General features: G+C 65.6%; 42 protein-coding genes and 1 tRNA gene (2 of these 43 cut by a window edge). 29 read left to right on the top strand and 14 right to left on the bottom strand.

Going from position 1 to position 57,671, the window contains the following annotated elements; genetic code table 11:
• From AC13EK_RS08640 to AC13EK_RS08600, 9 genes are all read right to left on the bottom strand, one after another.
• Nucleotides 1-1,264, bottom strand: the 5' portion of a protein-coding gene (locus AC13EK_RS08640; RefSeq protein WP_010335921.1) for a TldD/PmbA family protein. 71 nt of this gene lie to the left of the window's left edge; only the first 1,264 of its 1,335 coding nucleotides appear in the window; its start codon is at nt 1,262-1,264; its stop codon lies off the left edge, out of view.
• 20 nt (nt 1,265-1,284) lie between these two features.
• Nucleotides 1,285-2,919, bottom strand: coding sequence for a TldD/PmbA family protein (locus AC13EK_RS08635; protein WP_069337819.1), 1,635 nt, complete (start codon nt 2,917-2,919; stop codon nt 1,285-1,287).
• Between the two features lie 283 nt (nt 2,920-3,202).
• Entirely contained in the window at nt 3,203-3,886 is a 684-nt protein-coding gene (locus tag AC13EK_RS08630; RefSeq protein WP_037509245.1) for a Fe2+-dependent dioxygenase, read from the bottom strand.
• A gap of 83 nt (nt 3,887-3,969) precedes the next feature.
• Complete coding sequence (locus AC13EK_RS08625; protein ID WP_004208454.1) at nt 3,970-4,737, bottom strand: energy transducer TonB; 768 nt, start codon at nt 4,735-4,737, stop codon at nt 3,970-3,972.
• A gap of 147 nt (nt 4,738-4,884) precedes the next feature.
• Nucleotides 4,885-5,175: a ribbon-helix-helix domain-containing protein gene (locus AC13EK_RS08620; protein WP_069336329.1), complete on the bottom strand. Its 291-nt coding sequence runs from the start codon at nt 5,173-5,175 to the stop codon at nt 4,885-4,887.
• Nucleotides 5,175-5,897, bottom strand: a complete 723-nt coding sequence (gene phbB / locus AC13EK_RS08615; protein WP_004208456.1) for an acetoacetyl-CoA reductase — start codon at nt 5,895-5,897, stop codon at nt 5,175-5,177. The genes AC13EK_RS08620 and phbB overlap by 1 nt, the downstream gene beginning before the upstream one ends.
• Nucleotides 5,898-5,916: 19 nt before the next feature.
• The gene (hemH, locus tag AC13EK_RS08610) at nt 5,917-6,924 is read right to left on the bottom strand and encodes a ferrochelatase (protein WP_069336328.1); all 1,008 of its coding nucleotides are present in this window, start codon (nt 6,922-6,924) and stop codon (nt 5,917-5,919) included.
• The gene (locus tag AC13EK_RS08605; RefSeq protein WP_069336327.1) at nt 6,924-9,203 is read right to left on the bottom strand and encodes a molybdopterin cofactor-binding domain-containing protein; all 2,280 of its coding nucleotides are present in this window, start codon (nt 9,201-9,203) and stop codon (nt 6,924-6,926) included. Before AC13EK_RS08605 ends, hemH begins: the two co-directional genes overlap by 1 nt.
• A gap of 39 nt (nt 9,204-9,242) precedes the next feature.
• Nucleotides 9,243-9,677 (bottom strand): CoA-binding protein, encoded by a 435-nt coding sequence (locus AC13EK_RS08600; RefSeq protein ID WP_017500408.1) that lies wholly within the window; start codon nt 9,675-9,677, stop codon nt 9,243-9,245.
• A gap of 162 nt (nt 9,678-9,839) precedes the next feature.
• On the opposite strand from AC13EK_RS08600, the gene AC13EK_RS08595 reads away from it, so the two are divergent.
• Nucleotides 9,840-10,517 carry a hypothetical protein gene (locus tag AC13EK_RS08595; protein WP_069336326.1) on the top strand — a complete coding sequence of 226 codons (678 nt, stop codon included), beginning with the start codon at nt 9,840-9,842 and terminating at the stop codon, nt 10,515-10,517.
• A gap of 49 nt (nt 10,518-10,566) precedes the next feature.
• The gene (locus AC13EK_RS08590) at nt 10,567-11,025 is read left to right on the top strand and encodes a GNAT family N-acetyltransferase (RefSeq protein ID WP_069336325.1); all 459 of its coding nucleotides are present in this window, start codon (nt 10,567-10,569) and stop codon (nt 11,023-11,025) included.
• Here AC13EK_RS08590 and AC13EK_RS08585 read toward each other — a convergent pair whose 3' ends face one another.
• Nucleotides 11,026-11,991, bottom strand: coding sequence for an Mrp/NBP35 family ATP-binding protein (locus AC13EK_RS08585; RefSeq protein WP_048939294.1), 966 nt, complete (start codon nt 11,989-11,991; stop codon nt 11,026-11,028). It abuts the gene before it with no gap.
• A 94-nt stretch (nt 11,992-12,085) separates the two neighbouring features.
• Here AC13EK_RS08585 and hflK point away from each other — a divergent pair, with 94 nt between their 5' ends.
• The 16 genes from hflK (at nt 12,086) to AC13EK_RS08505 (ending at nt 39,221) form a co-directional block, all read left to right on the top strand.
• Nucleotides 12,086-13,195, top strand: coding sequence for an FtsH protease activity modulator HflK (gene hflK, locus AC13EK_RS08580; RefSeq protein WP_037490517.1), 1,110 nt, complete (start codon nt 12,086-12,088; stop codon nt 13,193-13,195).
• Nucleotides 13,192-14,031 carry a protease modulator HflC gene (gene hflC / locus AC13EK_RS08575; protein WP_004208464.1) on the top strand — a complete coding sequence of 280 codons (840 nt, stop codon included), beginning with the start codon at nt 13,192-13,194 and terminating at the stop codon, nt 14,029-14,031. Before hflK ends, hflC begins: the two co-directional genes overlap by 4 nt.
• Before the next feature lie 128 nt (nt 14,032-14,159).
• Nucleotides 14,160-15,668, top strand: a complete 1,509-nt coding sequence (locus AC13EK_RS08570; protein ID WP_017500403.1) for a Do family serine endopeptidase — start codon at nt 14,160-14,162, stop codon at nt 15,666-15,668.
• Nucleotides 15,669-15,785: 117 nt separating this feature from the next.
• On the top strand, nt 15,786-17,417 hold the full coding sequence (locus AC13EK_RS08565; protein ID WP_069336324.1) for a helicase HerA-like domain-containing protein: 1,632 nt from the start codon (nt 15,786-15,788) through the stop codon (nt 17,415-17,417).
• Between the two features lie 71 nt (nt 17,418-17,488).
• Nucleotides 17,489-18,793 carry an MFS transporter gene (locus tag AC13EK_RS08560; RefSeq protein WP_004208467.1) on the top strand — a complete coding sequence of 435 codons (1,305 nt, stop codon included), beginning with the start codon at nt 17,489-17,491 and terminating at the stop codon, nt 18,791-18,793.
• Complete coding sequence (gene cysK, locus AC13EK_RS08555) at nt 18,790-19,707, top strand: cysteine synthase A (protein WP_010338110.1); 918 nt, start codon at nt 18,790-18,792, stop codon at nt 19,705-19,707. Before AC13EK_RS08560 ends, cysK begins: the two co-directional genes overlap by 4 nt.
• A gap of 19 nt (nt 19,708-19,726) precedes the next feature.
• Complete coding sequence (locus AC13EK_RS08550) at nt 19,727-21,112, top strand: cell wall hydrolase (protein ID WP_483022160.1); 1,386 nt, start codon at nt 19,727-19,729, stop codon at nt 21,110-21,112.
• 72 nt (nt 21,113-21,184) lie between these two features.
• Nucleotides 21,185-22,528: an aminotransferase class V-fold PLP-dependent enzyme gene (locus AC13EK_RS08545; RefSeq protein ID WP_069336322.1), complete on the top strand. Its 1,344-nt coding sequence runs from the start codon at nt 21,185-21,187 to the stop codon at nt 22,526-22,528.
• Nucleotides 22,529-22,834: 306 nt separating this feature from the next.
• The gene (gene rpoB, locus AC13EK_RS08540) at nt 22,835-26,992 is read left to right on the top strand and encodes a DNA-directed RNA polymerase subunit beta (RefSeq protein WP_037508426.1); all 4,158 of its coding nucleotides are present in this window, start codon (nt 22,835-22,837) and stop codon (nt 26,990-26,992) included.
• Nucleotides 26,993-27,071: 79 nt separating this feature from the next.
• A complete protein-coding gene (gene rpoC / locus AC13EK_RS08535) occupies nt 27,072-31,328 on the top strand; it encodes a DNA-directed RNA polymerase subunit beta' (RefSeq protein WP_004208472.1) in 4,257 nt (1,418 codons plus the stop codon).
• A gap of 243 nt (nt 31,329-31,571) precedes the next feature.
• A tRNA-Gln gene (locus AC13EK_RS08530) sits at nt 31,572-31,645 on the top strand.
• An 89-nt stretch (nt 31,646-31,734) separates the two neighbouring features.
• Nucleotides 31,735-32,346 (top strand): TetR/AcrR family transcriptional regulator, encoded by a 612-nt coding sequence (locus tag AC13EK_RS08525; protein WP_026109006.1) that lies wholly within the window; start codon nt 31,735-31,737, stop codon nt 32,344-32,346.
• Nucleotides 32,347-32,734: 388 nt separating this feature from the next.
• Entirely contained in the window at nt 32,735-33,148 is a 414-nt protein-coding gene (locus AC13EK_RS08520; RefSeq protein WP_026109005.1) for a hypothetical protein, read from the top strand.
• Nucleotides 33,149-33,151: 3 nt separating this feature from the next.
• Nucleotides 33,152-34,414 (top strand): efflux RND transporter periplasmic adaptor subunit, encoded by a 1,263-nt coding sequence (locus tag AC13EK_RS08515; protein ID WP_069337943.1) that lies wholly within the window; start codon nt 33,152-33,154, stop codon nt 34,412-34,414.
• 200 nt (nt 34,415-34,614) lie between these two features.
• Nucleotides 34,615-37,803 carry an efflux RND transporter permease subunit gene (locus AC13EK_RS08510; protein WP_069337965.1) on the top strand — a complete coding sequence of 1,063 codons (3,189 nt, stop codon included), beginning with the start codon at nt 34,615-34,617 and terminating at the stop codon, nt 37,801-37,803.
• An 11-nt stretch (nt 37,804-37,814) separates the two neighbouring features.
• A complete protein-coding gene (locus AC13EK_RS08505; protein WP_069337944.1) occupies nt 37,815-39,221 on the top strand; it encodes an efflux transporter outer membrane subunit in 1,407 nt (468 codons plus the stop codon).
• Between the two features lie 40 nt (nt 39,222-39,261).
• Here AC13EK_RS08505 and AC13EK_RS08500 read toward each other — a convergent pair whose 3' ends face one another.
• Complete coding sequence (locus AC13EK_RS08500; protein WP_069337966.1) at nt 39,262-39,855, bottom strand: nitroreductase family protein; 594 nt, start codon at nt 39,853-39,855, stop codon at nt 39,262-39,264.
• A gap of 123 nt (nt 39,856-39,978) precedes the next feature.
• On the bottom strand, nt 39,979-40,146 hold the full coding sequence (locus tag AC13EK_RS08495) for a hypothetical protein (RefSeq protein ID WP_170828730.1): 168 nt from the start codon (nt 40,144-40,146) through the stop codon (nt 39,979-39,981).
• 340 nt (nt 40,147-40,486) lie between these two features.
• Here AC13EK_RS08495 and kdpF point away from each other — a divergent pair, with 340 nt between their 5' ends.
• From kdpF to AC13EK_RS08465, 6 genes are read left to right on the top strand one after another with little or no spacing between them, the layout of a single operon-like run.
• On the top strand, nt 40,487-40,576 hold the full coding sequence (gene kdpF / locus AC13EK_RS08490; RefSeq protein WP_004208480.1) for a K(+)-transporting ATPase subunit F: 90 nt from the start codon (nt 40,487-40,489) through the stop codon (nt 40,574-40,576).
• A 12-nt stretch (nt 40,577-40,588) separates the two neighbouring features.
• Nucleotides 40,589-42,292, top strand: coding sequence for a potassium-transporting ATPase subunit KdpA (gene kdpA, locus AC13EK_RS08485; RefSeq protein ID WP_069337945.1), 1,704 nt, complete (start codon nt 40,589-40,591; stop codon nt 42,290-42,292).
• Nucleotides 42,293-42,304: 12 nt separating this feature from the next.
• Nucleotides 42,305-44,341, top strand: a complete 2,037-nt coding sequence (gene kdpB, locus AC13EK_RS08480; RefSeq protein WP_069337946.1) for a potassium-transporting ATPase subunit KdpB — start codon at nt 42,305-42,307, stop codon at nt 44,339-44,341.
• Between the two features lie 14 nt (nt 44,342-44,355).
• On the top strand, nt 44,356-44,946 hold the full coding sequence (gene kdpC / locus AC13EK_RS08475; RefSeq protein ID WP_069337947.1) for a potassium-transporting ATPase subunit KdpC: 591 nt from the start codon (nt 44,356-44,358) through the stop codon (nt 44,944-44,946).
• Nucleotides 44,943-47,603 (top strand): sensor histidine kinase, encoded by a 2,661-nt coding sequence (locus tag AC13EK_RS08470; RefSeq protein WP_069337948.1) that lies wholly within the window; start codon nt 44,943-44,945, stop codon nt 47,601-47,603. The genes kdpC and AC13EK_RS08470 overlap by 4 nt, the downstream gene beginning before the upstream one ends.
• The gene (locus AC13EK_RS08465; RefSeq protein ID WP_069337949.1) at nt 47,600-48,295 is read left to right on the top strand and encodes a response regulator; all 696 of its coding nucleotides are present in this window, start codon (nt 47,600-47,602) and stop codon (nt 48,293-48,295) included. Before AC13EK_RS08470 ends, AC13EK_RS08465 begins: the two co-directional genes overlap by 4 nt.
• A 69-nt stretch (nt 48,296-48,364) precedes the next feature.
• On the opposite strand, the gene AC13EK_RS08460 is transcribed toward AC13EK_RS08465, so the two are convergent.
• Complete coding sequence (locus tag AC13EK_RS08460; RefSeq protein WP_069337950.1) at nt 48,365-50,263, bottom strand: potassium transporter Kup; 1,899 nt, start codon at nt 50,261-50,263, stop codon at nt 48,365-48,367.
• Between the two features lie 227 nt (nt 50,264-50,490).
• On the opposite strand from AC13EK_RS08460, the gene AC13EK_RS08455 reads away from it, so the two are divergent.
• The 5 genes from AC13EK_RS08455 to AC13EK_RS08435 all read left to right on the top strand — a co-directional run bounded on the left by AC13EK_RS08455 (nt 50,491) and on the right by AC13EK_RS08435 (nt 56,737).
• Nucleotides 50,491-50,742: a hypothetical protein gene (locus AC13EK_RS08455; protein WP_048937399.1), complete on the top strand. Its 252-nt coding sequence runs from the start codon at nt 50,491-50,493 to the stop codon at nt 50,740-50,742.
• A 104-nt stretch (nt 50,743-50,846) separates the two neighbouring features.
• Nucleotides 50,847-54,176 (top strand): trifunctional glycoside hydrolase family 18/polysaccharide deacetylase/glycosyltransferase family 2 protein, encoded by a 3,330-nt coding sequence (locus tag AC13EK_RS08450; RefSeq protein WP_483022159.1) that lies wholly within the window; start codon nt 50,847-50,849, stop codon nt 54,174-54,176.
• A 64-nt stretch (nt 54,177-54,240) separates the two neighbouring features.
• Nucleotides 54,241-54,645: a PDZ domain-containing protein gene (locus AC13EK_RS08445; RefSeq protein ID WP_010338093.1), complete on the top strand. Its 405-nt coding sequence runs from the start codon at nt 54,241-54,243 to the stop codon at nt 54,643-54,645.
• Between the two features lie 12 nt (nt 54,646-54,657).
• Nucleotides 54,658-55,344: a winged helix-turn-helix domain-containing protein gene (locus AC13EK_RS08440; protein ID WP_069337952.1), complete on the top strand. Its 687-nt coding sequence runs from the start codon at nt 54,658-54,660 to the stop codon at nt 55,342-55,344.
• Complete coding sequence (locus AC13EK_RS08435) at nt 55,337-56,737, top strand: sensor histidine kinase (protein ID WP_069337953.1); 1,401 nt, start codon at nt 55,337-55,339, stop codon at nt 56,735-56,737. The genes AC13EK_RS08440 and AC13EK_RS08435 overlap by 8 nt, the downstream gene beginning before the upstream one ends.
• 254 nt (nt 56,738-56,991) lie before the next feature.
• On the opposite strand, the gene AC13EK_RS08430 is transcribed toward AC13EK_RS08435, so the two are convergent.
• On the bottom strand, nt 56,992-57,671 hold the 3' portion of the coding sequence (locus tag AC13EK_RS08430) for an SMP-30/gluconolactonase/LRE family protein (RefSeq protein WP_069337954.1). The gene runs 181 nt beyond the window's last position; the window shows 680 of its 861 coding nt (coding positions 182-861); its start codon lies beyond the right edge, outside the window; the stop codon is at nt 56,992-56,994.

Raw genomic sequence — 57,671 nt, 5'->3', positions numbered from 1 at the left:
ACACTTCGTCCGGCGGCACGCGGACCGGGCGACCCAGCTCTTCGACATTGTTGAGCATGATCACCGGGCTCTCGTTGAACCGGAAATTCTTGATCGGATATTTGATCTGGCCGTTCTCGACATAGAAGGTGCCGTCGCGGGTCAGGCCGGTCAGCAGCACGGTCTGCGGATCGACCATGCGGATATACCAGGTGCGGGTGACGAGCACGCCGCGCTCGGTCGAGCGGACCAGGTCGGCGGTCGTCTTCGTGCCGCCGGTCATCAGGATATTACCCATCTGGCCGATCGCAGGCTTGCCCTGCTTGCTCGCCCAGTAGCGGCTGTAATTGAGGTTGGTGACCTTGCCGTCCTTGACCATGTCGACACGCTGGCGGGCGAGGCCATCATCGTCCCAGGGCAGGCAGGGCGCGACCGGATCCCACGGGTCGGTGTAGAAATTGACCTGCGGCCCGAACACCTGTTCGCCGAGCTTGTTGCCGCCGCCCTTCTTCGACAGGAAGCTGCGGCCCTCGTCCGCCTCGCGCGCGCCGAAGAAGTAGAACATGAAGCCGATCAGGCCCGCGGCCGCCATTGGTTCCAGGATCACGGTATATTTGCCCGGCTCCAGCGCCTTCGCCTCGGACGAGGCCGATGCCTTGCGCATCGCGATCTGGATATCGCTGTCCGCTTTGAAGCGGGTGGCGTCCTGCGTGTCGGTGCCGACCCAGCCGGAGCCCCGGCCATCCTCGGTGCGGACGGTGCAGGTATAATCCAGCATGGTCGAACGCTGATAGCCGAAATTGCCCTTGCTGTTGGCGATCGCAACGAAGCTCTGATTATCCTCCAGATAGCCGGCCGCGATCAGCTTCTGCGACTTGCAGGCGGTGATCGAGGTCGACGCCACCTGGGCGCGATATTCCGGCGTGATGTCGGCGGTCGACTGGGCGAAGGTCGGGCTGGCCTTATAGGCCTGTCTGTCCACCGCCGGCATGAATTCCGGATTGTCCGGGGCGAGATTGGCCAGCGTCTCGGCACGGCGCACCACCCGTTCCAGCGAGGCGTCGTCAAACTGGTTGATGGTGGCGGTGCCGACCTTCTTGCCATAGGCGACCTGGACCGCCAGCTCGATATCGTCGGTCAGGCCCGCGGTCGACACGTCGTTGCGGGCGAAACGGATATTGCCCTGGATCTTGCCGGTCAATTGCGCGGTGCACTCGTCGGCCTTCGACAGGGCGACGACCTTGGTCAGGATGGCCTTGGCCTGCGCTTCGGTAAGGATGCTCATTTTCTTGTCTCCCTAAGCAATCAGCCGAGCGAACGCGCGGTGTTGATGACGTTGATACCGTTGAAGCGCGCGGTCGAAGACCCGTGCGACACGGCGGAGACCTGGGCCGGCTGGCCCTTGCCGTCGAAGAAGGAGCCACCCAGGCGATAATCGCTCTGGTCGCAGACGCCGACGCAGGCATTCCAGAATTCCGGGGTGCGGATCTGGTAGGCGACATCCTCGATCTGCTGGGTAATCTTGCCGTTCTTGATCTCGTAGAAGAGCTGGCCGCCAAACTGGGCGTTGTAGCGCTGCTGGTCGATCGAGAAGCTGCCGTCGCCGATGATGTAGATGCCATCCTCGACACCTGCGATCATGTCGGCAACGCTCTGCTTGGTCTTGCCCGGTTCCAGGCTGACATTGGCCATGCGCTGGAACTGCACATTGGACCAGCTATCGGCATAGGCGCAGCCGTCCGATTCCTTCTTGCCCTCGATATGGACCTGGTCACGGATCGCCTGATAGCCGACCAGCTTGCCGTCGCGGATCAGATCCCACTTCTTGGTCTTCACGCCTTCGTCATCATAGGCGACGGCGCCCAGGCTGCCGGGCTGCACCTTGTCGGCGACGATGTTCACCTTGTCGCTGCCATATTGGAAATGGGCCTGCAGCTTGTCCATCGTGGCGAAGCTGGTGCCGGCATAGTTCGCCTCATAGCCCAGCACGCGGTCCAGTTCGAGCGGATGGCCGACGGATTCGTGGATGGTCAGCCAGGTGTGCGACGGGTCGAGCACCAGATCATATTTGCCGGGCTTGACCGACGGCGCCTTGAGCTTCGCGCGCGCCTGCTTGGCGGCGGCCACGGCGTCTTCCTTCATGTCATAGCTGTTGCCATAGACGGTGACGCCGTTGGGCAGCACGGTCTTGCCGCTGGCCGCGCCATCGAGATATTCGAAGCCCAGGCCCATCGGCGAGGACAGCCCCTCGCGCGTCCGGAACTTGCCGCTGGTCTTGTCGACCGCAGTGACCGTCATCGGCGCCCAGATGCGGTGGACATCCTGATCGATATAGCTGCCATCGGTGCTGGCGAAATATTTCTGCTCATTGACCAGGAACAGGATCGAATTGACGAAGTCGGCGCCCGCTTCCATCGCGGCGGCGTTCACGCCCATCAGCAGCTCGACCTTGTCCTTGATCGGCACGGCCATGCTGTTCTTGACGATCGGCGTCTTCCAGCTGACCTCGCCCGCGCCCTTGACCGGGGCGAGCTGGACCGGGGCGCTCTGCTGCGGCGCATTGGCCTTGGCGATGGCGACCGCCTGCTGCGCAGCCTTGGCGACCGCTTCCTTGCTCAGCTCATTGGTGGCGGCAAAGCCCCAGGCGCCATTGGCCAGAACGCGGATGCCGACACCGGTGGATTCGGTGTTGACGATATTCTCGACATTCTTTTCGCGGGTGATGACGAACTGGCGCAGGTAACGGCCGACGCGCACGTCGCAATAGCTGGCGCCGGCGCTCTTGGCCGCGTTCATCGCGGCGTCGGCCAGCCCCTTCTTGAAGCCGACGTCGAGCGCGCTGTTCAGATCCTCTGCTGCAATGACCTTGCCGAAAAAGGACGGCAGGACGAGCCCGCCGACACCCATGGTGCCAAAGGCCAGGAAGTCGCGTCTATGCAAGATAGCCTCCACTGGAATGCCCGCAGATCGCGGGTCTGTCTTGTCGCGAAGGCCACCCCCTTGGCACCCCCCGCGTGGATGGCGCGGATCATTGCGAGCCGGACAGGTGAGGTCAAACGGCTTTTCCGAGCGACAAGGCGTGGCATGCGGGCTTTCGACCAAAGGCCAACCAGCGCCGACGAACGACATGTGCGGCGGGCCAGCGTGCGTACGCGCGGCGCGACGGCTATAGATTCGCTATAATTGCCAGTTAGTTAGCCATAGTCACAAGCTGACAGCAGGCTCAGGCGTCGGCCCAGCGGCGCAGCAGATTATGATAGACGCCGGTCAGGCGGATCACCTGGGCATCATCATGGCCGCGATCGAGCGCCAGTTGCTGGATCGAACTGTCGAGATCGAACAGCATCTGCCGCGCGGCGTCGTCGCGGATCATCGACTGCATCCAGAAGAAGCTGGCGACGCGGCGCCCCTGCGTCACCGGTTCGACCCGATGCAGCGAGGAGGAGGGATAGAGCACCGCCTGCCCCGCCGGCAGCTTCACCTGCTGCACACCGAAATGGGTCTCGATCGTCAGTTCGCCGCCCTCATAGCTTTCCGGTTCCTCCAGGAAGACGGTGATCGACAGGTCGGACCGGACACGAAAGCCGGTGCCGGCCTGGATGCGTACGGCATTGTCGACATGGGTGCCGAACGCCTGCCCGCCGGCATAGCTGTTGAACAAGGGCGGAAAGATCTTAAGCGGCAGCGCGGCGGCGATGAACAGGGGCGATCGCCCAAGCGCATCGAGGATCATCTGCCCCGCCTGGCGCGCTTCCGGCGCGCTTTCGGGCAGTTGCAGGTTGCGCTTGGCCAGCGCCGACTGATGACCGGAGGTGACATTGCCATCGACCCATTGCGCCGCATCAATGAGCGCGCGGATGTGGGCGACGCCGGCGGCGTCGATCAGGTCGGGAATGACGATCAGCATGAAGGATACTCCGGGGCGGGATGGCCTGGGCCTGCGGTCGGGCGAGGCGCGCCGGTGAGGCGCTGTCTGTCAGGCCCTGTCTGTCAGGCCTTGTCGGTGCGGATGACGAAGGGGATTTCGACCACGCCCTTCACCCGCACGGCCTGACCGTCACGGATGATCGGGCGCCAGCGCCAATGTTTCACCGCATCGCGCGCGGCATCATCCAGTCGTGCAAAACCGCTGCTGCGGGCGATGCCGATGCTCTCGACACCGCCGTCGGTGCCGACCACCAGCGCCAGGACGACCGTGCCCTGCTCGCGCTTACGCCGGCTGTCGATCGGATAGCGGGGCGGCTTGCCCGACACCATCTGCGCGCCGATATCGCCCGCCTGGACGACCGAAGGGGCCGCGGCAGCCATGACCGGCGCGGCCGGTGCCGGCGGCGATGGCGGGGCCGACACCGCGACCGGCGAGGGCGCGGGGACCGGATCGGGCGTGGTGGCGATCTGCACCGGCGGCACCGGTGTCTGGACGATCGGTGGCGGCGCCACGACCTGCGGCTGGGATGGCGGCGGCGGGGGCGCTTCGGCGGCGGGCGGCGGCGGGGGTGGCGACAGGTTCACCACCGTCAGCTTCGCCTCTTCGGCCCGGACGACATGATTGCGCACCTGGATCAGCGCGCCGATCAGCAGCGCATGCACGACCAGGATGGCGGCAATGGCGGGCAGGTTCGGGCCGCGCCGAGCGCCATAGCGTTCGGCCGGAACAGCGATGGCATGGCCGCTGGCAACGGGCATCGGACGATCGTCACCGACATCGGCGAAATCGGTCGCATAGACCTCCGCCCTGCCCTGTGCCGCCTGCAGCATTGCCCGTCCTCCGTCCGTCAGCCCCGGTCCGCGATACAGCGGACCATAATGCGAATCAATTTCATTCGCAGCGCCCTAGCCTATTTCGCCCCGGCGCAGAAGTGCGGAAGAAACGCTATAGCAATAAGGGAAAGGGGCGGGAGACGCTCAGCCCTGCGGAAAATCCTGTGTCCGGACGCGGGCGAAGAGCCAGCAGCGGATCGCGCTGGCCAGATTGGGGGGATCCTCGGCCGCCATCCGCGTCACGTCGATCCGGGCGATCAGCGCATTGATCGGCAATTCGGCCTCGGCAGCCGCTTCACGCAGCGCCTGCCAGAAGATCGGCTCCAGACTGATCGCGGTCTGGTGCCCGGCAATGGTCACGCTGCGCTTGAGCGGAGGGGCGAAGGGCGACGCCCCGGACGCTGCTGCGCCATCGGAAGCGTCGCCCTTGGCCATCAATACATGTGCTGGCCGCCGTTGATCGACAGCGTGCTGCCGGTCACGAAGCCGCCTTCGTCGCTGCAGAAGAAGGCGACGCCACGGGCGATCTCATGCGCCTGGCCCAGACGGCCGACCGGGATCTTGGCGACGATCTTTTCCAGCACCGGCGCCGGCACGGCCGCGACCATGTCGGTGTCGATATAGCCGGGCGCGATCGCATTGACGGTGACGCCATATTTGGCGCCTTCCTGCGCCAGCGCCTTGGTGAAGCCGTGAATGCCCGACTTGGCGGCGGCATAGTTGACCTGGCCATATTGGCCGGCCTGGCCATTGATCGAACCGATATTGACGATCCGGCCCCAGCCGCGCTCGCGCATGCCGCCAAAGGTCGCCTTGGCCATGTTGAAGCAACCGCCAAGGTTGATGCGCATGACTTCGTTCCAGTCGTCGAAGCTCATCTTGGCGAGCACGCCGTCACGGGTGATGCCCGCATTGTTGACGACGATGTCGACCGGACCGAGCGCTTCCGCCACCGCAGCGCAACCGTCCAGGCAGGCCTGATGATCGCCGACATCCCATTTGAAGCTGGCAATGCCGGTGGCGTCGGTGAAGGCCTTGGCCTTTTCCTCGTTGCCGGCATAGTTGGCGGCAACCGTATATCCCATTTCCTTGAGTGCCAGGCTGATGGCTTCCCCGATACCGCGGGTTCCGCCGGTCACGATCGCTACTCTCGACATGCGCCTGTCCTCTCCTGTGCTAGACCCTCTGGTCCACCCATCCTGAAAGCTCGCGGCCGACCAGCCGCTGGTAGAGGGTGATAGCTTCGGGGGATGCGTTTAGACAGGGCAAAAAGGCAAATTTTTCGCCACCTTCCGCTAAAAAAACTTCTTTCGCGCGAAGCCCGATTTCCTCTAGGGTTTCCAGACAATCTGCCGAAAATCCGGGTGTCACGACAGCAATGTTCCGGACACCTTCCTTCACCAATCTGGTGAGCGTCGCTTCGGTCTCCGGTTCCAGCCATTTGGCCCGGCCGAAACGCGACTGGAAGCTCATATGGACGGGCAGGTCCATCGCCGCATCGAGCAGCCGGACCGTCTCCACCGACTGGTGATAATAGGGATCGCCCAGTTTCAGCGTCCGTTCCGGCATGCCATGGAAACTGGCGAGCAGCGCATCGGGCCTGAAGTCGAGCTGCGCCAGATGGCCGTCGATCGACGCCTTCAACGCGGCGATATAGTCGGGATCGGCATAATAAGGCGGCAGGGTGCGGATCGCCGGTTGCAGCCGCATGTCGGCCAGCGCGGCAAAGGCCTTGTCCAGCGCGGTCGCGGTGGTCGCTCCGGAATATTGCGGGTAGAGCGGTGCCAGAAGGATGCGGTCGCACCCCTGCGCCATCATCGCCTGGAGCCGGCTGGCGATCGACGGATTGCCATAGCGCATCGCCCAATCGACGATCAGGTCCGGCCCCATCGCCTGCTGCAACGCCTCCGCCGTCTCGCGGGTGTAGACCGCCAGCGGCGATCCGCCAGGCATCCACACCTGCTGATAGGCATGGGCCGACTTTTTCGGCCGCGTCGTCAGCACCGCGCCGCGCAGGATCGGCTGCCAGATGATCTGCGGAATTTCCACCACGCGCGGGTCGGACAGGAATTCCGCCAGATAACGGCGCACCGATGTGGCATCGGGCGCGTCGGGTGTGCCGAGATTGATCAGCAGCACGCCGACGCGCGATGGCGTGCGAGTGTCAATTTCGCTGTCAGGCATCAGCCATTTCCCATGATCGGCAGGCTGCGGAATCGCTGCCCGGTGACGGTGAAGAGCGCATTGGCGATCGCCGGCGCGGCGAGCGGCGCGCCAAGATCGGTGACGCCGGCCGGGTCGGCCGTGCTGCGGATCAGTTCCACGCTGATCTCTCCGATGTCGCCCAGCCGCGGCAGGTTCATCCGCCCCAGCATCGCGCGCGTCGGCATGCCGCCGGCATAGGGCACCGACGCCCCCGTCGCGAGCGCGAGGCCATGGATCAGCCCGCTTTCTATCTGCTGCCGCGCGATATCGGGATTGACCTGATCGCCGCAATCCACCGCCGCAACCATCCGCCGGACGCTGAGCTTGCTGCCCTCGATCCCCGCCTCGACCATCACGGCGGCATAGGCGCCGTTCATCATATGCGCGGCGATCCCCTGCCCGCTGCCGGCAATGCCCCCCTGCCAGCCGCCCATCGCGGCCGCCGTGGAGAGGCAATGGGCGAGGCGCGGGTTGCTGCCCAGCATCTGGATGCGGAAGGACATCGCCTCGATCCCCGCCAGATGGGCGAGTTCGTCCAGGAAGCATTCGGTGAAGAAGGCGCCATGGAGATGCGCATTGCCGCGCATGAAGCCGAGCGGCAGGCCAACGTCAGCGGGATAATGATCCACCGCCCAGTTCGGAATGGCATAGGGCGGCACCATGCCGGCCACCGCCAGCCGGGTCGCCTTGTCGCCCGCTTCGGCGGCAGCCTCATGCGGCAGCTTGCCATGGGCGATGCGCGACCAGGTCTGGGTCATGGCACAGGGAGCCGCCACCTTGGCCAGCCACCCCTCGACCATCCCACCACGGCCCAGCTTGGCCGCCATGCGGGCATGGGCCGGCGCGCCGGGCCGATCCTGAATCACATCCTCCAGCCGCGACCAGAGCAGTTGCACCGGACGACCGACATCGCGCGCGATCAGCGCGGCCTGCACGCCCGCCTCCCAATCCATATGCCGTCCGGTCGCGCCGCCGGCATGGAGCGGGTAGAGCGTCACCGCACTGTCCGACAGGCCGAGCGCATCGGCGATCGCGGCGCGGGCCAGCGCGGGCGCCTGCGTCGCCATCCAGACTTCGGCGCCCTCCTCCGTCACCCGTGCCGTCGCGCACATCGGCTCCAGCGCCAGATGCAGGCCGGGATCGACCTGATATTCGCTGGCCAGGATCGTCGCCTTCTCGAACACCGGCAGCAGGTCGCCCTGCACATAGAGACGCCGGCCGGCATCCCCGGAAAAGGCTTCCTCCAGCGCAGCATCGATGCGGCCGCTGTCGACCGGCGTGCCGCGCAGGGTGAAGCTGGGATCGATCAGGTCGAGCGCCCGGTTCGCCGCCCACCAGTTGGTGCCGACTGCCGCGATCCAGCGCTCGGTGCGCACCAGTTTCAGGAAGCCGGTGACCTTCTGCGCCTCGGCATCGCGCGCATCCTTCAGCACGGCGTCGCCGATCGGCCCCTGCCGGATCGAGGCGAAGACCATGTCGGGCAGACGGATGTCGGCGGCGAAATTATGGCTGCCGTCGATCTTGGACGGGGTGTCGAGCCGCGGCAGATCCTGCCCGGTCAGCCGGCCGTCATTGCCCTGACGATAGGGCAGGATGTCGGGCAGGGTGAAACCGGCGGCATCCTCCACCACGTCGCCCAGCCGCAGCTTGCGCTCGGCCCCGTCGGTGATGATGCCATTCTGGATGTCACAGCTTTCCCAGGGCACGCCCCAGCGCGCCGCCGCCGCCTTGCACAGCAGCACGCGCGCCGCCGCACCCGCCCTACGATAGGCGTCATGGAACATCGGCACCGACGTGCCCGCCCCGGTCAGCATCAGCGCGCTGCGCGTCGCATATTGGTCGACTGCCCAGGTGCCGGCATCGCCCGCCACGCGGGTCCAGTCGCTCGCCAGCCAGTCACGCGCCAGCAGACCGTTGGCATAGAGCGGGCTGATCGGCGCGCTCTGCACCGCGACGGTGCGCCAGTCGGCGCCCAGTTCGTCCGCCAATATCTGCGGCAGGATGGTGGACACCCCCTGCCCCATTTCGGTCTGCGGCACGATGGCGATCACCTGCCCCGCCCGGTCGATCTTGAGGAAGGCGTCGAAAACCTGTTCGCCCGGCCCGACATTGAGATTGGGCCGATAGCTGCGCGGCCAGGCCGCCCAGGCCAGAACCAGTCCCGCTGCTGCGCCGCCACCGACCAGCAGCGTGCGACGGCTCACACCTCTGTCGCTCAAACCTCTGTCTTTGCGTCGTTTCAACGGTGCCCGCGCCATGGCCTTGCTGATAGAGGCGCGGGGCCGTGCTGCCTAGGGCTAATCCGCCGCGATCGGCGCAAGGCCAAGCCGCCGGATTTCGATCGCCGGGCAATAGTCCATCACGACCTTGAGGCCCGCCGCTTCGGCCCGCGCCGCGGCATCGGCATCGATCACCCCCAACTGCATCCAGACCGACTTGGCGCCGGCGGCGATCGCCTGGTCCACCACCTCGCCCGCGGCCTCGCTGCGCCGGAAGATATCGACCATGTCGATCCGCACGCCGATGTCCGACAGCCGATCCCAGACGAATTCGCCATGGACATGTTCGCCGGCGATCTGTGGATTGACCGGCAGCACCCGATAGCCATGATCCTGCAGCGTCTTCATCACGCTGTAGCTCGGCCGGTCGGGGCGATCGGAAATGCCGACCAGCGCGATGGTCCGGGTTTCGTTGAGCAGATCGGCAATATCCTGCGCGGCGGTGAGCGGCATGGCGGTCCTCCTGTTCTGATCCCCGATATGGGCAGGGCGAAGGCGCGAACAAGGGTCTGGCGCGCGCCGGCCCTAACCAATTCCTAAGCAGCATCCGGCTAGGTCCGGCAATGCGCGATTCGCGCCGGCCGGTGGGGACGGGCCGTATTCAGGGGGTCTGAGATGAAGTCTGTCGTCATTGCCGCGCTTGCCATCATGTCCGCGACTGCCCAGCCATTGCTGGCACAGGCCGATGCGCCGCTGCCCGTCATGCAGCCGCCCGAGGCCAGTCCGGCCATGGTCCTGCCCGCCAACACCGCCGTCATGCTGCGCATGAACAGCGAATTGTCCAGCAAGACCGCCAAGGAAGGGGCGATGTTCGACCTGTCGGTCGCCGATCCGGTGATGGTCGATGGCTATGTCGTCATCCCGATGAACGCCCGCGCCGTGGGCGAAGTGACCTGGCTGACCGGCAAGGGCGCGTTCGGCAAGTCGGGCAAGATGAATATCGAGCTGCGTTATATCGAAGTCGCCGGGCGCCGCATCCCGATCAAGGGCAGCTTCCGCCAGGAGGGCGAGGGCAATACCGCCGCGACCATCGGTGGCGTGATCGCGGCCGGCGTGTTCGCGGGCTTCATCACCGGCAAGACGGCTATCATCCCGGCGGGCCGGGAACTGCAGGCCTTCACCCAGAATGAGATCGCGCTGGCGCCGCCGCGCCGCCCCGCGCCCATGCTGGGCCAGCCGGCACCGATCCCCGCCAGCTATACGCCCGCACCCCGCGCTGCGCCGCTGCCGGCCGCCCGGCCAGCACCGCGTCGGTCGATGGTCGACCCGTCGCTGGAGATCAACGTCAAATAAGCCGGACTTGGTCGTGGCGCACCGCACGCGCCACGGCTAGACCCTGCCCATGTTCGACATTCGCCAAGACGATCTGAGCGGCGCACCGACCCGCGCGCTATTGGCCATCCATCTGGCTGGCATGCAGGCGGAATCGCCGCCAGAAAGCGTCTTCGCGCTCGACCTGTCAGGATTGCAGCAGCCCGACATTTGCGTCTGGAGCGCCTGGGATGGCGACAGCATCGCCGGCGTCGCCGCGCTGCGCGACCTGGGCGGAGGCCAGGGCGAACTCAAATCGATGCGCACCCATCCCGATCATCTGCGCCGGGGCGTGGCCGCAGCGCTGCTGCGCCATATCATCGGGCAGGCACGGCAGCGCGGCATGACCCGGCTCAGCCTGGAAACCGGCAGCGGCCCCGCCTTCGATCCGGCGCTGACGCTCTATCGCCGGCATGGCTTCGGCAATGGCGAGGCGTTCGGCGATTATCGCGCGAGCGCCTTCAACCAGTTCCTGCACCTTGGCCTCTGATCAGGCGGCCTTCGCCAGCCAGGCCGCGACCTTTTCGGCGACGGCGCGGAAGGCATCGGCATGCGGCCCTTCACCGGCCGCCGGCGGATCACCCGCGTCGGAGCGCTTGCGAATGTCGATCGCCAGCGGAATGCGGCCGATGAAGGACAGGCCAAGCTCGCCCGCCGCCGCTTCCGCGCCACCACAGCCGAACGGATCGGACACTTCGCCACAATGCGGGCAGGCATAGCCGGCCATATTCTCGACCAGTCCGATCATCGGCACCTGCGCCTGTTCGAACAGGCTGATGGCGCGGGTCGCGTCCATCAGTGCCAGATCCTGCGGCGTCGAGACGATGACGGCGCCGACCGGCTTGTGCTTCTGGAGCATGGTCAACTGAATGTCGCCGGTGCCCGGCGGCAAGTCGATCACCAGCAGGTCGGTGTCGCCCCAGTCGGCATCGATCAACTGCCCCAGCGCATTGCCGACCATCGGCCCGCGCCAGGCCAGCGCCTTGCCCGGATCGACCAGATGGGCCATCGACAGCATCGGAATGCCGAGCGGGCTTTCGACCGGGAACAGGCGCTTTTCGCGCGCCTGCGGCTTCTGGTCCTCGCTGGCGAGCAGGCGCGCCTGCGACGGGCCATAGATGTCGGCATCGACCAGACCGACCTTGTGCCCCAGCCGCGACAAAGCGATGGCGAGATTGGCCGACAGGGTCGACTTGCCCACCCCGCCCTTGCCCGACGCCACGGCGATGATGCGCGGCGCGCGGCGCTCGGCGGTCATGGCAATGCGCACGTCGGTGACGCCCGGCAGCATCAGGCCGCCCTCGCGGATGGCGGCGGCCACGGCATCGCGCCGTTCGGGCGCCAGACCGCCCACGTCGAGCGCCAGGGTCATGACGCCATCCTTCACCCGCGGCGCGCTGGCACGGCCATCGGTCAGCGTCTTCAGGCGGGCGGCAAAATCATCGATATCGGTCATGACTGGGGCCTCTAGGCAATAATCGTCGTTAAGGGCACTGTTTTTCGCGTGCAGCCATTCCTATAGAGATGACATGAGAAGATTATTCGGGTGGATGCCCGGCATCGCGAGCGCCATGGCCCAGGGTCCCTGGGGCGGCAAGGGTGACGGGCCTGAGGGCAATGACGGACCGGGCAAGAACGGGTCCGGCGGGGGCAGTGATGGCCCGCGCAATCCCTGGACCCAGCCCGGCAAGCCGGCCGGCGGCAAATCCCCTTCCGCGATCGAGGAATTGCTGCGCAAGAGCCGCGAGAGCTTTGGCCAGGGCGGCGGCTTCGGTGGCCTGCCGCCGCGCGCGAACGGCCGGGCGCTGTGGCCGATCGCCGTCGGCATTGTCGTCGTCCTGTGGCTGGTGCTGACCAGTTTCCACCGGGTCGGCCCGCAGGAACGCGGCGTCGTCACCCTGCTCGGCAAATATAGCCGTACCCTCTCGCCCGGCATCAGCCTGACCCTGCCCGCCCCGTTCGAGGCGGTGCGCACGGTCGATGTCGAGGAAATCCGCACGATCGATATCGGATCGGCCAGCGCGGAGAGCGAAAATCTGGTGCTGACCGGCGACCAGAATATCGTCGACCTGGCCTATTCGGTGCGCTGGAACATCCGCAATCCAGAACTCTATCTGTTCCAGCTGGCCGACCCGGACGCATCGATCCGCGAAGTGGCGGAAAGCGCGATGCGCTCGGTGGTCGCCAGCGTCAGCCTGGACGATGCGCTGGGTGCGGGCCGCACCGAGATCGAGCAGCAGGTCGAACAGCGGATGCAGGAGATTCTCGACGGCTACAAGTCGGGCATCCGCGTCCAGGGCGTGGCGATCAAGCAGGCCGACCCGCCGGCTGCCGTCAACGATGCCTTCAAGGAAGTGTCGGCCGCGCAGCAGACCGCCCAGACCTATCTGAACGAGGCCCGTGCCGCCGCACAGCAGGTCACAGCCAAGGCGCAGGGCGAAGCCGCAGCCTTCGACAAGGTCTATGAACAATATCGGCTGGCACCCGACGTGACCCGCCGGCGCATGTATTACGAAACCATGGAGGGTGTCCTGTCCACCGTCGACAAGACGATCGTCGAAAGCGGCAACGTCACCCCCTTCCTGCCCCTTCCCGAACTCAAGCGCCGCGCCCAGGGGACACCCCAGTCGGCTGCCAATGCGACGGAGGAAGGCCAGTGAGCTTGCGCAATCCCATCGCCCTCGCCATCGGCGCGATCATCCTGCTGATCCTGGTCGGCAGCACCGTCACCATCGTGCCGGAAACCCGGCAGGGCGTGATCGTCCGCTTCGGCGAGCCCAAGCAGATCATCAACCGCTATCGTCCGAACGAGGATTTCGGCAAGACCGGCGCCGGCGTCATCCTGCGCGTGCCCTTCTTCGACCAGATCGTCTGGATCGACAAGCGCGTGCTCTCGGTCGAGATGGAGCGCCAGCAGGTGCTTTCGACCGACCAGTTGCGCCTGCAGGTCGATGCCTTTGCCCGCTATCGCATCGTCGATCCGCTGCGCATGTATATTTCGGCCGGCAGCGAGGAGAAGGTGTCGGACGCGCTGCGCCCGATCCTGGGCTCGGCGCTGCGCAACGAACTGGGCAAGCGGCCTTTCGCCGCGCTGCTCAGCCCCGAACGCGGCCAGGTGATGCAGAATATCGAGGCCGGGCTTGACCGGGTCGCGCGCCAATATGGCGCCGAGATCGTCGACGTGCGGATCAAGCGCGCCGACCTGCCCGATGGCACGCCGCTGGAAAGCGCCTTCACCCGCATGCGCACCGCGCGCCAGCAGGAAGCGCTGACGATCCGCGCCCAGGGCCTGAAGCAGGCACAGATCATTCGCGCCGAGGCCGACGCCAATGCCGCCCGCATCTATGCGGAAAGCTTTGGCAAGGACGCGAATTTCTATGACTTCTATCGCGCCATGCAGGCCTATCGTTATACCTTCGCCCCGGATCGGGCGGGCGGCACGACGATGGTATTGTCGAAGGACAATGAGTTCCTGAAGCAGTTCCAGGGCCGCTAACAGCAGGTTTCAGGATCATTACGGAACCAGTGTCATTCAATATCGGTTAAGGCAGGGCGGCGCATCGATAAGGCTCCCCTAGAGTCCCGCCCTTCCCGCTCCCGAATTTCTGAAGAGGACCGTCACGAGTGCGTTACGCTTATGCCATCACCGGCGCCCTGCTGCTCGGCGGCACCGCCATCGCCGTCACGACCAGTTCCAATGTCGGCGCGCAGACCGCCCAAAATGAAGGCCTGCAGGCCGCTGCCCCCGCCGGCGCGCCCGCCAGCCTGGCCGACATGGTCGAAAAGCTGCAGCCGGCCGTGGTCAACATCTCGACCAAGCAGCGCGTCACCGTGCAGAATCCCTTCGCCGGCACGCCCTTTGGCGACCTGTTCGGCCAGGGCGGCGGCGGCAAGCCGCAGACCCGTCAGGCCCAGTCGCTTGGCTCGGGCTTCCTGATCTCGGCCGATGGCTATATCGTGACCAATAATCACGTCGTGTCGGCCGGCGCGGAAGGCGCCAGCGTCGACAGCATCACGGTCACCATGACCAACAAGGAAGAATATCCCGCCAAGCTGGTCGGCCGCGATCCCGCAACCGACCTTGCGGTGCTAAAGATCGACGCGAAGAAGCCCCTGCCCTTCGTCAAGTTCGGCGACAGCACCAAGGCGCGCGTGGGTGACTGGGTCGTCGCGATCGGCAACCCCTTCGCCCTGTCGGGCACCGTGACCGCTGGCATCATCTCCGCCGTGCATCGCGGCACCGGCGGCACCTATGACAAGTTCATCCAGACCGACGCATCGATCAACCAGGGCAATAGCGGCGGCCCGATGTTCGACATGCGCGGCAATGTGATCGGCATCAACAGCCAGATCCTGTCGCCCTCGGGCGGCAATGTCGGCATCGGTTTCGCCATCCCCTCGGAACAGGCGGCGCCGATCGTCGACACGCTGCGCCAGGGCCAAAGCATCAAGCGCGGCTATCTGGGCGTGCAGATCAGCCCGCTGGGCGAGGATATGGCGGACTCGCTGGGCCTTGCCAAGAATCGCGGCGAGTTCGTGCAGGGCGTCGAGCCTGGTAAGGGCGCCGAAAAGGCCGGCATCAAGGCAGGCGATGTGATCGTCAGTGTCGCCGGTCAGGAAGTGACGCCGGACCAGAATCTGTCGTCGATCGTCGCCAACAGCAAGATCGGGTCGAGCGTGCCGATCGTGCTGCTGCGCAACGGCCAGCGCATGACGCTGAACGCGGTCGTGGGCGAGCGCCCGAGCGAAGACGAGCTCAATAATTTCGCCCAGCAGCAGGATGATGATTTCAGCCAGCAGGGCGACCAGGGCAGCGACACCCAGGCGGCCCAGAAGTCGCTGGGCATCTCCGCCATCCCGCTGACCCCCAGCATCACCCGCCAGCTGGGCGTTGCCGGCGACACGCGCGGCATCGTCATCACCGCCGTTGACGGATCGACCGACGCCGGCGCCAAGGGCCTGCGTCGCGGCGACGTGATCCTGTCGGCCAATAACCGGCCGGTGCTGACCCAGGCGGATCTGGATGCACAGGTGAAGGCGGTGTCGGCCCAGGGTCGCAACGCCATCCTGCTGCAGGTGCTGCGTCGCGGCCAGGCGCCGTTGTTCCTGCCCATCCGCCTGCGCGACAAGTAAGTCAGCAAAAGCGACAATCGTTACGGGCCGCGCTTGCCGGATTGCCTGCCTCCCTTCTAAGAAGGAGCAGACAATCCGGCGGGCGCGGCCCGACCCGTTTTTGAGGAGCATAAGCCCATGAGCGACGGCATCTTCCTTGGTCTGGGCGCGCCCGAAAAGGACGGCGGCATCCCCCAATTTCTGAACCTGCGCCGGGCCAATCGCCACGGCCTGATCGCCGGCGCCACCGGCACCGGCAAGACGGTGACGTTGCAGGGCATCGCCGAAAGCTTCACCGCGCTCGGCGTCCCGGTGTTCGTGGCCGATGTGAAGGGCGACCTGTCGGGCATTTCGATGGCCGGTTCGCCGACCGCCAAAAATGCCGACAAGCTGGTGTCCCGCGCCAGGGAAATCGGCATCGCCGATTACAGCTATGCCGACAATCCCGCGATCTTCTGGGATCTCTATGGCGAACAGGGCCATGCGATCCGCACCACGGTCAGCGAGATGGGGCCGCTGCTGCTGGCCCGGCTGATGGGCCTCAACGACACGCAGGAAGGCGTGCTCAACATCGCCTTCAAATATGCCGACGAGGAAGGGCTGCTGCTGCTCGACCTGGGCGATTTGCAGGCGATGCTCGCCTATTGTGCGGAGAATGCCGATACGCTTTCAGCCCGCTTCGGCAATGTGACCAAGGCCAGCGTCGGCGCGATTCAGCGCCAATTGCTCCAGCTCGAAACCCAGGGCGGCGACCATTTCTTCGGCGAGCCCGCGCTCGACATCCACGACTTCCTGAAGGTGGATGACAAGGGCCGCGGCTATGTGAACGTGCTTGCCGCCGACAAGCTGATGCAGAGCCCGAAGCTCTACGCCACCTTCCTGCTCTGGTTGCTGAGCGAATTGTTCGAGACGCTGCCCGAAGTGGGCGATCCGGAAAAGCCGGTGCTGGTCTTCTTCTTCGACGAGGCCCATCTGCTGTTCGACGACGCGCCGGCCGCCTTGCAGGACAAGATCGAGCAGGTGGTGCGCCTGATCCGCTCCAAGGGCGTGGGCGTCTATTTCGTCACCCAGAACCCGATCGACATTCCCGAAGCCATTGCCGGCCAGTTGGGCAACCGGGTGCAGCATGCGCTGCGTGCCTTCACCCCGCGCGACCAGAAGGCGATCAAGGCCGCGGCCGACACCTTCCGCATCAACCCCGATCTCGACATCGAAACCGCGATCACCGAACTCAAGACCGGTGAAGCGCTGGTATCGCTGTTGCAGGAAGATGGCGCGCCCGGCGTGGTCCAGCGCACGCTGATCGCCCCGCCCCGTTCACGCCTGGGTCCGGTCGATGCCAAGGAGCGGGCGATCATCCAGTCGATCTCGCCCTGCGAGGGCAAATATGACACCGCCGTCGACCGCGAATCCGCCGAGGAAATCTTGGCCGCGCGCGGCGACGCCGCCGCTGCCGCCGCGCAGGCGGCCAAGGCCAAGGCCGAAGCCGACAAGGCCGCTGCCGCCCAGGCCAAGGTCGAGGCCAAGCAGCGCGAACAGGAGTTGAAGGAGCAGGCCCGGCGCGATGCCGCCGCCGCGCGCGAGGCAGCCAAGCCCAGCGGCTTCGACAAGGCGGTCCAGTCGGCGACCCGCTCCGCCGCCTCCTCGGTCGGCCGCCAGGTTGCCAACGAACTGGGCCGTGCCGTGTTCGGCGGATCAAGCCGCAAATCCTCGGGCGGTGGCATCGCCGGCCAGCTGGTGCGCGGCATATTGGGCAGTCTGTTCAAATAAGGATGGAAAGGGGCCGGTCGATTATGTCCGGCCCGTTGCTATCCGCCACGGGATAAGGCTAGAGCGCGGCCATGTCTTCCTCGGCTGCTGCACCCCACCCGCTCCATTTCGGCAATTTCCGCGCCTATCTGGTCGGCCGTTTCTGCGCCACGCTGGCGCAGTACAGCATGATGATCCTGCTTGCCTGGCAGGCCTATAATGTCGCGCGGGAGACGATGAGCACGGGCGAGGCATCGGCGCAGCTTGGCCTCATCGGCCTGGCGCAGTTTCTGCCGCTCTTCTTCCTGACGCCGGTGACTGGCTGGGTGGCCGATCATTTCGACCGGCGGATCATCACCCGGCTGACGCTGGCGCTGCTGATGCTTGCCGCAGCCGTGCTGGCCTTCGCCACCTATGAGGGCTGGGTCAGCCTGCCGCTGATCTTTGGCATCGCGGTCATCGTCGGCATTGCCCGCGCCTTCAACGGCCCGGCCTATGGGGCATTGGCACCCAATCTGGTGCCGCCCGCCGTGCTGCCGACCGCCATCGCCCTGTCGTCGGTCGCCTGGCAGACCGGCGACATCCTCGGCAAGGCGGTGGGCGGCTATGCCTATGCGATCGAGCCCTGGGCCGCCTATGCGCTGTCGGCGGCCTTGTTCGGCGTCGGCCTGATATCAATGATGATGATCGGGCCCGTGCCCCAGCCGCCGCGCCAGCAGGGCCGCCACCCCATCCGCCAGATGATCGACGGCTTCACCTATCTCAAGAGCAATCGGCTGGTGCTGGCGACGATCACGCTGGACCTGTTCGCGGTATTGCTGGCCGGTGCGACCGCGCTGCTGCCCGTCTATGCCCGCGACATCCTGCATGTCGGGTCGACCGGCTATGGCCATCTGGCGATTGCGCCGGGGATCGGCGCGGCGCTGACAGCGCTCTGGTTCTCCTTCCGCCCGATGAAGACGCAGGTCGGCCTCAAGATGCTGGCGGCGGTCATCCTGTTCGGCCTGGCCACGATCGCCTTCGGCTGCACCGCCTTCCTGCCGCGCGACATCGCGGTGGAGGCCGGCATCGCCGCGCTGATCGTGCTGGGCGGCGCCGACATGGTGTCGGTGTTCGTGCGCCAGTCGCTGGTGCAATTACACACGCCCGATGCGATGCGCGGTCGCGTCTCCAGCCTGTCGCAACTTACCATTTCCGCCTCCAATGAACTGGGCGAAGCGGAATCGGGCTTCCTTGCGGCGCTCGTTGGGCCTATCGCTGCGGTCATCGGGGGTGGCGTGGGCGCCATTCTCGTCACGATATTCTGGGCGCGACTCTTTCCCGAACTGCGCCTTGCACGCACTTTCGACCCACCCGACTTAAGGGAGGCGGACATCAGCCAGGAGACGGCCCAATGAAAGCTGCCACTATTCTCGATACCATCGGCAATACCCCCCATGTCCGGGTCAACCGGCTGTTCGGGGACGCTGAAGTGTGGATCAAGTCGGAACGGTCGAACCCCGGCGGGTCGATCAAGGACCGCATCGCGCTGGCCATGATCGAGGCGGCCGAAGCATCGGGCGACCTGAAGCCGGGCGGCACGATCATCGAGCCGACGTCGGGCAATACCGGCGTGGGTCTGGCCATGGTGGCCGCGGTCAAGGGTTACAAGCTGATCCTGGTCATGCCCGAAAGCATGTCGATCGAACGCCGCCGGCTGATGCTGGCCTATGGTGCCAGTTTCGACCTGACCCCGCGCGAAAAGGGCATGAAGGGCGCGATCGAACGGGCGCTGGAACTGGTGTCGCAGACGCCCGATAGCTGGATGCCGCAGCAGTTCGAGAATCCCGCCAATATCGACGTGCATGTCCGCACCACCGCGCAGGAAATCATCGCCGATTTCGCGGATGCGCCGATCGACGTGCTGATCAGCGGCGTGGGCACGGGCGGCCATATCACCGGCACCGCCGAGGTGCTGAAGAAGCAGTGGCCGAACCTTAAGGTCTATGCGGTCGAACCGACCCTGTCGCCGGTCATCAGCGGCGGCCAGCCCGGCCCGCACCCGATCCAGGGCATTGGCGCCGGTTTCATCCCGGCGAACCTGCACACCCAGATATTGGACGGCGTGATCCAGGTCGATCCGGCCGATGCGAAGGACTATGCCCGTCGCGCCGCCAGCCAGGAAGGCATGTTGGTCGGCATCTCGTCGGGCGCCACGCTCGCCGCGATCGCGCAGAAGCTGAAGGAACTGCCCGCAGGCAGCCGCGTTCTGGGCTTCAATTATGACACCGGCGAACGCTATCTCTCGGTGCCCGACTTCCTGCCCGAATAAACGGCGCAAAGCCTAGGGCATGACCGGCGGCACTTTCCCTGACCGGCCACATCGCGCGATGTGGCTGATATGGCTGTTGCTGTTCGTCGGTCTGCCCATGGCGGTGGCCGGCTTGGAAAGCCGGCCGCGCGCTGGCGATGAGGTGGCGCAGGGCCGCCGGCTGGCGGCTGTTGCAGCCGCCCGCCAGCGCCGACCGGCAACGCCGCCGCCCGCCGTCGAACCCGTCGCGATTTTCGCGCTCGGCCCCGAACAGGCCCGCGACCTCAACGCCCAGATCCCCTTTTCCCGCGATCCCAATCCGTCGGCCCGGCCGTTCCTGTTCCGTGGATCGGAAACCGACCTTGCCCGCGCCACGGACTGCCTGGCGGCGGCCCAGCTTTACGAAGCGGGCGACGATGCTGTCGGCGAGCAGGCGGTGGCACAGGTCGTGCTCAACCGCGTGCGCCACCCGGCCTTCCCCAAGACTGTCTGCGGCGTGGTGTTCCAGGGGCAGGAACGGACCACCGGCTGCCAGTTCACCTTCACCTGCGACGGCGCACTGGCCCGCACGCCATCCACCAGCGCCTGGGCGCGGGCGCGGGAGATTGCGCGTGGCGCGCTGGCCGGCAAGGTGTTCAAGGCGGTCGGCTATGCCACCCATTATCATACCGACTGGGTCGTGCCCTATTGGAGCGGCAGCCTGGACAAGATCACCGCGGTCGGCACGCATCTGTTCTTCCGCTGGCGCGGCTGGTGGGGCACGCCGCCTGCCTTCCGCCTAGGTGAAGCCGGTGGCGAGCCGCTGATCGCCCGCATCGCTCGCCTGTCCGCCGCGCATCAGGGCCTGCCGGGCAGCGGCCTGCCGGGCATGCCGCCGGTGCTGGCGACCGAAGCCGCCGCCGCGCTGGCCGCCAGGCCGGAACGCGCCATCGGATCGGACTCGCTGGGCAAGACGATCGGCGGGGTCCGGCTGATCGCGATCGCACCGGGCGGGCGCAGCTTCCTGGTCGAACTCAATCGCAACAGCCCGCCGGAAAGCTGGCCCGCGCTGGCCGAGACCTTTTGTGCCGGCCGGCCCGAATGCCGGATCATGGGGTGGCGCGGCGGCGCCGTCCCGACCGGCCTTCCGCTCAACGACGCCCAGCTTGAGGCGATGAGCTTCGCCTATATCCATTATGTCGGCAACGGATTGCAGCGCGCACTGTGGAACTGCAGCCAGTTCCCCCGCCCGACCAAGGCCGAATGCATGCGCCAGCGCGTGCCGACCGCGACGCCAGCGCCGCCGCCAGCCGCCGTCACCCTGCCTTCGCTGGACGGGGTGCGGCGCAAGGAGCGGTTCGAGACGGTCAAGATTGCCCCGACCCAGCCCACCGCGCCACCGATCGTGACACCGAAGGTGACACCCGCAACGCCATCCGGCTCCTGATGCGGACGGCGCTGGCGGATTTCGTGCGCCATTACGTTATGGTATAAAATCACGATATTCTTCGGGGGCAAGATGGTTACGCGGCGGGGCTTTATCGGACGGGCGGGCGGCGCGCTGGGTGTCACTTTCGGTGTCGGCCTGGGGCTGGATGGCGCGATTGCGGCCACGACCGGACCGTCGGATGGCTGGCCCGACGAGGCGCCTTTCCGCTTCACCGGCGACATGGCGGATTTCGAGGCGGGACAGCGCGCACTGCTGCCCCTCTATGACGTGGAGCGGGATTTCGCGACCTTCGACGCGGCCTATTATGGGGCGATGACCCGGCCGGTCGCGGCCAGCTATCACGCCTATTCGCAATGGGTGAACCGCAACAATTCGCTGTTCCTGCGCAATGCCGCGCCTGGCCATCCGCGCGATACGGAGCTGGACCGGTCGCGCGCGGCCGTGGCCAAGCTGCTCGGCGCGCAGACCGATGAGATCGCGCTATCGGGCGGCGGCACCGAGGCGCTCTATGCGCTGATCGCCAATTATGCGCTGCTCAAGGCCGGCGACGCCGTAATCTATGCCGATGTCGACTATGACGAGATGCAATATGCCTGTGACTATCTGGAGCAGAGCCGGGGCGCCCGCATCGTCCGCTTCAGCCTGCCCGAGCCGCATACGGAAGCGAATATCCTGGCCGCCTATGACAGGATATTGAAGGAAACGCCGCGCGCAAAGCTGCTGCTGCTTACCCATTTGTCCAATCGCAACGGGCTGGTGCCGCCGGTCAAGGCGATCGTCGCCATGGCCAAGGCGCGGGGCGTCGACGTGATCCTGGACAGCGCCCAGGCGGTCGGCCACCTGCCCTTCACGGTCGAGGACACTGGCGCCGACTTCATCGGCTTCTCGCTGCACAAATGGCTGGCCGCGCCGCTCGGTACCGGCGGCATCTATATCCGCAAGGACCGGCTGCAGGACATCTCCCCCTGGCTCGGCAACCGCATCCATGGGCCGGAGGATATTCGCGCGCGCATCCCGACCGGCACAGTCGACTTCGCCGCCCGCCTGACCATCCCGCGCGCCATCGCGGTGCAGGATGCGATCGGACTAGAGGCGAAATATCGCCATCTCGTCCGACTACGCGACTATTGGGTCGAGCGGGTTCGCGACATCGCCGGATTGGAGATATTGGTGCCGCAGGAGACCGGCCGCTTCGGCGCCGTCACCGGTTTCCGCCTGCCCGGCATGAAAGGCCCGGATGGCGCCAAACAGGCGGCCAAGCTGTTCCTCGACAAATATCGCCTGCTGGTGGTGGCCAAGGCCGGACTCGCATCCGGGCCCGTGCTGCGCGTGACGCCTGCCCTGTTCAACAGCAGCGCCGAGCTGGACCGGCTGGTCGCCGCGATCAGGGCGGAGCGGCATCTCTTCACCTGACCCCCTTCACAAAGCCGCCCCCTTTTCCTATATGGGCGGTTCGAAATCGGTCCGTTCCTGTCCTCCCCGGATGGGATGGTCCGTCCCCCTCATCGCTCGGGGTCCGGTTCGCATGGCGCACGAAACCGGCGGAATTGGGCGAGTTTGGCGGGCAACAAGACGCTGACAGTGCGGATCGGACAGTCCCGGCCCGCACTTTTTTGCGTGGAATATGGGGTGCGAATCACCCCGGATTCCAGAGCATCCGGACTGAATTTCCGTTGCAATGCGGAAAAACACGACGAACAGACGACAGGCAGGAACCGCATGGCGACCAAGGCTCTCCCAACGATCAACACCGGCGCTAAGAAGCGCATCCGCAAGGTGTTCGGCGACATCCACGAAGTGGTGCAGATGCCGAACCTGATCGAAGTTCAAAGGGAGAGCTACGAACAGTTCCTCCGTTCCAACCCCGCGATCGGCTATGTGTCGGGCCTGGAAAAGACCCTGCGCAGCGTCTTCCCGATCCGCGACTTCGCCGGCACCGCCGAAATGGACTTCGTCCATTATGAGCTGGAAGACCCGAAGTTCGACGTCGAGGAATGCCGCCAGCGTGGCATCACCTATGCCGCGCCGATGCGCGTTACCCTGCGCCTGATCGTGTTCGAAGTGGATGCCGACACCGAAACCCGTTCGGTCCTCGATATCAAGGAGCAGGACGTGTACATGGGCGACATGCCGCTCATGACGCAGAACGGCACCTTCATCGTCAACGGCACCGAGCGCGTCATCGTGTCGCAGATGCACCGTTCGCCGGGCGTCCTGTTCGACCATGACCGTGGCAAGACCCACTCGTCGGGCAAATATCTGTTCGCTGCCCGCGTCATTCCGTACCGTGGCTCGTGGCTCGACTTCGAGTTCGACGCCAAGGACATCGTCAACGTGCGTATCGACCGCAAGCGCAAGCTGCCGGTCACCGCGCTGCTGTACGCGCTCGGCCTCACCGCCGAGGAAATCCTGGGCCAGTTCTACAACAAGGTGACCTTCGTCCGTGGCGAAGGCGGCTGGCAGATCCCCTACACCGCCGAAGCCTGGCGCGGCCTGAAGCCCGCGTTCGACATCGTCGACGCCAAGTCGGGTGAAGTCGTGTTCGCCGCCGGCCACAAGATCAGCCCGCGCGCTGCCAACAAGGCGGAAAAGGATGGCCTGGCCACCCTGCTGATCCCGACCGAGGAAGTCTATGGCCGCTACAGCGCCTATGACCTGATCAACGAGAAGACCGGCGAGATCTACATCGAGGCCGGCGACGAAGTGTCGCCTGAAAATCTCGAAAAGCTGGACAAGGCGGGCATCGACCGCCTGGAACTGCTGGACATCGACCATGTCACCACCGGTCCCTGGATCCGCAATACGCTGAAGGCCGACAAGGCCGAAGAACGCGACCAGGCCCTGAGCGACATCTATCGCGTCATGCGCCCCGGCGAGCCGCCGACGAAGGAAACCGCCGAAGCGCTGTTCGCCGGCCTGTTCTTCGATCCGGAACGCTATGACCTGTCCGCGGTCGGTCGCGTCAAGATGAACATGCGCCTCGACCTGGATGCCGAGGACACCGTCACCACCCTGCGCGTCGAGGACATCCTGGCGGTCGTCAAGGAACTGGTGAACCTGAAGGACGGCAAGGGCGAGATCGACGATATCGACAATCTCGGCAACCGTCGCGTCCGCTCGGTCGGTGAGCTGCTGGAAAACCAGTATCGCGTCGGCCTGCTGCGCATGGAACGTGCGGTCAAGGAACGCATGAGCTCGGTCGACGTGTCGACCGTGATGCCGAACGACCTGATCAACGCGAAGCCCGCCGTGGCCGCGGTGCGTGAATTCTTCGGCAGCTCGCAGCTGTCGCAGTTCATGGACCAGACCAACCCGCTGTCGGAAGTCACCCACAAGCGCCGCGTGTCGGCCCTTGGGCCGGGTGGTCTGACCCGTGAGCGCGCCGGCTTCGAAGTCCGCGACGTTCACCCGACCCATTATGGCCGTATCTGCCCGATTGAAACGCCCGAAGGCCCGAACATCGGTCTGATCAACTCGCTGGCCACCTTCAGCCGCGTGAACAAGTACGGCTTCATCGAAACGCCGTATCGCAAGGTGATCGACGGCAAGGTGACCAACGACGTCGTCTATCTTTCGGCGATGGAAGAGGCCAAGCACACGATCGCGCAGGCCAACGCCGAAACCAATGCCGACGGCACGCTGGCGGAAGACCTGATCTCCGCCCGTGAAGCCGGCGAATTCCTGATGGCGCCGCGCGACAACATCACCCTGATGGACGTCAGCCCCAAGCAGCTGGTGTCGGTCGCGGCCTCGCTCATTCCGTTCCTGGAAAATGACGACGCCAACCGCGCCCTCATGGGATCGAACATGCAGCGTCAGGCGGTGCCGCTGGTCCGCGCCGAGGCGCCGTTCGTCGGTACCGGCATGGAAGGCACCGTGGCCCGTGACTCGGGCGCGGCGATCGCTGCCAAGCGCGCCGGCATCATCGACCAGGTCGACGCGACCCGTATCGTGATCCGCGCCACCGGCGATGTCGAACCCGGCCAGTCGGGCGTCGACATCTACACGCTGCAGAAGTTCCAGCGCTCCAACCAGGACACCTGCATCAACCAGCGTCCGCTGGTGAAGGTGGGCGAACTGGTGCAGGCCGGCGACGTCATCGCCGACGGCCCGTCGACCGAGTTCGGCGAGCTGGCGCTGGGCCGCAACGTGCTTGTCGCGTTCATGCCCTGGAACGGCTACAACTACGAAGACTCCATCCTGATCTCCGAGCGGATCGTGAAGGATGACGTCTTCACCTCGATCCATATCGAGGAGTTCGAGGTCATGGCCCGCGACACCAAGCTGGGTCCAGAAGACATCACCCGCGACATTCCGAATGTCGGTGAAGAAGCGCTGCGCAACCTCGACGAGGCTGGCATCGTGTACATCGGCGCCGAAGTGGAGCCGGGCGACATCCTGGTCGGCAAGATCACCCCCAAGGGTGAATCGCCGATGACCCCGGAAGAAAAGCTGCTCCGCGCGATCTTCGGTGAGAAGGCAAGCGACGTGCGCGACACCTCGCTGCGTCTGCCGCCGGGCGTTGCCGGCACCGTCGTCGAAGTCCGCGTCTTCAACCGTCACGGCATCGACAAGGACGAACGCGCCATGGCGATCGAGCGGGAGGAAATCGACCGTCTCGCCAAGGACCGTGAAGACGAACGCGGCATCCTCAACCGTGCGACCTTCAACCGTCTGCAGGAAATGCTGATCGGCCAGACCGCCACCGCCGCCCCCAAGGGCGTCAAGAAGGGCGTTGTGATCGACGAGGCTCTGCTGGGCGAAGTCGAGCGTCACGAATGGTGGAAGTTCGCGGTCGAGGACGATGTCCGTCAGACCGGCATCGAAGCCGTCAAGGCGCAGTATGACGAAGCGGTGAAGCTGATCGTCGAGAAGTTCGAGGATCGCGTCGACAAGCTGCAGCGCGGCGACGAACTGCCGCCGGGCGTGCTGAAGATGGTCAAGGTGTTCGTCGCGGTGAAGCGCAAGCTGCAGCCGGGCGACAAGATGGCCGGCCGTCACGGTAACAAGGGTATCATCAGCCGCATCCTGCCGGCCGAAGACATGCCCTTCCTGGAAGACGGCACCCCCGTCGACTTCGTGCTGAACCCGCTGGGCGTGCCGTCGCGCATGAACGTCGGTCAGATCTTCGAAACCCATCTGGGCTGGGCCGCACGCGGCCTGGGCGCCCAGATCGGCCAAGCTCTGGACGCATGGCGTGACGCCAATCCGAACCCCGAGGCGGGCCAGCCCCCCGAGGCGGTGAAGGAACTGCTCAAGACGATCTATGGCGACAATTATGTCGCCGAAATCGAGGCGCGCAGCCCCGAGCAGATCGTCGAGCTGGCGCAGAATGTCCGTGCAGGCGTGCCGATGGCGACGCCGGTGTTCGACGGTGCCGTCGAATCCGACGTGTCGGCGATGCTGAAGCTGGCGGGCCTGGACGAATCCGGCCAGGTTTCGCTGTTCGATGGCCGTACCGGCGACGTGTTCGACCGCAAGGTGACCGTTGGCTACAAGTATGTCCTGAAGCTGCATCACCTTGTCGACGACAAGATCCACGCACGTTCCATCGGCCCCTATTCGCTCGTCACCCAGCAGCCGCTGGGCGGTAAGGCGCAGTTCGGTGGCCAGCGCTTCGGTGAAATGGAAGTGTGGGCGCTCCAGGCCTATGGCGCCGCCTACACGCTGCAGGAAATGCTGACGGTGAAGTCGGACGACGTGGTCGGCCGCACCAAGGTCTATGAGGCGATCGTCAAGGGCGACGACACGTTCGAGGCCGGCATTCCCGAAAGCTTCAACGTGCTGGTCAAGGAAATGCGTTCGCTGGGCCTCAACGTCGAACTCGCCGCGATGGACGAGATTGACGACGACGGCATGGCGGCTGCGGCGGAATAAGGGATGCGCGGGCGCTGCTCCAGCAGCGCCCCCTCCCCTGCTTCGCCCGAAAATTACACCCTCTAGAGGGACTTGAGATATGAACGAACTGACGAACTTCGCCAATCCGATCCAGAAGCCGGAAACCTTCGACCAGATCCAGATTGGCCTGGCCTCCCCGGAGCGCATCCGCAGCTGGTCCTTCGGCGAAATCAAGAAGCCGGAAACCATCAACTATCGCACGTTCAAGCCCGAGCGTGACGGCCTGTTCTGCGCCCGCATCTTTGGTCCGATCAAGGACTATGAGTGCCTGTGCGGCAAGTACAAGCGCATGAAGTACAAGGGCATCGTCTGCGAAAAGTGCGGCGTGGAAGTGACCGTGTCGAAGGTCCGCCGCGAGCGCATGGGCCATATCGAACTGGCCGCGCCGGTTGCCCATATCTGGTTCCTGAAGTCGCTGCCCTCGCGCATCGGCCTGCTGCTCGACATGCAGCTCAAGCAGCTTGAGCGCGTCCTCTATTTCGAAAGCTATATCGTCACCGAGCCGGGCCTGACCCCGCTGGAGAAATATCAGCTGCTGACCGAGGACGAACTGCTCGACGCGCAGGACGAATATGGCGAGGACGCCTTCTCGGCCGGCATCGGCGCCGAAGCCGTCAAGCAGATGCTGATGGATCTCGACCTGGAAGGCGAGAAGCAGGCGCTGCTGGACGAACTGGCCGTCACCAAGTCGGAACTGAAGCCCAAGAAGATCATCAAGCGGCTGAAGGTCGTCGAGAGCTTCCTGGAATCGGGCAACCGCCCCGAATGGATGATCCTGGACGTCGTGCCGGTCATCCCGCCGGAACTGCGCCCGCTGGTGCCGCTGGACGGTGGCCGCTTCGCGACCTCGGATCTCAACGATCTGTATCGCCGCGTCATCAACCGCAACAACCGCCTGAAGCGCCTGATGGAGCTGCGTGCGCCGGACATCATCGTCCGCAACGAAAAGCGCATGCTGCAGGAAGCCGTCGACGCCCTGTTCGATAACGGCCGTCGCGGTCGTGTCATCACCGGTGCCAACAAGCGTCCGCTCAAGTCGCTGTCCGACATGCTCAAGGGCAAGCAGGGCCGCTTCCGTCAGAACCTGCTCGGCAAGCGCGTCGACTATTCGGGCCGTTCGGTCATCGTGACCGGTCCGGAACTCAAGCTGCATCAGTGCGGCCTGCCCAAGAAGATGGCGCTCGAACTGTTCAAGCCCTTCATCTACGCGCGCCTCGACGCCAAGGGTCTGTCCATGACCCTGAAGCAGGCCAAGAAGTGGGTCGAAAAGGAGCGCAAGGAAGTCTGGGACATCCTCGACGAAGTCATTCGCGAGCACCCGGTCATGCTGAACCGCGCGCCGACGCTCCACCGTCTGGGCATCCAGGCGTTCGAGCCCGTGCTGATCGAAGGCAAGGCGATCCAGCTGCACCCGCTCGTCTGCTCGGCCTTCAACGCCGACTTCGACGGTGACCAGATGGCCGTCCACGTGCCGCTCTCGCTGGAAGCCCAGCTGGAAGCGCGCGTGCTGATGATGTCGACCAACAACATCCTCTCGCCCGCCAACGGCAAGCCGATCATCGTTCCCTCGCAGGACATGGTCCTGGGTATCTATTACCTGTCGATGGAACGCGAAGGCGAGCCGGGCGAAGGCATGCTGCTGTCCGACATGCAGGAGGTCCATCAGGCCCTCTATGCCAAGGCGGTCACCCTGCACTCGAAGATCATCAGCCGCGTGCCGCAGACCGACGAAAATGGTCAGCAGTATATGAAGCGCTTCGAGACCACGCCGGGTCGCATGCTGCTGGGCGAATGCCTGCCCAAGTCGCACAAGGTGCCCTTCGACGTCGTCAACCGCCTTCTGACCAAGAAGGAAATCGGTGACGTCATCGATCAGGTCTATCGTCACACCGGCCAGAAGGACACGGTGCTGTTCGCCGACGCCATCATGTCGCTGGGCTTCCGCCACGCGTTCCAGGCCGGCATCAGCTTCGGCAAGGACGACATGGTCATCCCCGACAGCAAGGTGACGATGGTCGACGAGACCAAGGCACTGGTGGCGGATTACGAGCAGCAGTATCAGGACGGTCTGATCACGCAGCAGGAAAAGTACAACAAGGTGATCGACGCCTGGAGCCGTTGCGGCGACCAGGTCGCGAACGCCATGATGGACGAGATCCGTGCCCAGCCCAAGGATCCCAAGACCGGCCGTCTGGCGCCGATCAACTCGATCTACATGATGGCGCACTCGGGTGCCCGTGGTTCGCAGGCCCAGATGAAGCAGCTGGCCGGCATGCGCGGCCTGATGGCCAAGCCGTCGGGCGAGATCATCGAAACGCCGATCATTTCGAACTTCAAGGAAGGTCTGACCGTTCTCGAGTACTTCAACTCGACCCACGGTGCCCGTAAGGGTCTGGCCGACACCGCGCTCAAGACCGCGAACTCGGGTTACCTGACCCGCCGTCTGGTCGACGTGTCGCAGGACTGCACCATCGTCGAGGATGATTGCGGCACCGAAAAGGCGCTGGAGATGAAGGCCATCGTACAGGGTGGTTCGGTCATCGCCTCGCTGGGCGAACGCATTCTGGGCCGTACCACGGCGCAGGATATCGTCGACAGCAAGGATGGCACCGTCATCATCCCGATCGGCACCCTGCTGGACGAAGCCATGATCACCCAGATCGAGGCGATCGGCACGCAGGCCGTGAAGATCCGCAGCCCGCTGATCTGCGAAAGCCGCATGGGCGTGTGCGGCAAGTGCTACGGCCGTGATCTCGCCCGTGGTACGCCGGTGAACATCGGTGAAGCGGTCGGCGTCATCGCGGCACAGTCGATCGGTGAACCGGGCACGCAGCTGACCATGCGTACCTTCCACATCGGCGGCGCGGCGAACTTCAACGAAACGTCGAACCTGGAAGCCCTGTCGGACGGCACGATCGAGCTGCGCGACATGCCGACCATCACCGACAAGAATGGCCGTCGCCTGTCGCTGGCCCGTAACGGCGAAGTCGCGATCATCGACAGCGAAGGCCGCGAACGCGAAACGCACCGCCTGCCTTATGGTGCCACCATCCTGTTCGCAGATGGCGATGCCGTGAAGAAGGGCGATCGCTTCGCCGAGTGGGATCCGTTCACCATGCCGGTGATCACGGAAAAGCCGGGTATCGTTAAGTATGTCGACCTGATCGACAACAAGACGCTGACTGAACAGACCGACGAAGCCACCGGCATCGCACAGCGCGTCGTCATCGAACATCGTGGTGCCGCCCGGACGAAGGAAGATCTGCGTCCGCGCCTGACCCTGATGGACGACAATAGCGGTGAAGCCGCCCGCTACATGCTGGCGGTCGGTGCGACCCTGTCGGTCGACGATGGTGCGGAGGTTCAGGCCGGTGACGTGCTGGCGCGTGTCAGCCGTGAAGCGGCCAAGACCCGCGACATCACCGGTGGTCTGCCGCGCGTTGCCGAGCTGTTCGAAGCCCGCAAGCCCAAGGACAATGCGATCATTGCCAAGGTCTCGGGCCGCGTGCAGTTCCTCAAGGATTACAAGGCGAAGCGCAAGATCGCCATCAATCCCGAGGATGGCGGCGAGCCGGTCGAATATCTGATCCCCAAGAGCAAGGTGATCGACGTTCAGGAAGGCGACTACGTGAAGCGTGGCGACAACCTGATCGGTGGTTCGCCCGATCCGCACGACATTCTGGAAGTGCTCGGCATCGAGCCGCTGGCCGAATATCTGGTCGCCGAAATCCAGGAAGTCTATCGCTTGCAGGGCGTGAAGATCAACGACAAGCACATCGAAACGATCGTTCGTCAGATGCTGCAGAAGGTCGAGATCATCGAGTCCGGCGACACCACGCTGCTGGTGGGCGAGCAGGTCGACCGCGAGGAAATGGACGAGATCAACAGCAAGCTGCAGCCGGGCTTCGCCCCTGCTGCCGGCAAGCCGGTGCTGCTCGGCATCACCAAGGCCTCGCTGCAGACCCGTTCGTTCATCTCGGCGGCATCCTTCCAGGAAACCACCCGCGTCCTCACGGAAGCGGCGGTCCAGGGCAAGAAGGACACGCTGGTTGGCCTGAAGGAAAACGTCATCGTCGGCCGCCTCATTCCGGCGGGCACCGGTGCCGGCATGAACCGCCTGCGCGTTGCCGCCTCGTCGCGTGACGCGGCGATGCGGGCCGCGCTGCGCGCTTCGGCCCAGGTCGACCTGATCGCGCCGAAGAGCGCGGCCGAGGAACATGCCGCCGAACTGGCCCAGGGTCCGGAAGCCGCGATCGGCGACGATCCGCTGGGTGCCGTGCAGGGTGATGATTTCACCACGCAGGACATGGACTGACTTTGAAAAGGCGGGAGCCGCTTCCTACATCGGAAGCGGCTCCCAGCCCGGTTTTGAGAGAGACCGACATATTGCCCGCCGGATCAGAGATGATCCGGCGGGCTTTTCTTTGTCCGGTAAAGGAAGGCGGTCGGCAATCGGGAGGATCGACAAAAAACTACGGAAAGGCTGCACAAAGCGCTTGACCGACTCTGAATCCCCGCCTATCTGCGGCCTCCCAAGCGGGGCAAGCCCTGCTGATGATGCCCGATCCTCTAATGGTAAGAGAGCGGACTCTGACTCCGTCAATCAAGGTTCGAATCCTTGTCGGGCATCCAAATCCTCCCCCATCAGATCAAAACTGACCAGTGATGATGTCGCGCACCCTATGGACGTAGGCGGCCATCATCCCTATATACCGGTCGGTATGGAAATCACGGCAACACAGAGTGGCAGGGGCCGCCCGCGGGAGTTCGATCCCGAGGAAGCCTTGGCGGCTGCGCTTCAGGTCTTCTGGCGGCGCGGCTATGAAGGCGCATCGCTGGCGGAACTGACCGAAGCGATGGGCATCACCAAGCCCAGCCTCTATGCCTGTTTCGGCAACAAGGAAGCGTTGTTCCGCAAGGCGCTCGACCTCTATGAGCGCGACAAGCTCTGCTATGTGAAGTCGTCGCTGGAGGCACCGACCGCCAAGGCCGTGGCCGAGCGCATGCTGCGCGGATCACTGGCGATCCAGACCGGCAACAAAGATCCCCAGGGGTGCATGGGTGTCATCAGTTCGGTAGGCGGCACCGCCCATTCCGAATGTATCCGCGATGAGGTATTGGCCCGCCGCGCCTCGTCCGACCGCGCCCTGCTCGACCGGTTCGAACGCGCCCAGGCAGAGGGCGACCTGCCCGCCGGAGTCGAGCCGCAGGCCCTCGCCTGTTACCTCTCGACCGTGATCCAGGGCATGGCCGTGCAGGCCGGTGCCGGTGTGCCGCGCGATCGGCTGGAACAGCTGATCGATACAACGCTCACCATGTGGCCGAGCAAATAGCGGAATTTATTTCGCTTTTGCAGCGATGCGGGTCTTGAAATTGCCGCACTGCAAATAAAATACCTCCCGGTACAAAAAGACGGTTGACGGGACAGCCCCCGTTAATATATACCATGCGGTACACAATGATGCTGGGTGTGTAGCCCAGGGAGGTCATCATGCAGCAATTCCACCATCGGCGCTGTCGACGATAGCGTCAACTAAAGGGGCGGTTTCCCGGTAACGGGTTCCTCCTGTTTCACCATCTTTGCGCCCTCTTCGCGACGGTTTGTGCCGTTCGCGCCGCAAGGACGCATGCCCGCATCTTCGGGCGCTTATTTCGGGACGCGATCCGCGCTTTTCCGCGCGCGGCCGTGTGCCCGCTTCAGACAGCAGGAAGGAACAGGCCATGGCTTTCCTTGATTTCGCCCAGGCACTTGCCGGTCCGCAGATGGCGGTCGGCGCCGCCCGCCCCGCCCCCGCCGTGCCCGCCATCAGTGTCGAGGCCCAGGCAACCAGCTTTTCCGCCCAGGAATGGCAGATCGTCGACCTTGCCCGCACCGACGGGTTGCGCTCGCTGCGCGGTCCCGGCCGCTTCGCTCGCCTGCGCAAGTGGATCTGGGGCGAGGAACATAGCCCCACCCTGGCCAGCGAGCGGCTGGAAGCGCTGCGTCGCCTGGCCGTCGAGGCCTGGCACAAAGGCTATGCCGTGTCGCTGTCCGCCCTCGCCGCCTTCCGTGCGGCCGGCTTTTCCACCGCGCAGCTCGAATTGCTGCTCGCCACCATCAGCGCGGGCCGCACCGCCCGCGTCCCCCGGAGCTAATCCATGAACCAGTTCACCAAGATCACAGCCGACGGCACCGCGTCGGACGTTCACGCGCCACCGGGCAACCGCTGGTCGCGCAAGCATGGCGGCATCGCCGCCGTCGCGCTCATCGCCCTGTTCGGCATCGGCTGGAAGCTGGTCGACCGCCCGTCGGCCCAGGCCGCGGCCGCCCCGCTGGCGGCGGTCGGCGTTTCCGCGCCGCTCGCCCGCAGCGTGACGCAGTGGGATGATTATGTCGGCCGCTTCGCCCCCAGCCAGACGGTCGAGATCCGCCCCCGCGTATCGGGCGCAGTGACCGCCATCCATTTCCGCGATGGCGATTTCGTCCGTCAGGGGCAATTGCTCTTCACCATCGACCAGCGCCCCTTCCAGGCCGCCTTGGCCGAGGCACGGGCCAGCGTCGCGTCGGCCCGCAGCGCGCTGTTGCTGGCCCAGAATGATTATGGTCGCGTCCAGCGGCTGACCGGCGACGAAGCCGTGTCGGCGAGCGAAGTGGACTCGCTCCGCTCGCGTCTACAGGCGGCGCAGGCCGCATTGGCTGGCGCGCAGGCGCGCGAACGCAGCCGGGCGCTGGACGTCGAGTTCACCCAGGTGCGCGCGCCGATTTCCGGCCGCGTGTCGGATCGCCGCGTCGACATCGGCAATCTGGTGTCGGGCGGCGAAGGCAGCACCGCGTCGCTGCTGACCACGGTCAACAAGCTCGACCCCATCTATTTCAACTTCGATGCGTCCGAAGCGCTCTATCTCAAGTCGCAGCGCGACAAGGAGAATGGCGGCGCGGTCGAAGTGCGGTTGCAGGATGAGGCGGACTATAACCACAAGGGCCGGCTCGACTTCACCGACAATGGGCTCGATCCCCGGTCGGGCACGATCCGCATCCGCGCCATATTTGACAATCCGGGCAATTTCCTGACCCCCGGCCTGTTCGGCAATATGCGCCTGGCCAATGGCGGCAAGGCCAATGCCCTGCTGGTTCCGGACGAGGCGATCCAGTCCGACCAGGCGCGCAAGACCGTGCTGGTGGTCGACAAGGATGACAGCGTCGCGGTGAAGCCGGTCGAGCTTGGCCCGATCGTCGACGGGCTGCGCATCATCCGCAGCGGCCTCGATCCCAAGGATCGGGTGATCGTCAGCAACCTGCAGGCGGCAATGCCGGGTGCCAAGGTTGCGGTGAAGCCGGCCCGGATCACCCCGACTCCGGCGCCGGTCACCCCGGTCGACAGCGCTGCCCCGGTCGCTGCCCAGGCCACCTTCGCCCGGTAATTACCCTCTCCTCCGTTCGGGCTGAGCGAAGTCGAAGCCTTCCACTGAGCCGCAGGCGAAGTGACTTCGCTTCGCTCAGCCGGGCCCTTCGACAAGCTCAGGGCGAACGGAATGAGAGGTCGACCTGATATTCCCTGCCCGTGATCCGGCCCGGCCGGATCGCGCGGTATCCCTTTCGCTCGTTCGCAAAGGATGATCCGATGCGTTTCTCCCGTTTCTTCATCGACCGGCCGATCTTCGCCGCCGTCATCGCGGTGGTCATCACCGTGGTCGGCGCGCTCGCCTTCGTCGGCCTGCCGGTATCCCAATATCCCGACATCGTGCCCCCCACGGTCACGGTTTCCGCCCAATATCCCGGCGCATCGGCCGAAACGGTCGCATCGACCGTGGCCGCGCCGATTGAACAGGAAATCAACGGCGTCGACGACATGCTCTATCAGAGCAGCCAGTCGACCGGCGACGGCAAGGTCGTCATCACCGTCACCTTCAAGATCGGCACCGACCTGGATGCCGCGCAGGTGCTGGTGCAGAACCGCGTCGCGGTCGCCATCCCCCGCCTGCCCGAGGAAGTGCAGCGGCTGGGCGTCGTGACCCGCAAGACCACGCCTGAATTCCTGATGGTCGTGAACCTGCAGTCGCCCGACGGCACGTATGACCGCGACTATATTTCCAACTATGCCCTGACCCAGGTGCGCGACAGACTGGCTCGTCTGGATGGCGTGGGCGACGTGCAGCTGTTCGGTTCACGCGACTATGCCATGCGCATCTGGATCGATCCCGATCGTGCCGCCGCGCTGGACCTGACTGCAGGCGAGATCGTCTCCGCCCTGCGAGCACAGAATGTCCAGGTGTCGGCCGGTTCGATCGGCCAGCCGCCCTATGACCGAGGCGAGGCCTTCCAGTTGGGCATCGAGATGCAGGGCCGCCTGACCACGCCCGATCAGTTTTCCGACATCGTCATCCGGTCCGACGCCGATGGCCATCAGGTGCGCGTGCGCGATGTCGCCCGCGTCGAGCTGGGCGCGCAGGATTATGGCACCAACACCTATCTCAGCAACAAGCCGACGGTCGTGATCGCGACGATGCAGCGCCCCGGCTCCAACGCGCTCGACGCGGCGGAGAAGGTCAAGGCGGAGATGGAGCAACTGTCCAAGCGCTTCCCCAAGGGCCTGGAATATAGCATCATCTACAACCCCACCGAATTCATCAGCCAGTCGATCGACGCCGTCTATCACACGCTGTTCGAAGCGGTGATCCTGGTCGTCATCGTCATCCTCATCTTCCTGCAGAACTGGCGCGCGGCGGTCATCCCGATCATCGCGATCCCGGTCTCGCTGATCGGCACGGCGACGATGCTGGCGGCAGTCGGCTATTCGCTCAACAACCTGTCGCTGTTCGGCCTGGTGCTGGCGATCGGCATCGTCGTCGATGACGCGATCGTCGTGGTCGAGAATGTCGAACGCAATATCGAAAATGGCATGAGCCCGCTGCAGGCGGCGCGCGTGTCGATGGACGAAGTGTCGACCGCGTTGATCGCGATCGTGCTGGTGCTGTGCGCCGTGTTCGTGCCGACCCTGTTCATCACCGGCATTTCCGGTGCCTTCTACCAGCAGTTCGCGGTCACCATCTCGACCGCGACGGTCATCTCGCTGATCCTCTCGCTCACACTGTCGCCGGCTGCAGCCGCCCTGCTGCTGAAGCCCAAACATGGTGCCCATGACCTCGACAATGCGCCGCGCTGGCGCCAGGTCGCGGCCAGGGCGGCAGATCGCTTCAACCAGGGCTTTGATCGGATGAGCGCGGGCTATGCGCGCCTCACCCGCTTCCTTGTCGCCCGACCCAAGAAGATGCTGCTGACCTATGCCGGCCTGATCGCCGCCACCATCGCCCTGTTCTGGGTGACGCCCCGCGGCTTCATCCCGGCGCAGGACCAGGGCTATTTCCTGGCCGTCGTCCAGCTGCCCTCGGGCGCATCGCTGGAGCGCACCGACAAGGTGACGCGCGAGGTCGCGGCGAAGATCCTGCCGATCAAGGGCCTGCGCGGCGCGGTGATGTTCGCCGGCTTCCACGGCCCGTCGCAGACGCAGGCGCCCAACAGCGCGGCAATCTACTTCCCGTTCAAGAGCTTTGCCGAGCGCAAGGCGGAGGGCGCCACCTATGCCGGGATCATGGATCAGGCGAACAAGGCGGTCGCAGGCTATGACAAGGCGCGCATCCTGCTGGTGCCGCCGCCGCTGATCCAGGGCATCGGCTCGGCCGGTGGCTATCGCCTGATGCTGGAGGACCGGGAGGATCGCGGCTATGCGGAACTCAACAAGGTCGCCGGCGAACTGATCGGCAAGGCCAATCAGAGCCCCAGCCTGGCACAGGTCTACACCCTGTTCGACGTCGGCACCCCCCGCATCTTCGCGGATGTCGATCGCCGCAAGGCCGACCTGCTGGGCGTGCCGCCCGAGCGCGTGTTCGAAGCGATGCAGGTCTATCTCGGCTCTGCCTTCGTCAACGACTTCAACCTGCTCGGCCGCACCTATCGCGTGACCGCCCAGGCTGATGCCGAGCATCGCGGCACCGTGGCCGACATCGCCAACCTGAAGACCCGGTCGAACAGCGGCCAGATGGTGCCGATCGGTTCGGTCTCCACCTTCCGCGACAAGACCGGTCCCTATCGCGTGGTCCGCTACAACCTGCTGCCCGCGGTGGAAATCGATGGCGACACGGCACCGGGCTATTCGTCGGGCCAGTCACTGAGCACGATGGAGAAGCTCGCCGACGCCGCCCCCGCCGGCTATGCCAGCGAGTGGACCGGCGTTGCCTATCAGCAGATCAGTGCCGGCAACACCGCAGGCATCGTCTTCGGCATGGCGGTCTTCTTCGTCTTCCTGGTGCTGGCAGCGCAATATGAAAGCCTCACCTTGCCGCTGTCGATCATCCTGATCGTGCCGATGTGCCTGTTCGCGGCCATGCTGGGCGTGAACCTGCGCGGGATGGACAATAATATCCTGACCCAGATCGGTCTGGTCGTGCTGATTGCGCTCGCAGCGAAGAACGCCATCCTGGTGGTCGAATTCGCCAAGCAGGCGGAAGAGGAACAGGGGCTGAGCCCGGTCGAGGCCGCCGTTCAGGCGGCGCAAACCCGTCTGCGCCCGATCCTGATGACCAGCTTCGCCTTCATCCTGGGGGCGGTGCCGCTGGTGATCGCCAGCGGGGCCGGCGCTGAACTGCGCCAGGCGCTGGGCACGGCGGTCTTCTTCGGCATGACCGGCGTGACGGCCTTCGGCCTGCTCTTCACCCCCACCTTCTATGTCGTGTGCCGTGCGCTGGGCGATCGCTTCGCCCGCCGCCGGCGCCCGGAGGCTGACGATGCTGCGACATTGCAGCCGGCCGAATGAGGACAAAAGCCATGACAAGGAACCTGATTGCCCTGTTGCTCGGCGCCAGTGCGCTGACCGCCTGCGCCGCCGGGCCGGATTACAAGGCCCCTGCCACTCCGACCACGGCCGCCGCCCCCTTCATCGGGGCGGCGAACCCGGCGGTCGCCCAGAGCGCAGCCGACGCCCATTGGTGGCGGCTCTATAATGACCCGCTGCTCGATGGACTGGTCGGCGATGCGCTCAAGGCCAATACCGACATCCGCGTCGCCGTCGCCCGGCTGGAACGCGCCCGCGCCCAGTTGCGCGGCGCCCGCTCCGACCGGTTGCCCAGCACCAATATCAGCGGCTCTCCAACCTATGGCCGGGTGTCGCAGGCCCAGACCCTGCCCGGCATGGACCGGGAAAACTGGACCGTCGATATGGGGCTGGACGTCGCCTATGAGGTCGACCTGTTCGGCCGGGTGAAGCGCAGCATAGAGGCCGCGCGCGGCGATGTCGGCGCGGCCCAGGCCGATGCCGATGCGGTCCGCGTTGCGGTGGTTGCCGATACGGTGCGCGCCTATGTCGACGCCACCGCCTCGGCCCAGCGGCTTGCCGTCGCGAAGGAAACGGTCGACCTGCTCGACAAGTCGATCCGCATCACCAGCGCCCGCTTCGACGCCGGCCGGTCCGACCGGCTGGACGTGATCCGGGTCACCACCCTGCGCGAGCAGCAGCAGGCGCTGATCCCTAATCTGGTCGCCGATCGCAATGCCGCCCTGTTCCGGCTGGCGACGCTGACCGGCCGGACGCCGCAGGAGTTGCCCGCGTCCGTCCAGAACGCGACCGTGACACCGAATGTGACACAGCCGATCCCGGTCGGCGACGGCCAGGCACTGCTGGCGCGGCGGCCGGACGTGCGCGCGGCCGAACGGCGGCTGGCGGCCGACACAGCGCGGGTCGGCGTGGCCACCGCCGACCTCTATCCGCGCATCACGCTGGGCGGATCGATCGGCACCACGGCGGTCGGCGGCGGCAATCTGTTTGGCGCCGGACCGCTCAACTTCCTGCTGGGGCCGCTGATCAGCTGGGCCTTCCCCAATCAGGAAGCCAATCGGGCAAAGATCGCGGCGGCAAAGGCGGATGGCGACGCATCGCTTGCCGCCTTTGACGGCACGGTGCTGCAGGCGCTGGAGGAAACCGAGACGGCGCTGTCCACCTACGCCAATGCGCTGGAGCGGCGGGCGACGCTGCAATCGGCGCGGGACGAGGCGGCTCGGGCTGCACGGATCAGCCTGGCGCGCCAGCGCGAGGGGCAGATCGACTTCCTGACCGTGCTGGATGCGCTACGCACCCAGGCTTCGGCCGACGCGGACCTGGCGACCGCCAACCGCTCGGTCGCCTTTGCCCAGGTGGACCTGTTCCGCGCTTTGGGCGGCGGCTGGACCACGACCTGATACAGAAAGGGCGGCGTTTCAAAAAACGCCGCCCTTTTTTTCAGACGATGAAATTGCCCTGATGGGCGAATGTCTCGATCTCGTGCCGACCGCTCGGCGCCTCGCGCGCCTGCAGCGCTTCGGACAGGCTCGCCTTGTCGCCCTGCCGCCCGATCGCGATCGCCGCCTCGATCCGGAACCGCTCCGGCACGGCCAGTTCGGCGCGGGCCTTGTCGAAATCGACGCCGGTCATAGCATGGGTATGATAGCCAAGCCGCGTCGCCTGCAGCGCCAGCGTCGCCCAGGCAGCGCCTGCGTCGAAGCTATGGCTGTGCGAGGGCTTATAATCTTCCGATCCCGGCGCCGCCATCAGCGTGTCGGACAGGACGAAGGCGAGCACGCCGGCATGCTGCACCCAACCCTGGTTGAAGGGGAAGAGCAGGTCGAGGAAGCGCGCCCAGTCGGCACTGTCGCGATGGGCATAGAGGAAGCGCCAGGGCTGATAGTTGAAGGCCGAAGGCGCCCAGCGGGCGGCATCGAACAGCGTGTCAATATCGGCCTGGGGAATGGCGGAGCCGTCAAAGGCGCGGGGCGACCAGCGCTCCAGGATCAGCGGATCGACGGGACGGGTAACTTCGCGCGGGCTGGTGGCCATCTGGATCTCCTTCAAGGCGATGGCGCAATCTGCGCGCCATGCTGTTGGAAATCTATCTAGCGGATGTTCCGCCGCTGCGAAGAGGCGTTGGACTTTCGCCCTGGAAACACAGGGTTTCCCCGATCAGGCGCAGGCATCCTGCGGCTGGCGTTCGCGATCGCTACGCGACATGAGCGCGCTACGGTCATCGGCATCGCGCTCGAACAGCACGACGGCAGGCTCCCTGAAAAGGGCCTGCGCCAGCCGATCGCGCAGGCGCGTCAACGGTCCGTCCTGATCCTGATAGGCCATATGTGCGTCCTCTCTGCCGACTCGGGCGGCTTATCTACTGATGGTATAGAGAATCGTCCCCCAAGCAATGCTGGCCGTCGCGGTAGAAAAGCTATCCGTCCCGGCCCCTTCGGAAAATCATACGCAAATACTATGCAGCCGCCCCGGCCCGCGTCTCGCATTCAAACGGAAGAGGGGCCTAATCGGGCGCTCGCTAACGACCCTGTCCGCCTCCCGCGGCGGGCGTGATGCGGGAGTTACCCCCATGCAGGATCTCTTGTGGATCGGCATCATCCTGGCGCTCACGGCGGCTAGCCTCGGCTATGTCCGGCTGTGCGGCGACGCCTGAAGGAGGGATGCCATGACCATCGACCTCTGGCTCGCGGCGATCACCGCCGCCGGGCTTCTCGTCTATCTCGTCGCCGTGCTCGCACGGCCTGAACGCTTTTAAGGGGGGCCGCACATGACCTTCCAGGGATGGCTGCTGATCGCAGTCTTTGTCGGCATCTTGCTGGCGCTCACCAAACCGATGGGCCTGTGGCTGTTCGCCCTTTATGAGGGACGCCGCACGCCGCTCCATGCTGTGTTCGGCCCGGTCGAGCGGGGCTTCTACAAATTGTCGGGGATCGATCCCGACGCCGAGCAGAGCTGGCGCCGCTACGCGGCCCATATGCTGATCTTCAACGTCGCGCTGCTGCTCTTCACCTATGCGGTGTTGCGCCTGCAGGGGCTGCTGCCGCTCAATCCGCAGGGCTTTGCCGGCACCAGCAGCGACCTCGCCTTCAACACGGCGGTCAGCTTCACCACCAACACCAACTGGCAAAGCTATTCGGGCGAGTCGACCATGTCGAACCTGGCCCAAATGCTGGGCCTCTCCATCCACAATTTCCTGTCGGCCGCCACTGGCATTGCCCTCGCTTTCGCCCTGATCCGTGGCTTTGCCCGGCGCAGCGCGGCGACGATCGGCAATTTCTGGGCCGACGTCACCCGCGTGACCCTCTATCTGCTGCTGCCGATCTGCATCGTCTATGCCCTGTTCCTGATCGCAAGCGGCGTGCCGCAGACGCTGGCCGGGTCGGTCGACGTGACCACGCTGGAAGGCGTGAAGCAGACCCTCGCGCTCGGCCCCGTCGCCAGCCAGGAAGCGATCAAGATGCTGGGCACCAATGGTGGCGGCTTCTTCAACGCCAACAGCGCTCATCCCTTCGAGAATCCGACCGCGCTCACCAATCTGGTGCAGATGCTGTCGATCTTCGTGATCGGCTTTGGCCTGACCTGGACCTTCGGCAAGGCCGTCGGCAACCCGCGCCAGGGCTGGGCCATCCTCGCCGCCATGCTGGTCATCTTCCTCGCCGGCGTAACCGTCACCTATTGGCAGGAAGCGGCCGGCAATCCGGTGCTGCACAATCTGGGCGTCGCCGGTGGCAATATGGAAGGCAAGGAAGTCCGCTTCGGCATGGCTGCCTCCTCCCTGTTCGCCGTTGTCACCACGGCGGCAAGCTGCGGCGCGGTCAACGCCATGCATGACAGCTTCACCGCACTGGGCGGCATGATACCGCTGTTCAACATCCAGCTGGGCGAAGTCGTGATCGGCGGCGTCGGCGCAGGCATCTACGGCTTCCTGCTGTTCGCCATCCTGGCCGTGTTCGTCGCGGGCCTGATGGTCGGCCGCACGCCGGAATATGTCGGCAAGAAGATCGAGAGCCGCGAAGTCAAGCTGGCCGTGCTCGCCATTGCCGTGCTGCCTTTGATCATCCTGGGCTTCACCGCCATCGCCAGCGTCACCGACGCGGGCCTGGCCGGTCCGCTCAACAAGGGACCGCATGGCTTCAGCGAGATCCTCTACGCCTTCACCAGCGCCGTCGGCAACAATGGCTCGGCCTTTGCCGGCCTGTCGGCCAACAGCCCCTTCTATAACGGGATGCTGGGCGTCGCGATGTGGATCGGCCGCTTCTTCATCATCATTCCCATGCTGGCCATCGCAGGCAGCCTGGCCGCGAAGAAATATACGCCCGAAACCGCCGGCAGCTTCCCCACGACCGGGGCACTGTGGACCGGTCTGCTGGTCGGCATCGTGCTGATCGTGGGCGGCCTGACCTTCCTGCCCAGCCTCGCCCTTGGCCCCATCGCCGATCATCTCGCGATGATCCGTGGCCAGCTTTTCTAAGGATCCATGCACATGGCTCGGTCCGAACAAAAATCGCTTTTCACCGCGGACCTGATCGTTCCCGCGATCGGCGACGCCTTCCGCAAACTCAAGCCGCAGGAACTGATCCGCAACCCGGTGATGTTCACCACCGCGATCGTCGCGGTCCTGCTGACCGTCCTGCTCCTTGTCGGGCAGGACAGCCTGGCCACCGGCTTCAAGCTGCAACTGGTCATCTGGCTCTGGCTCACGGTCCTCTTCGGCACCTTTGCCGAGGCGCTGGCCGAAGGGCGCGGCAAGGCGCAGGCCGCCTCGCTGCGCGCTACCAAGGCGGACCTGACCGCCAAGCGGCTGAAGGGCCATGGCGAAAGCTATGAAAATATCGCCGCCAGCGCGCTGAAGCTGGGTGATGTGGTGCTGGTCCAGACCGGCGACCTGATCCCGTCCGATGGCGAGGTCGTCTCCGGCGTCGCCTCCGTCAACGAAGCCGCCATCACCGGCGAATCCGCGCCGGTGATCCGCGAGGCAGGCGGCGACCGTTCGGCCGTGACGGCGGGCACCCGCGTCATTTCCGACGAGATCCGCGTCCGCGTCACCGTCAATCCCGGCCAGGGCTTTCTCGATCGCATGATCGCGCTGGTCGAGGGTGCGGAGCGGCAGAAGACGCCGAACGAGATCGCCCTCACCCTGTTGCTGGTCGGCCTGACCATCATCTTCCTGATCGCGGTAGGCACCATCCCCAGCTTCGCCAGCTATGCCGGCGGTGCCATTCCGGTGGCGATCCTGGCGGCCTTGCTGATCACCCTGATCCCGACCACCATCGCCGCCCTGCTGTCGGCGATCGGCATTGCCGGCATGGACCGTCTGGTGCGCTTCAATGTGCTCGCCAAGTCCGGCCGCGCGGTCGAGGCGGCGGGCGACATCGACGTGCTGCTGCTGGACAAGACCGGCACCATCACCGTGGGTGATCGTCAGGCGACCGAATTCCGTCCGGTCGGCGGCGCCACCCCGGTCCAGCTTGCCGAAGCCGCGCTGCTCGCCAGCCTGGCCGACGAGACGCCCGAGGGCCGTTCGATCGTGCTGCTGGCCCGCGAAGGCTTCAACCAGTCGGTAGACGCCCTGCCCGCCAATGCGGAGATCATTCCCTTCACCGCCCAGACCCGGATTTCCGGCGTCACCATCGATGGATCGACGATCCAGAAGGGGGCGGTGGATTCGGTGCTGAAGGCCAATCCGGGCCTGGGTTCCACCCCGGTCGCCAACGAACTGCGCCGCATCACCGACGAGATCGCCCGTGCCGGCGGCACCCCGCTGGCGGTGGCCAAGGACGGCAAGCTGCTGGGCGCGATCTTCCTCAAGGACATCGTCAAGGCCGGCATCCGGGAACGGTTCGGCGAACTGCGCCAGATGGGCATCCGCACTGTGATGATCACCGGCGACAACCCGCTGACCGCCGCCAGCATCGCGGCCGAGGCCGGGGTCGACGACTTCCTGGCGCAGGCAACGCCGGAGGACAAGCTGGCGCTGATCCGCAAGGAACAGCAGGGCGGCCGCCTGGTCGCGATGTGCGGCGACGGCACCAACGACGCCCCTGCCCTGGCGCAGGCCGATGTCGGCGTCGCCATGAACACCGGCACCCAGGCCGCCCGCGAAGCCGGCAACATGGTCGACCTGGACAGCGATCCGACCAAGCTGATCGAGGTGGTGGGTCTGGGCAAGCAGTTGCTGATGACGCGCGGCGCGCTCACGACCTTCTCGGTCGCCAATGACGTGGCCAAATATTTCGCAATCATCCCGGCCATGTTCGTGGCGCTCTATCCAGGCCTTGGCATCCTCAACGTCATGGGGCTGGCCACGCCGGAAAGCGCAATCCTGTCGGCGATCATCTTCAACGCGCTGATCATTCCCTGTCTGGTGCCGCTGGCGCTCAAGGGCGTGACCTATCGCCCGATCGGCGCCGGTCCGCTGCTGGCCCGCAACCTCGCCATCTATGGCCTGGGTGGCCTGATCGCGCCGTTCGTGGGCATCAAGCTGATCGACCTTGCCGTCAACGGCCTCGGCCTCGCCTGAGGAAGGACAAATCCATGTTTACCGATTTCAAATCCGCCCTGCGTCCGGCCCTGACCATGACGCTGCTCTTCGCCCTGCTGCTGGGCATTGCCTATCCGCTGGCGCTGACCGGCATCGGCCAAGCGGTGTTCCCGTCCCAGGCCAATGGCAGCCTGGTCGAGGATCAGGGCAAGGTCGTCGGTTCGACCATCATTGGTCAGGCCTTCACCTCGGACATCTATTTCCACAGCCGTCCGTCGGCGGCGGGCAAGGGCTATGACGGCCTTGCCTCCTCCGGCTCCAACTATGGTCCGACCAGCCAGGCGCTGGCCGACCGCGTCAAGACCGACGTCGAGACCCTTCAAGCTGCTACACCTGGTCGTTTTGTTCCGTCCGATCTGGTGACCACCTCTGCCTCGGGGCTTGACCCCCATATCAGCCCCGAGGCAGCTTTTTATCAGGTCGATCGCGTCGCCGCCGCGCGCGGGATCGATGTGGCGCGCGTCCGCGGCCTGGTAGAACAGAGCGTCAAGCAGCCCCTGCTGGGCTTCATCGGCGAACCCCGCGTCAATCTGTTCGAGTTGAATCGACGGCTGGATGCGATTGGCGCTAAACGGACCCAGTGAACGAACCGCATCGCCCTGATCCAGAAGCCTTCCTGCGCGCAGCCGCGCAGGAAGGCCGTGGCCGCCTGAAGGTCTTTCTCGGCGCCGCGCCGGGGGTGGGCAAAACATGGGAGATGCTGACCGAAGGACGGCAGCGGCGCGAGGCAGGCGTCGATGTCGTCGTCGGCGTGGTGGAAACCCATGGCCGGCGCGAGACCGAAGCGCTGGTCCATGGCCATGAGATCATCCCCCGCCGTACCGTCGATCATCAGGGCCACAGCCTGGGCGAGATGGACATCGACGCGATCCTGGTGCGCCATCCCCAGCTGGTGCTGGTCGACGAGCTGGCGCACAGCAACGCGCCGGGCAGCCGCCACCCCAAACGCTATCAGGATGTCGAGGAATTGCTCGCCGCCGGCATCGACGTCTATTCGACGATCAACATCCAGCATGTCGAAAGCCTCAACGACGTCGTCGCCTCCTTCACCCGCGTCCGCGTGCGGGAAACGGTGCCCGATTCGATCCTGGAACATGCCGAGATCGAAGTGGTGGACATTCCGCCCGACGAGTTGATCGAGCGGCTGAAGGACGGCAAGGTCTATATCCCGCAGGAAGCCAGCCGCGCCCTCAACCATTTCTTTTCCAAGTCGAACCTGACCGCCCTGCGCGAACTGGCGCTGCGCCGCGCCGCCCAGGCGGTCGATGCCCAGATGCTCGATTATGTCCGCGCCCATGCGCTGGCGGGCAGCTTCGCCGCCGGCGAGCGGGTGATCGTGGCGGTGAGCGAACAGCCGAGCGCCGCCGGTCTGGTCCGTTCCGCCAAGCGGCTGGCCGATGCGCTGCGCGCGCCCTGGACCGCCATCCATATCGAAACCCCGCGTGGGCCGCAGCTGTCGGACGAGGACCGGCAGCGTCTGGCCGATACGCTTGCCCTCGCCTCGCGCCTGGGCGCCGAAACCGCCTCCATTCCCGCCCCCAGCGTCGCCGACGGGCTGCGCGGTTTCGCCGCCGACGCGCGCGCCACCCAGATCGTGATCGGCAAGTCGGCGCGCAGCTGGTGGTTCGAGCTGCGCCATGGGTCGGTGGTCGACCGGCTGGTGCGCGACATCGGCCCGGTCGCCGTCCATGTCATGCCCGGCGAGGAAAGCGCGCCGCGCCCGCGCACCGCCGGCGGCGGCCATTGGGGCGACCCGATCGGCTATGTCTGGTCGATGCTGGCGGTGATCGGCATGACCCTGCTCGGCCGGCTGATGCTGGAGGTGATCGACCTCGGCAATATCGCCCTTCTCTATCTGGTGCCGGTGATGTTCGCGGCGGCCAGCCATGGCCTGCGCACGGGTCTTGCCACCGGCCTCGCCTCCAGCCTTGCCTATAATTTCTTCTTCCTGCCGCCCACGGGCACGCTGACCGTCAGCAATCCGGAAAATGTCATCTCCATCCTCGTCTTCCTGGGGGTGGCGGTGGTTACCAGCCAATTTGCCGCGCGGATGCATGCCCAGTCGGTCCTTGCCCAGTCCAGCGCCCGGCAGAACGCGACGCTGGCCGGCTTCTCGCGCCAGCTCACCGCTTCGCCCAGCCTGGAGGAAATCCGCCACGCCATCTGTGCCGAGATCGCCCGGCTGTTCGACGTGCGCACCGTGCTGATGATCCCGTCGGATGAAGGGCCGCAATTGCGCGCCGCCTATCCGCCCGAGGACCAGCTGGACGAGATCGAGCGCGCCGCCGCCCGCTGGGCGATGGAGCATGGCGAGCCGGCCGGGCGCGGCTCCTCCACCCTCACCGCGTCGGACTGGCTGTTCCTGCCAGTGACCGCCAAGGACGCAGTGCTGGCCGTGATCGGCCTGGCGCGCGAGGATGCCGGCGAACCGGTCCGATCCGATCAGCTCCCGCTGCTGATGAGCCTGATCGATCAGGCGGCGATCGCGCTCGACCGCATGGCGCTGGAGGAGGCGATGCTGGAAGCCGGTCAGATTCGCGAGCGCGACCGGTTGCGCTCCGCCCTGCTCTCCTCGGTCAGCCATGATCTGCGCACGCCGCTCACCACCATCATCTCCGCCACGCGTGAGATGCGCACTCACCCCTCGCCCGAACTGATCGATACGCTGGATGGCGAGGCCCAGCGCCTGTCCCGCTTCGTCGCCAACCTGCTCGACATGGCGCGGGTGGAGGCCGGCGCATTGCCGATGCGGGCGGAGGCGACCGACCTGTTCGACGCCGTCGCCAGCGCCGCCCATGACAGCCGCAGCGCGCTGGCCGATCGCCAGCTCGACGTGCAGATCCCGCCCGACATCCCGCTGGTCCGGGTCGATCCGGTGCTGCTGCACCATATCCTCATCAACCTGCTCGACAATGCCGGCCGCTATGGCGATCCCGGCACCCCCGTGACCGTGCGCAGCCTGCGCGAGCCCGACGCCATCAGCCTGTCGGTGATCGACCAGGGGCCGGGCATTCCGGCCGGCATGGAAGCGCGGGTGTTCGACACCTTCACCCGGCTGGAAGGATCGGATCGATCGAAGACCGGCACCGGCCTTGGCCTCGCCATCGTCAAGGCCTTTGCCGAGGCGATGGGGCTCAGCGTATCGGCGCGCACCGTTGCCGCCCCGCCCGGCGCCTGTTTCACCCTGCACATTCCCCAATCCCTCATCCTCACCGACATCATGGAAAAGGACATCGCATGAAGCCGCGCCACAGCCTGCTGATCGTCGACGACGAACCGCAGATCCGCCGGCTGATCCAGGCCGCCCTCGCCCGCGCCGATTATGCCACGATCGAGGCGCAGACCGCGCGCGAGGCCCTGGACAAGCTGCGCAGCGAACGGCCCGACATCACCCTGCTGGACCTGGGCCTGCCCGACCGCGATGGGCTGGAACTGGTGCCGATCATCAAGAAGGAAAGCGACACGACGCTGATCATCGTGTCGGCGCGTGACGCCACCGATGAGAAGGTCGCCGCGCTGGACCTGGGCGCCGACGATTATCTGACCAAGCCGTTCGATACCGACGAACTGCTTGCCCGCGTGCGGGTGGCGCTCCGCAACCGGATGACGCGCGACGGCGGATCGACCAGGGTGACGGCCGGCGACCTGACGATCGACCTGGTCGCCCATATCGTCACGAAGGGCGGGGTCGAGGTGCATCTGACGCCCAAGGAATATGGCGTGCTGGAGCAGCTGGCGCGCTTTCCCGGCCGGGTCATCACCCACAAGCAGATCATGGACCATGTCTGGCCCAACGAACATGCCCATCATGTCGAATATCTGCGTGTGCTGGTGCGCGGCCTGCGCCAGAAGCTGGAGGCCGACCCGCAGCGCCCCCAGATCATCAGCAATGAACTGGGGATCGGCTACCGCCTGAAACAGGGCGCAGACTGACATCAAAATAGAGCCTGATTCACGCCATCGGTGAAAGCGCGGAGCGCTTTCGCCTCAGACGATCAGGCTCTAGATCTCGATCTGCGACCCCAGCTCGACCACGCGGTTGGTCGGCAGGTTGAAGAAGGCCATCGGGCTTTCGGCATTGCGGATCATCCAGGCGAACAGCTTTTCGCGCCACATCGCCATGCCCGGCCGTTCCGACGGGATCAGCGTCTGGCGGCTGAGGAAATAGCTGGTGTCCTTGACGCTGATCGGCCCGCCACAGTCGTGGACAGACTTCATCGCCGCCGGAATATCCACATCCTCCATGAAGCCATGGCGCAGGATCAGCCGGTAGAAGCCCGATCCATGATCCTCCACCGTCGTACGGCCCTGCAGCGGCAGATGCGGCACGCCCTGGGTGCGCACGGTCAGGATGATGACCCGTTCGTGCAGCACCTTGTTATGCTTCACATTATGTAACAGCGCCGGCGGCACGCCGTCGGTGGTGGAGGAGAGGAAGATCGCCGTCCCCGGCACGCGCTTGAGCGAGGCCAGCGTCGATCGCACGAACAGGTCCAGCTCCATCGCCCCTTCGCGCAGATAATGGCGCATGATCCGCCGCCCGGTCGCCCAGGTGGTCAGCACGGTGAAGACCACCGCCGCGACCAGCAGCGGGAACCATCCGCCATCGGGGATCTTGGTCACGTTCGACGCGAAATAGGCGCCGTCGATGACCAGGAACAGGCCAGTCACGCCCGCCGCCGCCGGCAGCGGCCAGCGCCATACGCTGAAGGTCAGCACGCCCAGCATGCAGGCGGTGATGACCATCGTGCCGGTCACTGCGATGCCATAGGCGGCCGCCAGGTTGCTGCTGTTGCCAAAGCCCAGCACCAGCAGGATGACGAAGATCAGCAGCAGCCAGTTGATCAGCGGCACATAGATTTGGCCGGCGGCCGAGGCGCTGGTGTGCAGGATGCGCAGGCGTGGCAGGAAGCCCAGCTGCACCGCCTGCTGCGTGACGGAGAAGGCCCCGGAGATCACCGCCTGGCTGGCGATGATCGTCGCCATGGTGGCCAGGATCACCAGCGGCAGACGCGCCCAGTCCGGCGCCATCAGGAAGAATGGATTCTGTGCCGCCGCCGGATTGTCGAGCAGCAACGCCCCCTGCCCCAGATAGTTGAGCATCAGGCAGGGGAAGGCGGCATAGAGCCAGGCGATGCTGATCGCCTTGCGCCCGAAATGGCCCATATCGGCATAGAGCGCCTCCGCCCCCGTCACCGCCAGCACGACCGAGCCGAGCGCCAGGAAGGCGAGCTTGGGGTCGATCGCGAAGAAGCGGATCGCCCAGAGCGGATTGACGATGCCGATGATTTCGGGGTGCTGCACGACATTGACGATACCGAGCGCGGCGAGCGTGATGAAATAGATCGCCATGATCGGGCCAAAGGCCATGCCGACCATCGCCGTGCCGAAGCGCTGGATCAGGAACAGCGCGATCAGGATGACGATCGCGATCGGCAGCACCATATCCGCCAGGCTCGCCTGCACGATGGTCAGGCCCTCGACCGCCGACAGCACCGAAATGGCCGGTGTGATGATCGCGTCGCCATAGAAGAGCGCGGTCGCCAGCACCCCCAGCATCGCGATCGCCGGGGTCCAGCGGGTCTCGCCCAGCCGCCGGCCGATCAGCGCCAGCAGCGCCATGCTGCCGCCTTCGCCATCATTGTCGGCGCGCATGACGATGAACACATATTTGACGGTGACGATCAGCGTCATCGTCCAGAAGATCAGCGAGAGGACGCCATAGATATGCAGCGGATCGACCGTCAGCGGGTGATGGCCGACGAAGCTTTCCTTGAGCGCATAGAGCGGCGAGGTGCCGATGTCGCCGAACACCACGCCCAGCGCACCGAGCGCAAGCGCAGCCGGTCGGCCATGCGGCGTGCGATCCTGGCCTCCGGCCGGATCCCCCTGTTCAGTCATCTATGCGTGCCCTTCGTCTTTCTATCGGGCCGCCATGCCATGAAAGGCCATTTGAAAACCATAGGGGTCTGCCCTCCCCGGCATAGGATTCGCATATGATTCCGGCCCGGACGGCCTGCATCACCTTCAAATGCTATGAAATCCCTACGCAATCTGCCGGTTCCCTGTCTCGCATCCCTATGCCCGTCCGCTTAATTGCGATGCCGCCGCAACGGAGGCGGCATGCGATGCAAGATTGGCGTCCCCGCTGGACCCTGAAGATCGGCCTGCGCCTGCTCGGCCTAGCCTTGCTGGCCACGCTCTGGCCCGAAGGGCGCGCCTTGGCTGCGCTCGCCCATGGCCATCCAGCGGTCACCATCGGCCAATTGTCGCTCGCCGCGCTGGCCTTTCTTTGTGCCAGCGGCGGGATGGCGCTGCTGTTGATGGGCCCCGACCTGTGGAAGCCGGTGCGCCTCGCTGATCGCTGGACCGCGCGATAAGGTTCATGACCAAGATTTCATGATGGGATCATCCGGCGGGAAGCCGGGCCGGCCTATTGCCGCGTCATCGTCGCAGAGGAGTAGCGACGCGCGGACCACAGGCCATGACCAGACCCATTTTCTTCGATCCCACCGGCCGGCGCGGTATCTGGGCGCGGCGTGCCCTCGCCGCCCTGCTGTGCGCCATCATCGCCGCCACCATTGCCTTTGCGACGACGCTGATCGCCGTTCCGTCGGAAGGCGATCTGGCGCTGCCTTTGCCCCAGCCCCGCGCCGCGCATCTGACCGGCATGTCGCGGCTGCGCCATGACCTGTCCAAATGGCTACCGCGCTGGCCCGGTCATGTCGCGCAGGCCCGCCCGCTCAATGTCGGCTTCTATGTCCCCGATGACGAAAGCAGCATCGCCTCGCTGCGCCGTCATGTCGGCCAGCTCGACTGGGTCGTGCCCGCGCTGGTGACCGTGCCCGGCAGCGATCCCGCGCCCCGTTTCCATGCCGACCCGCGCCTCGACCAGATGATCGCCAGCATGGGCCGACCGCCCAAGCTGCTGCCGATGGTCCAGAATCTGGATGCCCATGGCTGGAACGGCGCCGGCACCGCCCGTCTGCTCGCCAATCCGGCCGCCAGCCGCCAGCTCGCCCAGCGGCTCGCCGCCTCGGTCGCGGCACATCATGATGCCGGACTGGTGATGGACTTTGAATCGCTGCCGTCCGGCGCGCTGCCCGCCTATCTCCATTTCCTGCGCCAGTTGCGCAGCGCCCTGCCCGCCCGCGCCAAGCTGGCCGTCACCGCCCCGGCTGGCGAGGAATGGCCGCTCGCCCGCCTCGGCCAGATTGCCGACCATGTCATCTTCATGGCCTATGACCAGCATTGGCAGGGCGGCACCCCCGGCCCGATCGCGGCGCAGGACTGGTTCGCCCGCGCGGTCGAGGATGCCAGCCGCCGCATCGGCCGCGATCGCATCATCGTCGCGCTCGGCAGCTATGGCTATGACTGGCATGATGGCGGCGCCGATGCCCTGTCGCTCGACGAAGCCTGGCTCGCCGCCCATGACAGCGACGCCCCGGTCAGCTTCGATCCCGCCAGCGGCAATGCCGGCTTCGCCTATGATGATGACGGCCATCGCCATCAGGTCTGGATGCTCGACGCAGCCGCCAGCTGGAACGAGTTGCAGGCGCTCCGTCGCCTCGGCATCCAGGGCGTGGCGCTGTGGCGGCTGGGCAGCGAGGATCCGGGCATCTGGTCCGATCTCACCGCCTTCCGCAACGGCAGCCGGCCCGACCTGCGTCAGGTCGCGAGCAAGCTCGACACCGATGTCGAGGGATCGGGCGAGATATTGCGCATCACCGCCACGCCGACCGACGGCAGCCGCTCGATCGCCTTCGGCCCGCAGGGCACGATCCTGCGCGAAACCTATCATGTCCTGCCCACCCCCTATCAGGTGCGGCGGACCGGCGGCGGCCAGGCCAAGATGCTGGCGCTGACCTTCGATGACGGCCCGGACGCGACCTGGACGCCGAAAATCTTGTCGGTGCTGGAACAGCATCATGTCCCCGGCACCTTCTTCGTCATCGGCGAGAATGCGCTGGAGCATCCCGGCCTGTTGCAGCGGATCGTCGCCGACGGCGACGAGATCGGCAACCATAGCTACAGCCATCCCAACCTTGCCACCTGGTCGGACGAGAGCACGCGCCTCGAACTCAACGCCACCCAGCGGCTGGTCCAGGCCTATACCGGGCGCAGCATGAAGCTGTTCCGCGCGCCCTATTTCGGCGACGCCGAACCGACCACGGCGGACGAACTGGGGCCGGCACTGGCAGCGCAGAAGGCGGGCTATACCGTCGTCGGCCTGCACGTCGATCCCAATGACTGGCAGCGGCCGGGCACCGATACGATCGTCCGCCAGGTGATCGATCAGGTCCATGCCGCCGATGCCGAGCGGTCCGGGAATATCATCCTGCTGCATGATGGCGGTGGCGAACGGTCGCAGACGGTCGCGGCCCTGCCGCAGATCATCACGTCCTTGCAGAAGGAAGGCTATCGCTTCGTACCGGTCTCGCGCCTTGCCGGCCTGTCGCGCGAAGCGGCGATGCCGCCGGTCCGTGCCGGCGACCTGACCGCCGTGCGCGTCGATGTCGGCATGTTCATCACGCTCGCCGTCATCTCCGCCCTGCTCGGTTGGATCTTCTATGTCGCCATCTCGCTCGGCATCGCCCGCGCCCTGCTGATGACCTTCCTCGCCTGGTTCCAGACCCGGCGTGATCGCCCGGCGCCGCCCGTCTATCAGCCGACCGTTTCGGTCATCATCCCCGCCTATAATGAGGCACGGGTGATCGAGGCTTCGGTGCGCCGCGTGCTGGCCAGCGACTATCCCGCGCTGCAATTGATCATCGCCGACGACGGATCGAAGGACGACACCAGCGCCATCGTCGCCCGCGCCTTTGCCGACGATCCGCGCGTCACCCTGCTCACGCTGCAAAATGGCGGCAAGGCGGCGGCACTCAACCGCGCCCTCAAGGATGCCACCGGCGAGATATTGATCGCGCTCGACGCCGACACCCAGTTCGAGCCGCTGACGATCGCGCGGCTGGCGCGCTGGTTCGCCGATCCGGCGATCGGCGCGGTGGCGGGCGACGCCCGTGTCGGCAACCGGGTCAATCTCGTCACCCGCTGGCAGGCACTGGAATATATCACCGCGCAGAATCTGGAGCGACGCGCGCTCGCCGGCTTCGACGCCATGACCGTGGTGCCCGGCGCCGTCGGTGCCTGGCGCCGGGCAGCGCTGGACGCGGTCGGCGGCTATCCTGAAGACACGCTGGCCGAGGATCAGGATCTGACCATCGCGATCCAGCGCGCCGGCTGGCGCGTGACCTTCGATCCCGAAGCAGTCGCCTGGACCGAGGCGCCCGAAAGCTTCAAGGCGCTGTCGAAGCAGCGCTATCGCTGGGCGTTCGGTACGCTGCAATGCCTGTGGAAACATGCCGCCATCCTGCGCAGCCGCAAGCCGACAGGCCTCGCGCTGGTCGGCATGCCGCAGGCCTGGCTGTTCCAGATCGCCTTCGCCGCCATCTCGCCGCTGATCGATCTGGCGCTGCTGCTGTCGATCGCCGGGACGATCCTGCGCGTGCAGCAGCATGGCTGGGCCCAGACCAGCGGCGACGTCGCGACCATGGCGCTCTACTGGCTGGTCTTCACCGGCATCGACATCGCCTGTGGTTGGATGGCCTATCGGCTCGACGGCAACAAGGTGCGCTACCCCGCCCATCTGCTGGTTGCCCAGCGCTTCGTCTATCGTCAGATCATGTATTGGGTGGTCGTCCGCGCCATCGCCTCGGCCATTGGCGGCTGGGTCGTGGGATGGGGCAAGCTGGAACGGTCGGGTCGCGTCTCGGTGGCACCGGCTGCGGCGGCTCCCGGCATGAACAAAGTGTAACATGACACGCAACCCCGCCTCGCCCATTCTACCCGCAAAGACAGCTCAGGACATGGCCAGGAACATGGAGGCCCCGCGCATAGACAAGACCGCAACCAGCCGCCTGCTGATCGGCCTGGCGCTGTGTGCGGCGTTGATGAGCGGCGCCTTCTTCCTGCATGTCCGCCGCGATGCGGAGGATCATGGCTCCGTATCGGGCGCCAGCGCCCAATTGCTGCCGGGGCTGACGCTGGAAAATGCCGAGCCGGCCGGCACCGGCCTGGTCGTCACCAGCATGGAATCGAGCGGCCCGGCAGCCCGCGCCGGCATCGCCGTGGGCGACGACCTCATCCGTATCGACGGCACGCCGATCGCCTCGCTGGACCAGGCCAATGCCTATCTCAGCCAGCATGGCAACGCCCATCTCATATTGGGCTTGCGGCATCAGGATGCCGTCCGCATGGTGGCGCTCGACCGTTCGCCAGATTAGGGGGCCGCGCGCATGAGCCACAAGATTCTGGTGGTGGAGGATGATGCCGCCACCGCCGCCTATATCGTCAAGGGCATGACCGAGGCGGGCTTTACCGTCGATCAGGCCGATAATGGCCGTGACGGCCTGTTCCTCGCCAGCGACGGCAGCTATGGCGCGATCATCCTCGACCGGATGATGCCGGCGATGGACGGCATGGCGATGCTGAAGGCGCTGCGTGCCGCCAGCATCGAAACCCCGGTCATCTTCCTCTCCGCGCTCGGCACGCCCGAGGATCGGGTCGAGGGGCTCACCAGCGGCTCCGACGATTATCTGACCAAGCCCTTCGCCTTTGCCGAACTGCTCGCGCGGGTGCAATTGCTGCTGCGCAAGGCCGGCGGCAATGCCGCGGTCGTCACCAGCCTGCGCTATGACGATCTCGACATGGACCTGCTCGCCCGCCGGGTGAAGCGCGCCGGCAAGGCGATCGACCTGCAACCGCGCGAATTTCGCCTGCTCGAATTCTTCCTGCGCCACCCCGACCAGGTCGTCACCCGCACCATGTTGCTGGAGGGCGTGTGGGACTATCATTTCGACCCCGGTACCAATGTGATCGACGTGCATATCAGCCGCCTGCGCCGCAAGCTGGACGATGGATCGGACCAGCCGCTGCTGCATACGGTGCGCGGCATGGGCTATCGCCTGGGCCTCGATGGCTGAGGCGAAGGTGCCGGCTGGAGCAGCGACCGGCTGGCGCGGCTTTGCCCGGTCGACCATCGGCCGCTTCGTCGGGCTCGCCTTCCTCTGCCAGTTCCTGGTGACCGGCGGCGTGCTGCTGTTCGTGCAGCAGGCGAGCCAGCGCACCGTCGTCGCCGCCGACCGCGATGCCGTCCATGACCTGCGCGACGAATTGCTGCGGGTCGCGCGGGAGCGCGGGGCGGCCGGGCTGCGCCAGGATATCGAACGGCGCCTGCCCACGGTGCGCAGCGAGCGCATCGTTCTGTTGCTGACCGATGCGCAGGGGCGGATCGTCGCGGGCAATCTGGGCGCCTGGCCGACGACAATTCCCGACAATACCCCCTGGCGCACGATCGAGCTGTACCGCATCGGCGGCGAACAGCCCGAGCCGATCGGCGTCAGCACATCCCGCCTGCCCGATGGCGGCCGCCTGCTCGCCGGCATCGTCACGTCCCACAGCCTGCAACTGACCCGCATCTATGAGGAGGCGCTGACCATCGCCTTCCTGATGAGCCTGCTGCTCACCCTCGTCATCGCGATCCTGCTCGGCCGGGTGCTGACGCGCCAGATCTCCGCGATCGCCGACACCGCCAATGCGGTCGCCGTCGGCGCCTTCCATCGCCGGGTCGCCACCGACGGCAGCGGCGACGCCTTCGATCGGCTGGGCCTGTCGATCAACGCCATGCTGGAGCGGATCGACGCGCTGGTCAGCCAGTTGCGGATGATGACCGATGGCCTGGCCCATGACCTCAAGTCCCCCGTCACCCGCCTGCTCTCGGTGGTGGAGCAGGCCAGCACCCAGACCCGCGACGACCAGGCGCTCGACGCGCTGGAAAAGGTCCATCGCGAGGCGCAGACGCTTCAGGGGATGCTCTCGACCGCCCTGCTCATCAGCCGTACCGAGGCAGGCTTCGGCAGCGACCGGATGCGCGACACGCCCATCGCCGAACTGCTGGAGGATCTTGCCGAAGTCTATGGCCCGCTGATCGAGGATAGCGGCTTCACCCTCCATGTCGCGGCGCCCGCCGGCCTTACCTTCCCGCTTCACCGCGAACTGGTGAGCCAGGCGATCGCCAATCTGATCGAGAATGCGCTGAAATATGCCGAGGGCGGCGATCGTATCGCGCTTGAAGCCGCGATGGATGGCGACGCGCTCACCATCAGCGTCAGCGACAATGGGCCGGGTATTCCCGCCGACCAGCATGAAGCGGCGATGAAACGCTTCGGCCGACTCGACCCGTCGCGCACCAAGCCCGGATCGGGGCTGGGCCTGTCGCTGGTCGAGGCCGTGGCACGGCTGCATCATGGCGCGCTGCTGCTGGGTGATGCCGCCCCTGGCCTGCGCGCGACATTGCGCCTGCGCCGCCCCGCCTGAGCAGCGCCCGATTTTCCAGCGATTTTAAGGGAAAAGGCACATCCCGGCCGACAGCGTAGCGCGTGCAGTCGCCGGCCATCGACCGGGATGAAGCATTGCCACCCTTTTGGAGAGGGGGGTGACAACGTTGTCCTGCGCATTAGCGCGTAGCCGCAGGGGTTGCAACAGCGATTTGCCACGGCTCGTCGCAGGACATGAAAAAAGCCGCCAAGCCCTTGCAGGCCGGCGGCTTATTTTCTGTCGGTCGGCTTGTATCAGCCGCCGTAGAGATTGGTCGGCAGGCCCTTCACGCCGCATTCCACCTCGAAAAAGGCGCCGTCATAGTCGGATTCGGGCAGGCCGATCGCGGCCGAGCTGACAAACATGCGGTCGAGGTCGGGACCGGCGAAGGTGATGTTGGTCACTTGCTTGGCTGGCAGTTCGATCGCCCGATCGAGCTTACCCTCGGGCGAAAAGCGGCTGATCCGCGAACCGCCCCAATGGGCTACCCACAAATAGCCTTCGGCATCCACCGTCATGCCATCGGGATGGCCATCAGCTTCGGTGAAGGTGATGAAGGGCTGGCGATCGTGAATCGCTCCGTCGGCGCCGCGGCGGAAGCGATACATGATCCGGCGGCCGGTATCGCTATGATAGAGATACTCGCCGCAGGCCGAGAAGGCCGGGCCATTGGGCACGCGATAGCCATCGTCCATCACCGTGACCGAACCATCGGGATCAAGGCGATAGAGCGCGCCGACATCCTGCCCTTCGGCCATGTCCATCGTGCCGCACCAGATGCGGCCATCCTTGTCCGCCTTGCCATCGTTCATGCGATTGCCGGGCAGATGCGGTTCGGGATCATGGATCGGGGTGATCGCCAGCGGGTCCAGCGTGAAGCTGGCAAAACCGCTCTGGAAACCGCCGATGAAGCCGCCCTGCGCCCGCTCGGCCA

It is taken from the genome of Sphingobium sp. L-44 (genome assembly GCF_056859495.1).
The sequence above is the reverse complement of the archived record's forward strand: the minus strand, read 5'-3'. Positions and strand labels throughout refer to the sequence as shown.

Bases quoted from the DNA above. Each gene is read 5' to 3' on its own strand.
- AC13EK_RS08630 (WP_037509245.1), bottom strand. From the start codon at position 3,886: ATGCTGATCGTCATTCCCGACCTGATCGACGCCGCCGGCGTCGCCCAC.
- AC13EK_RS08625 (WP_004208454.1), bottom strand. From the start codon at position 4,737: ATGCTGCAGGCGGCACAGGGCAGGGCGGAGGTCTATGCGACCGATTTC.
- AC13EK_RS08620 (WP_069336329.1), bottom strand. From the start codon at position 5,175: ATGGCCAAGGGCGACGCTTCCGATGGCGCAGCAGCGTCCGGGGCGTCG.
- phbB (WP_004208456.1), bottom strand. From the start codon at position 5,897: ATGTCGAGAGTAGCGATCGTGACCGGCGGAACCCGCGGTATCGGGGAA.
- hemH (WP_069336328.1), bottom strand. From the start codon at position 6,924: ATGCCTGACAGCGAAATTGACACTCGCACGCCATCGCGCGTCGGCGTG.
- AC13EK_RS08605 (WP_069336327.1), bottom strand. From the start codon at position 9,203: ATGGCGCGGGCACCGTTGAAACGACGCAAAGACAGAGGTTTGAGCGAC.
- AC13EK_RS08600 (WP_017500408.1), bottom strand. From the start codon at position 9,677: ATGCCGCTCACCGCCGCGCAGGATATTGCCGATCTGCTCAACGAAACC.
- AC13EK_RS08595 (WP_069336326.1), top strand. From the start codon at position 9,840: ATGAAGTCTGTCGTCATTGCCGCGCTTGCCATCATGTCCGCGACTGCC.
- AC13EK_RS08590 (WP_069336325.1), top strand. From the start codon at position 10,567: ATGTTCGACATTCGCCAAGACGATCTGAGCGGCGCACCGACCCGCGCG.
- AC13EK_RS08585 (WP_048939294.1), bottom strand. From the start codon at position 11,991: ATGACCGATATCGATGATTTTGCCGCCCGCCTGAAGACGCTGACCGAT.
- hflK (WP_037490517.1), top strand. From the start codon at position 12,086: ATGCCCGGCATCGCGAGCGCCATGGCCCAGGGTCCCTGGGGCGGCAAG.
- AC13EK_RS08565 (WP_069336324.1), top strand. From the start codon at position 15,786: ATGAGCGACGGCATCTTCCTTGGTCTGGGCGCGCCCGAAAAGGACGGC.
- AC13EK_RS08560 (WP_004208467.1), top strand. From the start codon at position 17,489: ATGTCTTCCTCGGCTGCTGCACCCCACCCGCTCCATTTCGGCAATTTC.
- cysK (WP_010338110.1), top strand. From the start codon at position 18,790: ATGAAAGCTGCCACTATTCTCGATACCATCGGCAATACCCCCCATGTC.
- AC13EK_RS08550 (WP_483022160.1), top strand. From the start codon at position 19,727: ATGACCGGCGGCACTTTCCCTGACCGGCCACATCGCGCGATGTGGCTG.
- AC13EK_RS08545 (WP_069336322.1), top strand. From the start codon at position 21,185: ATGGTTACGCGGCGGGGCTTTATCGGACGGGCGGGCGGCGCGCTGGGT.
- rpoB (WP_037508426.1), top strand. From the start codon at position 22,835: ATGGCGACCAAGGCTCTCCCAACGATCAACACCGGCGCTAAGAAGCGC.
- rpoC (WP_004208472.1), top strand. From the start codon at position 27,072: ATGAACGAACTGACGAACTTCGCCAATCCGATCCAGAAGCCGGAAACC.
- AC13EK_RS08525 (WP_026109006.1), top strand. From the start codon at position 31,735: ATGGAAATCACGGCAACACAGAGTGGCAGGGGCCGCCCGCGGGAGTTC.
- AC13EK_RS08520 (WP_026109005.1), top strand. From the start codon at position 32,735: ATGGCTTTCCTTGATTTCGCCCAGGCACTTGCCGGTCCGCAGATGGCG.
- AC13EK_RS08515 (WP_069337943.1), top strand. From the start codon at position 33,152: ATGAACCAGTTCACCAAGATCACAGCCGACGGCACCGCGTCGGACGTT.
- AC13EK_RS08510 (WP_069337965.1), top strand. From the start codon at position 34,615: ATGCGTTTCTCCCGTTTCTTCATCGACCGGCCGATCTTCGCCGCCGTC.
- AC13EK_RS08505 (WP_069337944.1), top strand. From the start codon at position 37,815: ATGACAAGGAACCTGATTGCCCTGTTGCTCGGCGCCAGTGCGCTGACC.
- AC13EK_RS08500 (WP_069337966.1), bottom strand. From the start codon at position 39,855: ATGGCCACCAGCCCGCGCGAAGTTACCCGTCCCGTCGATCCGCTGATC.
- AC13EK_RS08495 (WP_170828730.1), bottom strand. From the start codon at position 40,146: ATGGCCTATCAGGATCAGGACGGACCGTTGACGCGCCTGCGCGATCGG.
- kdpF (WP_004208480.1), top strand. From the start codon at position 40,487: ATGACCATCGACCTCTGGCTCGCGGCGATCACCGCCGCCGGGCTTCTC.
- kdpA (WP_069337945.1), top strand. From the start codon at position 40,589: ATGACCTTCCAGGGATGGCTGCTGATCGCAGTCTTTGTCGGCATCTTG.
- kdpB (WP_069337946.1), top strand. From the start codon at position 42,305: ATGGCTCGGTCCGAACAAAAATCGCTTTTCACCGCGGACCTGATCGTT.
- kdpC (WP_069337947.1), top strand. From the start codon at position 44,356: ATGTTTACCGATTTCAAATCCGCCCTGCGTCCGGCCCTGACCATGACG.
- AC13EK_RS08465 (WP_069337949.1), top strand. From the start codon at position 47,600: ATGAAGCCGCGCCACAGCCTGCTGATCGTCGACGACGAACCGCAGATC.
- AC13EK_RS08460 (WP_069337950.1), bottom strand. From the start codon at position 50,263: ATGACTGAACAGGGGGATCCGGCCGGAGGCCAGGATCGCACGCCGCAT.
- AC13EK_RS08455 (WP_048937399.1), top strand. From the start codon at position 50,491: ATGCAAGATTGGCGTCCCCGCTGGACCCTGAAGATCGGCCTGCGCCTG.
- AC13EK_RS08450 (WP_483022159.1), top strand. From the start codon at position 50,847: ATGACCAGACCCATTTTCTTCGATCCCACCGGCCGGCGCGGTATCTGG.
- AC13EK_RS08445 (WP_010338093.1), top strand. From the start codon at position 54,241: ATGGAGGCCCCGCGCATAGACAAGACCGCAACCAGCCGCCTGCTGATC.
- AC13EK_RS08440 (WP_069337952.1), top strand. From the start codon at position 54,658: ATGAGCCACAAGATTCTGGTGGTGGAGGATGATGCCGCCACCGCCGCC.
- AC13EK_RS08435 (WP_069337953.1), top strand. From the start codon at position 55,337: ATGGCTGAGGCGAAGGTGCCGGCTGGAGCAGCGACCGGCTGGCGCGGC.